The organism is Aeromicrobium wangtongii (genome assembly GCF_024584515.1).
Classification (GTDB): Bacteria; Actinomycetota; Actinomycetes; order Propionibacteriales; family Nocardioidaceae; genus Aeromicrobium; species Aeromicrobium wangtongii.
In genome coordinates, this window is the sequence record NZ_CP102173.1 from 2,079,305 (window position 1) to 2,134,541 (window position 55,237).

54 protein-coding genes, 4 tRNA genes and 2 pseudogenes (2 of these 60 cut by a window edge) are annotated in these 55,237 nt (G+C 69.3%); 41 read left to right on the forward strand and 19 right to left on the reverse strand.

Annotation, left to right across the window (positions count from 1 at the left end; translation table 11 throughout):
- Positions 1-394, reverse strand: the 5' end (the start) of a protein-coding gene (gene adhP, locus NQV15_RS10315; protein WP_232399738.1) for an alcohol dehydrogenase AdhP. The gene continues 617 nt to the left of window position 1, outside the view; 394 of the gene's 1,011 nt are visible here — the first part of the coding sequence; the start codon lies at positions 392-394; the stop codon falls past the left edge of the window.
- A 111-nt stretch (positions 395-505) separates the two neighbouring features.
- Positions 506-1,108, reverse strand: a complete 603-nt coding sequence (locus tag NQV15_RS10320; protein ID WP_232399739.1) for a GNAT family N-acetyltransferase — start codon at positions 1,106-1,108, stop codon at positions 506-508.
- A gap of 130 nt (positions 1,109-1,238) precedes the next feature.
- On the opposite strand from NQV15_RS10320, the gene NQV15_RS10325 reads away from it, so the two are divergent.
- The 7 genes from NQV15_RS10325 (at position 1,239) to NQV15_RS10355 (ending at position 7,732) form a co-directional block, all read left to right on the forward strand.
- Positions 1,239-1,931, forward strand: coding sequence for a DUF4389 domain-containing protein (locus NQV15_RS10325; protein WP_232399740.1), 693 nt, complete (start codon positions 1,239-1,241; stop codon positions 1,929-1,931).
- 278 nt (positions 1,932-2,209) lie between these two features.
- On the forward strand, positions 2,210-2,470 hold the full coding sequence (locus NQV15_RS10330; RefSeq protein WP_232399741.1) for a hypothetical protein: 261 nt from the start codon (positions 2,210-2,212) through the stop codon (positions 2,468-2,470).
- 207 nt (positions 2,471-2,677) lie between these two features.
- On the forward strand, positions 2,678-3,622 hold the full coding sequence (locus tag NQV15_RS10335; protein WP_232399742.1) for a serine/threonine-protein kinase: 945 nt from the start codon (positions 2,678-2,680) through the stop codon (positions 3,620-3,622).
- Between the two features lie 169 nt (positions 3,623-3,791).
- Positions 3,792-4,721 (forward strand): alpha/beta hydrolase, encoded by a 930-nt coding sequence (locus NQV15_RS10340; RefSeq protein WP_232399743.1) that lies wholly within the window; start codon positions 3,792-3,794, stop codon positions 4,719-4,721.
- Positions 4,722-4,771: 50 nt separating this feature from the next.
- A complete protein-coding gene (locus NQV15_RS10345) occupies positions 4,772-5,326 on the forward strand; it encodes a hypothetical protein (protein WP_232399744.1) in 555 nt (184 codons plus the stop codon).
- Positions 5,326-6,771: a dihydrolipoyl dehydrogenase family protein gene (locus NQV15_RS10350; RefSeq protein ID WP_232399745.1), complete on the forward strand. Its 1,446-nt coding sequence runs from the start codon at positions 5,326-5,328 to the stop codon at positions 6,769-6,771. The genes NQV15_RS10345 and NQV15_RS10350 overlap by 1 nt, the downstream gene beginning before the upstream one ends.
- Before the next feature lie 82 nt (positions 6,772-6,853).
- Positions 6,854-7,732: an alpha/beta hydrolase gene (locus tag NQV15_RS10355; protein ID WP_232399746.1), complete on the forward strand. Its 879-nt coding sequence runs from the start codon at positions 6,854-6,856 to the stop codon at positions 7,730-7,732.
- 91 nt (positions 7,733-7,823) lie between these two features.
- Here the strand turns inward: NQV15_RS10355 and NQV15_RS10360 are convergent, their stop codons facing one another.
- The 6 genes from NQV15_RS10360 to NQV15_RS10385 form a co-directional block, all read right to left on the reverse strand.
- Positions 7,824-10,547 (reverse strand): helix-turn-helix transcriptional regulator, encoded by a 2,724-nt coding sequence (locus NQV15_RS10360; RefSeq protein ID WP_232399747.1) that lies wholly within the window; start codon positions 10,545-10,547, stop codon positions 7,824-7,826.
- 140 nt (positions 10,548-10,687) lie between these two features.
- Positions 10,688-11,350, reverse strand: a complete 663-nt coding sequence (locus NQV15_RS10365) for a hypothetical protein (RefSeq protein WP_232399748.1) — start codon at positions 11,348-11,350, stop codon at positions 10,688-10,690.
- A gap of 56 nt (positions 11,351-11,406) precedes the next feature.
- On the reverse strand, positions 11,407-12,735 hold the full coding sequence (locus tag NQV15_RS10370) for a sensor histidine kinase (protein WP_232399749.1): 1,329 nt from the start codon (positions 12,733-12,735) through the stop codon (positions 11,407-11,409).
- Positions 12,728-13,405 (reverse strand): response regulator transcription factor, encoded by a 678-nt coding sequence (locus tag NQV15_RS10375; protein ID WP_232399750.1) that lies wholly within the window; start codon positions 13,403-13,405, stop codon positions 12,728-12,730. Before NQV15_RS10375 ends, NQV15_RS10370 begins: the two co-directional genes overlap by 8 nt.
- A 1,089-nt stretch (positions 13,406-14,494) precedes the next feature.
- Positions 14,495-15,100, reverse strand: coding sequence for a hypothetical protein (locus NQV15_RS10380; protein WP_232399751.1), 606 nt, complete (start codon positions 15,098-15,100; stop codon positions 14,495-14,497).
- 64 nt (positions 15,101-15,164) lie between these two features.
- Positions 15,165-15,656: a hypothetical protein gene (locus NQV15_RS10385; RefSeq protein WP_232399752.1), complete on the reverse strand. Its 492-nt coding sequence runs from the start codon at positions 15,654-15,656 to the stop codon at positions 15,165-15,167.
- Between the two features lie 147 nt (positions 15,657-15,803).
- Between NQV15_RS10385 and NQV15_RS10390 the strand changes: the two genes are divergently transcribed.
- The 5 genes and pseudogenes from NQV15_RS10390 to NQV15_RS10405 all read left to right on the forward strand — a co-directional run bounded on the left by NQV15_RS10390 (position 15,804) and on the right by NQV15_RS10405 (position 19,503).
- On the forward strand, positions 15,804-16,340 hold the full coding sequence (locus NQV15_RS10390; RefSeq protein WP_232399753.1) for an RNA polymerase sigma factor: 537 nt from the start codon (positions 15,804-15,806) through the stop codon (positions 16,338-16,340).
- The gene (locus NQV15_RS10395) at positions 16,327-17,001 is read left to right on the forward strand and encodes a hypothetical protein (RefSeq protein ID WP_232399754.1); all 675 of its coding nucleotides are present in this window, start codon (positions 16,327-16,329) and stop codon (positions 16,999-17,001) included. Before NQV15_RS10390 ends, NQV15_RS10395 begins: the two co-directional genes overlap by 14 nt.
- Positions 17,002-17,954: 953 nt before the next feature.
- A pseudogene (locus NQV15_RS18210) lies at positions 17,955-18,077 on the forward strand (peptidase inhibitor family I36 protein); the annotation flags it as partial.
- Positions 18,078-18,120: 43 nt separating this feature from the next.
- The gene (locus tag NQV15_RS10400) at positions 18,121-19,182 is read left to right on the forward strand and encodes a toprim domain-containing protein (RefSeq protein ID WP_232399755.1); all 1,062 of its coding nucleotides are present in this window, start codon (positions 18,121-18,123) and stop codon (positions 19,180-19,182) included.
- Positions 19,183-19,305: 123 nt separating this feature from the next.
- Positions 19,306-19,503 (forward strand): helix-turn-helix domain-containing protein, encoded by a 198-nt coding sequence (locus NQV15_RS10405; protein ID WP_232399756.1) that lies wholly within the window; start codon positions 19,306-19,308, stop codon positions 19,501-19,503.
- A 97-nt stretch (positions 19,504-19,600) separates the two neighbouring features.
- Here the strand turns inward: NQV15_RS10405 and NQV15_RS10410 are convergent.
- Together NQV15_RS10410 and NQV15_RS10415 are read right to left on the reverse strand one after the other, a co-directional pair.
- Positions 19,601-19,672: transfer RNA gene (locus tag NQV15_RS10410), tRNA-Val, on the reverse strand.
- 89 nt (positions 19,673-19,761) lie between these two features.
- Entirely contained in the window at positions 19,762-20,595 is an 834-nt protein-coding gene (locus tag NQV15_RS10415) for an aminotransferase class IV (protein WP_232399757.1), read from the reverse strand.
- Positions 20,596-20,676: 81 nt separating this feature from the next.
- On the opposite strand from NQV15_RS10415, the gene NQV15_RS10420 reads away from it, so the two are divergent.
- The 4 genes and pseudogenes from NQV15_RS10420 to NQV15_RS18215 form a co-directional block, all read left to right on the forward strand.
- Positions 20,677-20,748, forward strand: a tRNA-Gly gene (locus NQV15_RS10420).
- A 28-nt stretch (positions 20,749-20,776) separates the two neighbouring features.
- A tRNA-Cys gene (locus NQV15_RS10425) sits at positions 20,777-20,847 on the forward strand.
- Between the two features lie 24 nt (positions 20,848-20,871).
- A tRNA-Val gene (locus NQV15_RS10430) sits at positions 20,872-20,943 on the forward strand.
- A 644-nt stretch (positions 20,944-21,587) separates the two neighbouring features.
- Positions 21,588-22,487 (forward strand): annotated as a pseudogene (locus NQV15_RS18215) (DUF222 domain-containing protein); the annotation flags it as partial.
- A gap of 366 nt (positions 22,488-22,853) precedes the next feature.
- Here NQV15_RS18215 and NQV15_RS10440 read toward each other — a convergent pair.
- Positions 22,854-23,750 carry a YihY/virulence factor BrkB family protein gene (locus NQV15_RS10440; RefSeq protein WP_232399760.1) on the reverse strand — a complete coding sequence of 299 codons (897 nt, stop codon included), beginning with the start codon at positions 23,748-23,750 and terminating at the stop codon, positions 22,854-22,856.
- A 17-nt stretch (positions 23,751-23,767) separates the two neighbouring features.
- Here NQV15_RS10440 and NQV15_RS10445 point away from each other — a divergent pair, with 17 nt between their 5' ends.
- The 5 genes from NQV15_RS10445 to NQV15_RS10465 all read left to right on the forward strand — a co-directional run bounded on the left by NQV15_RS10445 (position 23,768) and on the right by NQV15_RS10465 (position 28,991).
- Positions 23,768-25,417 (forward strand): acyl-CoA dehydrogenase family protein, encoded by a 1,650-nt coding sequence (locus NQV15_RS10445; protein WP_232399761.1) that lies wholly within the window; start codon positions 23,768-23,770, stop codon positions 25,415-25,417.
- A complete protein-coding gene (locus tag NQV15_RS10450) occupies positions 25,417-26,043 on the forward strand; it encodes a hypothetical protein (protein ID WP_232399762.1) in 627 nt (208 codons plus the stop codon). The genes NQV15_RS10445 and NQV15_RS10450 overlap by 1 nt, the downstream gene beginning before the upstream one ends.
- Before the next feature lie 307 nt (positions 26,044-26,350).
- A complete protein-coding gene (locus NQV15_RS10455; protein ID WP_232399763.1) occupies positions 26,351-28,036 on the forward strand; it encodes a nitrite/sulfite reductase in 1,686 nt (561 codons plus the stop codon).
- Complete coding sequence (locus NQV15_RS10460; protein WP_232399764.1) at positions 28,036-28,236, forward strand: hypothetical protein; 201 nt, start codon at positions 28,036-28,038, stop codon at positions 28,234-28,236. Before NQV15_RS10455 ends, NQV15_RS10460 begins: the two co-directional genes overlap by 1 nt.
- The gene (locus NQV15_RS10465) at positions 28,233-28,991 is read left to right on the forward strand and encodes a sirohydrochlorin chelatase (protein WP_232399765.1); all 759 of its coding nucleotides are present in this window, start codon (positions 28,233-28,235) and stop codon (positions 28,989-28,991) included. The genes NQV15_RS10460 and NQV15_RS10465 overlap by 4 nt, the downstream gene beginning before the upstream one ends.
- Before the next feature lie 57 nt (positions 28,992-29,048).
- Here NQV15_RS10465 and NQV15_RS10470 read toward each other — a convergent pair whose 3' ends face one another.
- A complete protein-coding gene (locus NQV15_RS10470; RefSeq protein WP_232399766.1) occupies positions 29,049-29,888 on the reverse strand; it encodes a PPK2 family polyphosphate kinase in 840 nt (279 codons plus the stop codon).
- A 38-nt stretch (positions 29,889-29,926) separates the two neighbouring features.
- Between NQV15_RS10470 and NQV15_RS10475 the strand changes: the two genes are divergently transcribed.
- Genes NQV15_RS10475 through msrB form a run of 3 tightly spaced genes read left to right on the forward strand, consistent with a single transcriptional unit; the run spans position 29,927 to position 31,556 of the window.
- Positions 29,927-30,577 (forward strand): pyrimidine reductase family protein, encoded by a 651-nt coding sequence (locus NQV15_RS10475; protein ID WP_232399767.1) that lies wholly within the window; start codon positions 29,927-29,929, stop codon positions 30,575-30,577.
- Positions 30,578-30,604: 27 nt separating this feature from the next.
- Positions 30,605-31,093 (forward strand): hypothetical protein, encoded by a 489-nt coding sequence (locus NQV15_RS10480; RefSeq protein WP_232399768.1) that lies wholly within the window; start codon positions 30,605-30,607, stop codon positions 31,091-31,093.
- A 37-nt stretch (positions 31,094-31,130) separates the two neighbouring features.
- Positions 31,131-31,556 carry a peptide-methionine (R)-S-oxide reductase MsrB gene (msrB, locus tag NQV15_RS10485; protein ID WP_232399769.1) on the forward strand — a complete coding sequence of 142 codons (426 nt, stop codon included), beginning with the start codon at positions 31,131-31,133 and terminating at the stop codon, positions 31,554-31,556.
- 15 nt (positions 31,557-31,571) lie between these two features.
- Here the strand turns inward: msrB and hemQ are convergent, their stop codons facing one another.
- The 3 genes from hemQ to hemE are packed head-to-tail and all read right to left on the reverse strand — an operon-like array spanning position 31,572 to position 34,658.
- Entirely contained in the window at positions 31,572-32,288 is a 717-nt protein-coding gene (hemQ, locus tag NQV15_RS10490) for a hydrogen peroxide-dependent heme synthase (RefSeq protein ID WP_232399770.1), read from the reverse strand.
- Positions 32,285-33,616: a protoporphyrinogen oxidase gene (hemG, locus tag NQV15_RS10495; protein ID WP_232399771.1), complete on the reverse strand. Its 1,332-nt coding sequence runs from the start codon at positions 33,614-33,616 to the stop codon at positions 32,285-32,287. Before hemG ends, hemQ begins: the two co-directional genes overlap by 4 nt.
- Before the next feature lie 4 nt (positions 33,617-33,620).
- Positions 33,621-34,658, reverse strand: a complete 1,038-nt coding sequence (hemE, locus tag NQV15_RS10500) for a uroporphyrinogen decarboxylase (protein ID WP_232399772.1) — start codon at positions 34,656-34,658, stop codon at positions 33,621-33,623.
- Between the two features lie 70 nt (positions 34,659-34,728).
- Here hemE and NQV15_RS10505 point away from each other — a divergent pair, with 70 nt between their 5' ends.
- Genes NQV15_RS10505 through NQV15_RS10520 form a run of 4 tightly spaced genes read left to right on the forward strand, consistent with a single transcriptional unit; the run spans position 34,729 to position 38,133 of the window.
- Positions 34,729-35,322, forward strand: a complete 594-nt coding sequence (locus tag NQV15_RS10505) for a DUF3000 domain-containing protein (RefSeq protein WP_232399773.1) — start codon at positions 34,729-34,731, stop codon at positions 35,320-35,322.
- Complete coding sequence (locus NQV15_RS10510) at positions 35,319-36,563, forward strand: HRDC domain-containing protein (RefSeq protein WP_232399774.1); 1,245 nt, start codon at positions 35,319-35,321, stop codon at positions 36,561-36,563. Before NQV15_RS10505 ends, NQV15_RS10510 begins: the two co-directional genes overlap by 4 nt.
- A 54-nt stretch (positions 36,564-36,617) precedes the next feature.
- Positions 36,618-37,490: an iron uptake transporter permease EfeU gene (gene efeU, locus NQV15_RS10515; RefSeq protein ID WP_232399775.1), complete on the forward strand. Its 873-nt coding sequence runs from the start codon at positions 36,618-36,620 to the stop codon at positions 37,488-37,490.
- A 52-nt stretch (positions 37,491-37,542) separates the two neighbouring features.
- Positions 37,543-38,133: a hypothetical protein gene (locus NQV15_RS10520; RefSeq protein WP_232399776.1), complete on the forward strand. Its 591-nt coding sequence runs from the start codon at positions 37,543-37,545 to the stop codon at positions 38,131-38,133.
- A gap of 360 nt (positions 38,134-38,493) precedes the next feature.
- Here NQV15_RS10520 and NQV15_RS10525 read toward each other — a convergent pair whose 3' ends face one another.
- Positions 38,494-39,459: an aldo/keto reductase gene (locus tag NQV15_RS10525; RefSeq protein WP_232399777.1), complete on the reverse strand. Its 966-nt coding sequence runs from the start codon at positions 39,457-39,459 to the stop codon at positions 38,494-38,496.
- A gap of 52 nt (positions 39,460-39,511) precedes the next feature.
- On the opposite strand from NQV15_RS10525, the gene NQV15_RS10530 reads away from it, so the two are divergent.
- From NQV15_RS10530 to NQV15_RS10560, 7 genes are all read left to right on the forward strand, one after another.
- Complete coding sequence (locus NQV15_RS10530) at positions 39,512-39,856, forward strand: hypothetical protein (RefSeq protein ID WP_232399778.1); 345 nt, start codon at positions 39,512-39,514, stop codon at positions 39,854-39,856.
- Positions 39,857-39,909: 53 nt separating this feature from the next.
- Positions 39,910-42,213, forward strand: coding sequence for a protein translocase subunit SecD (secD, locus tag NQV15_RS10535; protein ID WP_232399779.1), 2,304 nt, complete (start codon positions 39,910-39,912; stop codon positions 42,211-42,213).
- A 130-nt stretch (positions 42,214-42,343) separates the two neighbouring features.
- On the forward strand, positions 42,344-42,880 hold the full coding sequence (locus NQV15_RS10540) for a DUF6318 family protein (RefSeq protein ID WP_232399780.1): 537 nt from the start codon (positions 42,344-42,346) through the stop codon (positions 42,878-42,880).
- Positions 42,881-42,912: 32 nt separating this feature from the next.
- Entirely contained in the window at positions 42,913-43,614 is a 702-nt protein-coding gene (locus tag NQV15_RS10545; protein WP_232399781.1) for a hypothetical protein, read from the forward strand.
- A gap of 16 nt (positions 43,615-43,630) precedes the next feature.
- The gene (locus tag NQV15_RS10550) at positions 43,631-45,004 is read left to right on the forward strand and encodes a cystathionine beta-synthase (protein ID WP_232399782.1); all 1,374 of its coding nucleotides are present in this window, start codon (positions 43,631-43,633) and stop codon (positions 45,002-45,004) included.
- Positions 45,004-46,173 (forward strand): cystathionine gamma-synthase, encoded by a 1,170-nt coding sequence (locus tag NQV15_RS10555; protein ID WP_232399783.1) that lies wholly within the window; start codon positions 45,004-45,006, stop codon positions 46,171-46,173. The genes NQV15_RS10550 and NQV15_RS10555 overlap by 1 nt, the downstream gene beginning before the upstream one ends.
- A 7-nt stretch (positions 46,174-46,180) precedes the next feature.
- Positions 46,181-46,825: a DUF998 domain-containing protein gene (locus NQV15_RS10560; RefSeq protein WP_232399784.1), complete on the forward strand. Its 645-nt coding sequence runs from the start codon at positions 46,181-46,183 to the stop codon at positions 46,823-46,825.
- Here NQV15_RS10560 and NQV15_RS10565 read toward each other — a convergent pair.
- The gene (locus NQV15_RS10565) at positions 46,799-49,396 is read right to left on the reverse strand and encodes an AAA family ATPase (protein ID WP_257125040.1); all 2,598 of its coding nucleotides are present in this window, start codon (positions 49,394-49,396) and stop codon (positions 46,799-46,801) included. The two genes, NQV15_RS10560 and NQV15_RS10565, sit on opposite strands and share 27 nt — an antisense overlap.
- Positions 49,393-50,508 (reverse strand): metallophosphoesterase family protein, encoded by a 1,116-nt coding sequence (locus NQV15_RS10570; protein WP_232399819.1) that lies wholly within the window; start codon positions 50,506-50,508, stop codon positions 49,393-49,395. Before NQV15_RS10570 ends, NQV15_RS10565 begins: the two co-directional genes overlap by 4 nt.
- An 82-nt stretch (positions 50,509-50,590) precedes the next feature.
- Between NQV15_RS10570 and NQV15_RS10575 the strand changes: the two genes are divergently transcribed.
- The 5 genes from NQV15_RS10575 to tgt are packed head-to-tail and all read left to right on the forward strand — an operon-like array spanning position 50,591 to position 54,284.
- Positions 50,591-51,211 carry an NAD(P)H-dependent oxidoreductase gene (locus NQV15_RS10575; RefSeq protein WP_232399820.1) on the forward strand — a complete coding sequence of 207 codons (621 nt, stop codon included), beginning with the start codon at positions 50,591-50,593 and terminating at the stop codon, positions 51,209-51,211.
- A gap of 10 nt (positions 51,212-51,221) precedes the next feature.
- Positions 51,222-51,971 (forward strand): hypothetical protein, encoded by a 750-nt coding sequence (locus tag NQV15_RS10580; RefSeq protein ID WP_232399821.1) that lies wholly within the window; start codon positions 51,222-51,224, stop codon positions 51,969-51,971.
- Between the two features lie 51 nt (positions 51,972-52,022).
- On the forward strand, positions 52,023-52,427 hold the full coding sequence (locus tag NQV15_RS10585; RefSeq protein ID WP_232399822.1) for a tetratricopeptide repeat protein: 405 nt from the start codon (positions 52,023-52,025) through the stop codon (positions 52,425-52,427).
- 3 nt (positions 52,428-52,430) lie between these two features.
- Entirely contained in the window at positions 52,431-53,081 is a 651-nt protein-coding gene (locus tag NQV15_RS10590) for a M50 family metallopeptidase (RefSeq protein WP_255669994.1), read from the forward strand.
- 12 nt (positions 53,082-53,093) lie between these two features.
- Complete coding sequence (gene tgt, locus NQV15_RS10595; protein WP_232399824.1) at positions 53,094-54,284, forward strand: tRNA guanosine(34) transglycosylase Tgt; 1,191 nt, start codon at positions 53,094-53,096, stop codon at positions 54,282-54,284.
- Positions 54,285-54,426: 142 nt separating this feature from the next.
- Here the strand turns inward: tgt and NQV15_RS10600 are convergent, their stop codons facing one another.
- Complete coding sequence (locus NQV15_RS10600) at positions 54,427-55,152, reverse strand: queuosine precursor transporter (RefSeq protein WP_232399825.1); 726 nt, start codon at positions 55,150-55,152, stop codon at positions 54,427-54,429.
- A gap of 45 nt (positions 55,153-55,197) precedes the next feature.
- Between NQV15_RS10600 and NQV15_RS10605 the strand changes: the two genes are divergently transcribed.
- Positions 55,198-55,237, forward strand: partial view of a geranylgeranyl reductase family protein gene (locus NQV15_RS10605; RefSeq protein ID WP_232399826.1) — the 5' end (the start) only. The gene runs 1,208 nt beyond the window's last position; 40 of the gene's 1,248 nt are visible here — the first part of the coding sequence; its start codon is at positions 55,198-55,200; its stop codon lies off the right edge, out of view.

A 55,237-nucleotide genomic window follows, 5' to 3' on the forward strand; every position in this document is an offset into this window, starting at 1 on the left:
CGGCGTACCTGGCGTCGGCCGCCGCGTACTCGGCGTGGGCGCCATCGACGGAGTAGCCGCTGTTCAGCTGCGCCTCGCACAGCGTCTCGCGGCCGTCGATGCAGTACCGGCAGTGCCCGCACGCCTGACCCAGCCAAGCGATGGAGACCCGGTCGCCGATGGCACGCTCGGTCACGCCCTCGCCGAGCTCGGTGACGACGCCGACTCCCTCGTGCCCGGGCACGAAGGGCAGCGCCGGCTTGACCGGCCAGTCCCCGTGGGCGGCGTGGATGTCGGTGTGGCACAGGCCAGAGGCCTCCAGCCGGACCAGCACCTGTCCCGGCCCGGGGCTCGGCGCCGGACGGTCCTGCAGCTCCAGGGGTTGCCCGAACTCTGTGACGACTGCGGCTTTCATGACCCTCCTGATGGCTGTCCGGAGGTCCACGATTCCTGCCGCCCCGGCAGGCCCGGAAGGGCCACGTGCCCCCACGACCGTGCCAAAGGTCCTTGGCGATGGGCACGCAGCTCAGGCGTCCGTGCCATGCGCCCCGGACCGTCGGGACAGGGCGACCGCGCGGCGTGCCGCGGACGCTGCGAGGGCCGCCGGCGTCCGCTGGGTGCTCATCTTCACGAGCACGTCGCCGCGCTCGTTGACGAACTCGTACTCGAATCCCGCGTCCCTGAACACCTCGAGCATCGATCGGTTCGCCGGCAGGACGTCGGCGACGAAGGTCGTGATGCCCCGTCGCCACGCGTCGTCGGCGGCGCGTTCCAGCAGCAGCGTGGCGATCCCGAGACCGTGGGCATCGCCCGCGACGAAGAACGCGACCTCGGCGCAGCCGTGGTCGAGGTGCTCGACGTCCGCGATCCCGAGCAGCGTCCGGTCCCGCTCCAGGATGTACGAGGTGGTGCTCGCCCCGTCGGCGAACAGGTGGTCGATGTGCCGCCTGACCATGGTCGTCCCCACCGTGAAGAACCGCGTGTAGAGATGGTCTGGGTCGGCGGTGGTGAACAGCTCCTCGACGGCCGGGCGGTCCGATGCCTCCAGCTCGCGGATGCTCGCATCGGATCCGTCCGCCAGCAGGACGGGCGTGTCGCGGGTGGCGGTGGCGGCGTCAGCACGATTCATCAGCGCCACGCTGGCACGCCTGACCATGGCGAGTGCACGGCCCACCGGCGCGGTTGTCGGGGACCTCGGTCCCTGTCCGCCCGGCGGACCGCCCGTGAAATGTGGGGGGCCCGAGCCAGAGAGGCCTCCCATGACCGCCACCCCGTATCCCTTGCGGATCACCGGTGAGCTCGATCCGAACCTGAGCCGTGGATTGTGGATCGTGAAGTGGCTGCTGGCACTGCCGCACATCTTCGTGCTGGCGTTCTTGTGGATCGCATTTCTGCTGACCAGCATCGTGGCGCTGTTCGCGATCCTGTTCACGGGCCGCTACCCGCGCGGGCTCTTCGACTTCAACGTCGGGGTGATGCGGTGGTCGTGGCGGGTCACGTTCTACGCCTACGGCATCATCGGGACGGACCGCTATCCCCCGTTCACGCTGGCCGACGTCCCCGACTACCCCGCCCACCTGGACGTGGACTACCCCGATCACCTGTCGCGGGGCCTCGTGCTGGTCAAGTGGTGGCTGCTCGCGATCCCGCACTACCTGATCGCCGGCGCCATCGTGGGTGGCGGGCCGTATGCGGGCGATCCTGACTACAGTGCGTGGTTGTTCGGCGGTGGGCTGATCGGCGCCATGACCACGGTCGCCGCGTTCTGGCTGCTGTTCACGGGACGCTATCCGCGCACGCTGTTCGACGCCATCATGGGCCTGCATCGGTGGACCGTCCGCGTGGGCGTGTACGTCTCGCTGATGACCGACGAGTACCCGCCGCTCCGGCTCGACCAGGGCGGCGGCGAGCCGGAGCGGGCCTCCATCGACGACGCCCCGGCACCGGCATGAGTCCTCGGGACCAGCGCCGCCACTGGGCAGGCTGCGCCGTCTCCCGACGCCAGCTCGCCGCAGCCCTGCACTTCGGCGCGCTCCGCAGGGGTCCGTGCCGCTCGACGCCCCCGAACGGTCCGGGCATCACCTACTTGCGACTGCGGCACGCGCCGGACCACTGGTCGTGCGAGTGCCATGCGACAGCGCCCGGCGGCTGAGCGCAGCGTTCTCGCGATGTCTCCGCTCTCGGGCGCGATTCTCCTGCGTCGAGATGACACTGGCGCGAGGATCGACACATGCGCCTGTCCTCGATCCTGTTCTCGGTCGCGGCTCTGCTGATCGTCGCCGGGGCAATCCTGATCGTCACGGCGCCCAGCGGGACCGAAGGATTTGGTTGGTTCGCCTACACGCCGGACAGCGAGTCGATCTCGACCACGGGCTGGACCCTGCTGTCGACGCGTCAGCTCGTCGGATGGTCGATCTGCTGGTTGGCGAGCCTGATCCTGGCAGTGGCCGTCACGCACCGGCTGACCCGTCGCCGCCATCGCGACGACTAGCAACGGGTAGACCGCACCGCGCCACGGCTCGGGGCGCCACGCCTTCTCCCGGGAGAGGGATCCGACGCAGCAGGACTGGCCGTTGCCCAGTCATCCCGACTGGCCGATGACTGATGCGACGACGACTCGGCGCGAGTGATGGTTGCTGGACCACCACTGCCGGACCGGCTTCCACGCAGCCCGTCAGGCTCAACGAAGGATCTCACGATGAGCGTCGTAGCCCTGCCCGACACAGACCTCGCGACGACCCGCCCACCGTCGGGCGAGGCGCGGCGGGTCGGTCCGTACGCGATCGGCAGGGAGATCGGGCGGGGCACGACGTCGATCGTCTACGCGGCCCGTCACCTCCGACTCGGCCGTGGTGCTGCGTTCAAGGAGCTGCGCGTCCGCACGGGGAGCCCGGCGCTCGGTGCCGCGATGTTCCGGGAGGAGGCGCGCATCCTGGGTTCGCTCGACCACGCGAACGTCGTCGCGGTCCACGACCTGGTCGACCAGGACGGACTGCTGGCGATCGCGATGGATCGCGCCACAAGAGGCACGCTGCGGTCGTGCATCCGGCGTGGCCTGCGCGAGGACCAGGCCGGTGGTGTGCTGGCGGACATCCTGGCCGGCCTCACGCACCTGGGAGGTCGGGACGTGGTTCATCTGGACATCAAGCCGTCGAACCTGCTGATCAGCCACGACGGCGTCATCAAGATCGCAGACTTCGGCATCGCTCAGTCGCTCCGAGCTCAGGACGTCAGATCCGCCGTGAACACCGTCCAGTCCCCGGCGGGCACGCCGCACTACCTGGCGCCTGAGCAGGTGCTGCCGGGTCGGATCGGCCCGTGGACCGATGTGTACGCCGCCGGTGTCACAGCATTCGAGCTCCTCGTCGGTCGATCGCCGTTCGCCGATACCACCGACCCGGTCGAGGTGGTCGAGCGGCAGATCTACGAGCGGGTCCCGCCCGTGTGCGACCTCGTGCCCGGAGTGAGCCACGAGATGTCCGAGTGGGTGAGCTGGCTGGTCTCCAAGGCTCCCGCCGACCGACCGCAGAGTGCCGCGGAAGCCTGGCACGCGCTCGATCGCCTGCTGAGCGATCGTCGTGGTCTGCGCTGGCGGGATGATGCCGCGCTCACCCGTCGCCCAGTCCTCGACTGGTCACCCTGACTGGCCACTGGCCGATGCGCTGGCGCCTGCCCGGCCGCGATGCTCGAAAGGAACCACGCCACCACCGCACAGGGAGGAACCATGCCCCACCCTCACGAGCCCCGCCGGACGCCAGATCAGCTTCACCCGCCGGGCCGAGGGACGTCCAGTCGTGATGTCCCACGGCTGGATGCTCGCATCCGACAGCTGGGAGATCCGACAGCTGTTCGTCGCCGAGCACGTCATCCGCGCGAGCTCGGTCGCCGACCGATCGCGGACCTGCCGCGATACCGACCGCCCGCTCATCGGCGACATCGCTGAGTCACACCTGCTGCCCCCCACCTACGAGAACTGGAAAGACACCATGCGCACCTCACTCATTCCCGTCATGACCGTGGTCGACGACTCGACCTCTCCCAGCGGGACGTCCGACGCCAACCGCTCCGCCCCCACGATCGTGCTGGTGCACGGCGCCTGGGCGGACTCCTCAAGCTGGTCACCCGTGGTCGAGCGGCTCCGCGGCGACGGGTACGACATCCGCTCCATCGCCAACCCCCTGCAAGGACTCGACGCCGACACGGCCTACCTGTCCAGCCACCTGGCGACCATCGACGGCCCGATCGTCCTGGTGGGCCACTCCTACGGCGGCGCCGTGATCAGCAACATCGACACCTCCGCGTTCGACATCCGGTCACTGGTCTACATCGCCGCGTTCATCCCCCTCAAGGACGAGACCGTCGGGCAGCTCGCCGCACAGTCCACCCCCGCCCTGCCACTGATTCCCGTGCAGGTGCCCGACGGCACCGAGGTCACGATCGACCAGACCGCGTTCGCCGCCGCGTTCGCCGGCGACCTCGACCAGAACACCGCCGCCAACCTCGCGGTGGCGCAGCGCCCCGCCAACGTCAAGGCCGTCTCCGAGCCCAGCGTGAACGAGGCTTTCCGGTCCATCCCGTCCTGGGCGCTGATCACCCGACAGGACCAGGCCATCGCCTACGACCTGCAGCGACTCATGGTCGACCGCACCGACGCGGACGTCACCGAGGTCGACGCCTCCCACGCCGTCATGCTCAGCCGCCCCGACGCGGTGGCCGACCTCATCAAGCAGGCAGCTCGCTGAGCCCGTCCGGCACCAGGACCCATCCCCCAGCGCCACGTTAAGGAATCTTCATGAGTACCACCGAGACATCCACCAACCACATCGCCGCAGCACTGCGGAAGCTGTACTTCGTCCGGTTCGGTTTCGCCATCATCTGGGCGATCCTGATCTTCGCCACCGCCTCGGACATCGGGCCGGTCAGCGGCACGCTGCTGATCCTCTACCCGCTGTTCGACGTGGCCGCGGCCATCGTCGACCTGCGGGCCTCCAGGACGACCCGGCCGCCGCTCGGCCTGTACGTCAACGTCGCCCTCAGCACCGCGACCGCCATCGCGCTGGCCTTCGCCGTCAGCTCCGGCATCCCTGACGTCCTTCGCGTCTGGGGTGTCTGGGCCATCACCGCGGGCATCGTGCAGCTCGTCGTCGCGGTCCCCCGCCGACGCCTGGGCGGCCAGGTGCCGATGTTCCTGTCCGGCGGCATCTCCGTGCTCGCAGGTGGAGCCTTCATCGCCGGCGCCTCCGCCGATGACCCGTCACTGACCAACATCGGCGGATACGCCACCCTCGGGGGCATCTTCTTCCTCGTCTCGGCACTGCGCCTGGGCCGCACGGCAGGAGCCAAGTGATGTCCGAGACCACGTTCGACGTCATCGTCATCGGCGCCGGCCCAGTCGGGGAGAACGTCGCGGACCGGATCGTGCAAGGCGGTCTCACCGCAGCGATCGTGGAACGCGAGCTGGTGGGCGGTGAGTGCTCCTACTGGGCCTGCATGCCGACCAAGGCACTGCTGCGCGACGCCGCCGCACTGCGTGCCGCGCGCGCCCTGCCCGGCGCCCGCGAAGCCGTCACCGGCGACCTGGACGTCGCAGCGGTGCTGCGCCGCCGGGACCGGTTCGCGTCCGACTGGAACGATGCAGGCCAGGTCGACTGGCTCAACGGCGCAGGCGTGGCCCTGTTCCGCGGCCAGGGCCGCATCGGTGGCGAGCGCGCGGTCGAGGTCGTCGACACCGACGACACCGTCACCACGCTCCAGGCACGCCACGCCGTCGTCGTCGCGACTGGCAGCCGCGCTCGCATCCCCGCTGTCCCGGGCCTGGCTGACACCAAGCCCTGGACCGGGCGGGAGGCCGCCTCCGCGGCGTCCGTCCCCGGACGGCTCGCCATCATCGGCGGCGGCGTCGTGGGAACCGAGATGGCCACGGCCTACAGTGCGCTCGGGGCGCAGGTCACGCTGGTGTCACTGGACGGCGTCCTGCCGACCGTCGAACCGTTCGCAGCAGAACACGTGACGGCATCACTCAAGGAATCCGGCGTCGACCTGCACCCACGCTCCGGGCTCGCGGAGGTTCGCCGCGACGAGACCGGCACGGTGCACCTGACGCTCGTCGACGGCACCACGATCGTGTCCGACGAGCTCCTCGTCGCGACAGGCCGCACACCGAACACCAGCCACCTCGGCCTGGAACACCTCGGCCTCCCACCCGGCGAGTGGCTCCACGTCGATGAGTCCCTGCGCGTCCTCGATGCGGCGGGATCACCCGTCGGCGATGGCTGGCTCTATGCGGCCGGCGACGTCAACCGACGCGCGATGCTCACCCACCAGGGCAAGTACCAGGCGCGTGCCGTCGGCGACCTCATCGTCGCCCGCGCACACGGCAAGGACGTCGACCTCTCGCCGTGGGGCCGGCACGCCGCCACGGCGGACGAGCGGGCGGTGACCCAAGTCATCTTCTCCGATCCGGAGGTGGCTGCCGTGGGTCTCACCCAGCGGGCTGCCACCGAGGCAGGGCTGGACGTGCGGGCCGTCGAGTACGACCTCGGCGCCGTCGCCGGCGCAACCCTGCACGCCGACGGCTACCGAGGCCGGGCCGGCATGGTCGTCGACCAGTCACGCAACGTCATCGTCGGCTTCACCGCCGTCGGGCCCGACGTCGCCGAGCTGGTCCAAGCCGCAGCCATCGCCATCGCCGGCGAGGTCCCGCTCGACCGGCTCTGGCACGCCGTCCCCGCCTACCCCACCGTCAGCGAGATCTGGCTCCGCCTGCTGGAGACCTACGGAAGGGAGGGGTAGCCGGCCGCCTCAGCACAACCGCAGTACCGGCCATTCAGGCCTCTGACACACCACCGAACGTTCACCTCTCACAGGAGCAGTCATGCGCACACCCCGTCACTATGTGGCCCTGACCGTCGCAGGCGTGGTCGCCATCGCGGCAGTCGTGGTCGGCATCAACACCGCGAACGCCAGCACCACGGCATCATCGGACACCCCGACGACACGAGTCGTCGACGCCACGGCCAAGCAGGCCAAGCACGCAGGCAAGAAGCCGACCATCGTCCTCGTCCACGGCGCATTCGCCGACGGATCGGGCTGGAACGGCACCATCGAGCGCCTGCGAAAGGACAAGTATCCGGTGGTCGCCTTCGCCAACCCCCTGCAGGGACCCACCTCCGACGTCGCCACGCTCAAGAGCTTCCTGAAGACGATCGACGGGCCGGTCATCCTGGTCGGCCACTCCTACGGCGGAGTTCTCATCAGCGGTGCCGGCGCGGGCAACTCCCACGTGAAGGGACTCGTCTACGTCGCCGCATACGCCCCCGACAAGGGCGAGACCGTGGGCGAGGTGAACATGCACCCCGTCGCGCACCCGATCCCCGAGCTGCCGCTGGTGGAGGTGCCGGTCAAGAACTCGGCCGGACAGAAGGACGCGCTGTTGTACATCAAGCCTGCGAAGTTCCCCGCCTTCTTCGCCGCCGACGTCAGGTCCACGCTCGCCAAGGACATGGCCGCCACGCAGCGTCCGGTCGCCGGGAGCGGCTTCGACCAGCCCATCCGGGCCGCAGCATGGCGCTCCATCCCGTCCTGGTACCTGGTGGCCAAGCAGGACAAGGCCCTCAACCCCGAGCTTCAGCGCTACATGGCCAAGCGGGCCCACGCCCACACCGTCGAGTCCAACGGATCGCACGCCATCATGGTGAGCCACCCCCGCACCGTCGCCAAGCTCATCAAGGCAGCCGACCACAGAACTCGCTGAGCATCGACAGCCCCCCTCCTGTCCGCTCAGCGACAACGGCGGGAGCCCTCATCCGGGGCTCCCGCCACTTTCGCGCTCGGCGGATATCCGGCTAGGACTGCTGGCTCGACAGGACGTCGGCAAGCTGGGCGCGGGAGCTGATTCTCAGCTTCGTGAACACCTTGCTCAGGTGGTACTGAACGGTCTTGGGGCTGATGAACAGGCGGGCCCCGACCTCCCCGTTGGTCAGACCCTCACTGGCCAGCCGGGCCACCTGGGCCTCCTGCGGCGTGAGCTGCGGGCCGGTCGCGACCGTGGCGCGCTTGCTGAGGGTCTCCCCCGTGGCCAGCAGCTCGCTCCGCGCACGCCCGACGAATACCGTCATGCCCGCCGACTCGAACATGTCGTACGCGATGCGTAGCTGGGCACGCGCGTCGACACGGCGACGCTCCCGGCGCAGCCACTCCCCGTACAGCAGATGGGCACGCGCCGCATCGCTCCGCATCCGCGTACGACCCAGCCGTTCGATCGCGTCGAGGTAGTGGCGCTCGGCCTCGGGCCCCTCGCTCAGCAGCGCGCGCGACCGCGATTGGATGCCGAGTGCCCAGTCCGTGCCGCTCGCGCTGGTCGCCTGCTCGAGCCGGGCGAACGTATCAACTGCCGTACTCGTCTCGCCGGCCCGCACAGCGGCCTCCACCACCTCGACCGCCGCCCACGCCGACGACGACGCCAGGTCGGCCTGGGCAGCCGCGCGCTCGGCCAGCGGCAGCGCCGCCGCATAGTCGCCGGCGCCGTTGTTCAGCAATGCCTGGCAGAACTCGGCGGTGCTCAGCCAGATGCCTTCGCCACGCAGCATGATGTCAGCAGTCGTGGACTCGATGATCGCCCGGACCTCGGCCCGATCCCCGCGGAACGCCGCGAGGATCAGCCTGGGTTCGGGCCCGAGCGCGAGACCCGTTGCCTCGGCGACGATCCTCAGCTCGTCGAGGAGGACTCCTGCCGCGGTGAGCTCTCCGGAGAAGGTGAGCATCATCGAGCGGGAGATGAGCGCCAGCGGCAGCTCGGCCAGCGCGCCCGCCGTGCGGGCGAGCTCGATGTGGCGCGCCGACAGCACGTCCCAGCTCTCGTCGTCCCAGACGTGGAGCGCGGCGATACCAGACAACCAGAGCAGATTCCGCTCGCACTCCGACACATCGCTGCGTGCGGCCGTGACGGCACGACGCAGGATCGGAAGCGCCGACACGAACCCCTCGGTGCAGTACGTCGAGAGACCGTCGAGGAGCAGGTCGGTGAGGGTCGGATCGGCAGGATATGACAGGTGCCGCGCAGCCTCAGCCACCCCCATGACCCCGCCCATTGAGAGTCGGCCGGCGGATATCGCCGCTTGGAGCGCGCGCAGGTACGTCGCACGCGACAGGGCAGGGTCGATGGGCGCGAGCCGTCGGGCCGCCTTGAGCAACAACGGCGGAGCGTCGCTGCCTCGACCCAGCACGTACGCGAGCTGGGCCCGGACAAGGTCCGCGCGGGCTGCCTGGCGGTCTGTCGTCGGGCTCTGCTCGACGACGGCCAGCAGATCGGCCGCGGCCTCGTACGCCCCCGATTCCACCTTGGCGCCGGCTGCGGCCAGGGCCCGCTCGACCCGCAGACTCGGATCGAGCGTCAACATGGTCGACCGCTCGAGAAACGCCGCTGCAGCTGCCAACCCGCCCCGCGCCCGAGCCCGGTCGGCGCAACGTTCCAGCTCAGCGGCGACAGACTCGTCCGGGCCATTCGCCGCCTGGGCTCGATGCCAGGCACAGCGGTCGGGGTCACGCTTCGCATCGGTCACGTCCGCCAATGCCTGGTGCACCAGCTGCCGCTCCTGCAGCGACGCGGAGCGGTAGACCGCCGAGCGCACGAGGCAGTGTCGAAATCGCACGTGAATGCCGAACTCGGCCAATCCGTCGGCAACGGCAGGTGCGGCGGCCTCGGTGTCGATGCCGAGCAGGGTGCCAGCGCGCCACGTGATCGTCGGCTCGCCCGTCGGCTCGGCCGCGGCGATCAGCAACAGCCTCCTGGTGTCATCGGGCAAGGCTTCCACGCGGCGCAGGAAGCTCTCCTCGATGCGTGCTGACAGACCCGCAGGGCTGTGCATCCCGAAGCCACCAGCCAGCTCATGACCCATCAGATCGCGATGGAGCTCCATCAGCGCCAGCGGGTTGCCATGGGTCTCGGCGAGGATCCGATGACGGACCGGCTCGTCGAGCGGCCCGGTCCAGACGAGGTCCAGCAACGCCGCGGCATCGGCTCGCGACAGACCTTCGAGTGCGATCGTGGGCAGATTGGCGATCTCCGGGTCAGCGGTGCGTGTTGCGATGAAGAAGGCGATCGGGTCGGCGGCAAGTCGTCGGGCCACGAACGAGAGCACCTGCACGGACGCATGATCCAGCCACTGGAAGTCATCGATCACACAGATCAGTGAATGCCCCTCGGCCGCATGGGACATCAGGCCCAGGACGGCCAGTCCGATCAGCAGCCGGTCCGGCACCGGGCCGGCGCTCAGGCCGAATGCGATGCTGAGGGCGTCACGCTGCGGGTCCGGCAGCTGGTCGAGCCGGTCCAGGATCGGCGCGCACAGGTGCTGCAACCCGGCATAGGCCAGCTCCATCTCAGCCGCGATGCCGGCGACGCGAACCACACGACAGCCCGCGGCCTGACCGACGACATACTCCATCAGCGCGGACTTGCCCACGCCGGCATCACCACACAGCACCAACGCGCCACCTGCCCCGGACTGTGCTCCGCGCAGGACCTCGTCCAGTCGGCGGCACTCGAGGCGGCGATCAATGAGGTGCATATACCATGGAATGGTGACACATGTCACACCGCGCCACATTCGTTTCGGGAAGACCGCCGCCGATCGCCCCGGGAACGCGAGTTCACGGGGCGATCGGCGTGTGCGGCACCAGGCCGTGGTGGACCTGATTCCGGCTGAGGTCAGTCCTGGTCGGTGTCGACCTGCGTGACCTCGAACGAGCTGCTGAGATCGATCTCGGTCTCGGCACCGTTGGCGGTGAGCACCTGGACCGAGTAGGCCTCTGCTGGGTCATCGCCGAGGTCGACGCCGGAGATGACGCCCTTCGCCTGCGCGAGAACCGCCTCGACGACGGCGGTCAGATTCTGCTCGGTGAGCTGTCCGACCGGGGCCGGGTCATCGGCGTCATCGGGCTCGGCCTTTTCGGTCCTTCCGACCGATGCAACGCCGTCCGCGCCGACCAGCACAGTCGTCTCGTCACCGTTGGATGTCTCGAGGTCCACGCTCCACAGGCCATCGCGATGCGCTTCGATCGATGTCGGCGTGCCCTCCGCCTCGGCGGTGGCCGCGGTCAGCACACGGACGAGCGATGCGGCGTCCGTGGCGCCGTGGCGGGCCGCAGGCTCCGCGTGGTCAGTGCCGGTCGTGTCAGTCAGCGCACTACGGCTGACGAGGTCGTCATCGTCCCCGTCGTCGTCGGCCATCGCGGAGCCGAGGCCGATACCGCCGACCAGGAGGGCTGCAGCGCCGACACCGCCGGCGATCCATCGGGCCGGATGTGAGCGCCAGGAAGAGATGCGTTCAGGCTGGACGGGGTGGGTCTGGGTCTTTGGTGTGTCGGTCATGACTCCACCCTCGGGCCGAGCCGCTGAACAGGACCTGAAACCGCCTGAAGGCTCCTTCAGGCGGCAGCAGGGAGGGTGACGACGAACCGCGCGCCGCCGCTCGGGGACGCCTCGACGTGCACCTGGCCGTCATGGGCGCGGGCGATTGCCCGAACGATCGCGAGCCCCAACCCGCTCCCGCCCGCCTCGCGGGCGCGGGCCTCGTCGAGACGGACGAACCGCTCGAACACCCGATCCCACTCGGCCTCGGGGATGCCCGCGCCATCGTCATCGACCGTGAGGACCGCTGTGCCGTCCACCTCCGCGACGCCGAGCGCGACCCGGCCCGCGGCGTGGCGGACGGCGTTGTCGACCAGGTTCCGGATGAGCTGACCGAGCAGCCGCGCGTCACCGGCGACCCGCGCGGCGCCGATCGCCGAGCCGTCCACCAAGATCCTCGGTGACGTCGTCCGCAACCTCGTCGCCTCCGCGATCATCAGGTCGTCGAGATCGACCGGCTCGGCACCGCGGGGAGCGCCCTCGTCGAGCCGTGCCAGCAGCAGCATGGCCTCGACGATCGCCTGCATGCGTCGCCCCTCCTCCAGCACCACGTCGGAGAGCTCCTCCGCGCTGGTCACCTCAGGGTGCGAGCGCGCGAGCTCGGCGTGCTGCCGCAGGGTCGCCAGCGGGGACCGGAGCTCGTGGGACGCATCCGAGACGAACCGGCGCTGAGCCTGCTGGGAGTCGTCCAACCTCGCCAGCATCCGGTTCATGGTCCCGGCGAGCCGCGCGATCTCGTCGCCGGAGCCGCCCTCGGGCACCCGGCGGTCGAGCCGGTCCGCACCGATCGCGTCGACCTCCTTGCGGATGCGAGACACCGGCGCGAGCGCTCGCCCCACCACGAACCACACCGTCGCGGCCACGAGCGCCACCAGCACCGGGATCGCCACGAGCAGGAGCCGGCCGACCGCGCCGCTCACCTGCTCGTCGTCCTCGATCGAGAATGCGAGCAGGATCTCGCGGCCGTCGTCGAGGTCCTCGCTCACCACCAGGGCGGGCTCGTCGTCCACGACGACCTCGGTGGGATCCTCACGGCGCGGCAGGGTCTCGCCCTCGGCTTCCTCCGACTGGGCGAGCACCGTCCCGTCCGCGTCCACCAGTTGCGCAGCCTCGTCATCGAGTCGCGTGATCACCTCCGGGCCCTGTCGCATCACCTCCTCGGCCAGCGCCTGCACCCTGATCTCGGCGGAGTTCTCGGCATCGGCGCGCAGGCTGTGGGCCAGGGCGGACCTGAAGGCGATCGCGCCGAGCGCCAGCGCCACGGCAACCACGACCACGGCACCGATGGTGACGCGCGCCCTCAGGGACCGCAGGCGGATCGCCAGCCCGCGTCCGAGCTCAGCCACCGTGCACCGACAGGCGGTAGCCGGCGCCGCGCACGGTCTCGATGGTCGTCCGCCCGAACGGTCGGTCGATCTTGCGCCGCAGGTGGCCGACGTAGACCTCCACGATGTTGGGATCGCCCTCGAAGTCCTCGTCCCACACGTTGCCGATGACCTCCCGCTTCGACCGGACCTGGCCGGCGTGCCGCAGCAGGTACTCCAGCACCGCGAACTCGCGACTGGTCAGCTTGATCTCGGTCCCAGCGCGAGTCACGCGTCGGGTTCCCGGATCCAGGGTCAGGTCGTCCGCGGTCAGGACCGCCGGACGTTCCGGTGCGCCGCGACGCACGAGGGCACGGATGCGCGCGACCAGCACGGCGAAGGAGAACGGCTTGGTGACGTGGTCGTCCGCGCCGCCCTTGAGCGACTCGACCTCGTCCCACTCGCCGTCGCGTGCCGTGAGCATCAGGATCGGCGTCCAGTCCCCGGCGTCCCGGAGGGCCGCACACACCTTCCAACCGCTCATCCCGGGCATCATCAGGTCGAGCACGATGACGTCGTAAGAGTTCTCCTGTGCCAGCCACAGCCCGTCGATCCCGTCATGAGCGACGTCGACGGCGAATCCCTCCGCCACCAGACCACGGCGCACGCCCTCCGCGAGCGAGACCTCGTCGTCAACGAGCAGGATGCGCATGCACCCAGTGTGGCCGGTGCAGACTGAAGCCGGGCTGAAGGCCGGCTCCTGCGACCGGCGAAGAGCTACGCGAGACATGTGGGCGTGCGTACAGCACCGAGATGCGGCCTGCCGGCAAGCTCCATCCCGATGGCGATTAGTCGGTGGAGGTACGGCTCTCGCCGCGGTTGCCATGGTCAAACGGATCACCGGGTGGGAACTCGTGTCTCACTGCTGCACGCATGTTGCACGAAACTGGAGAGCAAAGAGGCTCCCGGCCGCGTTTCCGCTGGTCAGGAGCCCTTTTCTCACGGTGGGCGATACTGGGTTCGAACTTTTGAGAACGGTTCGCCGCCTCTTCTTCCGATGACGGTTGTCCTGGCGTAACGTCGCAGGTCAGAGCCCTTTTTGGCGCGTTGCAGCGCCTGCCAGACCGGGACAAACCCGGCCATCCTAAGACGTCGTTATTCCTCGTATGTTCCTCAGAGGGCGGTACTGGAAGGACAAAAGATGCCCGGAGAACCCTCGCGGACAAGGCGCGGATTCGGTCGAGTCGAAAAGCTTCAGTCCGGGCGCTACCGGGCCGACCGGTCCCGACGGACGGCCCTACCGGGCACCGATCACCTTCGATGCCAAGGACGACGCCGCCGCCTGGCTGTCGGCCCGCCGGCCCGGAAGGCGGCGGGTCGCGAGGACCTCCGCTGGCACGACCTACGACACACAGGCGCGGTTCTGGCAGCCCAGACCGGCGCAACTCTCGCCGAGCTGATGGGCCGCCTCGGCCATTCCACTCCCGGCGCGGCCATGCGCTATCAGCACGCAGCCGCCGACCGTGACGCGGAGATCGCGAGACGGCTTTCCGCGCGCAGGAAAGATGCGTGAGAAGCGCACGCGGGGCGGATCCACCGCTGTTGCTTCGGTTTGGTCTGCGATGGCTCAACCCGACCGAGGTAGGTGCCTGTCCGGGTCGGCTGCTGGCAAAAATTCCGAGGCGGCACAACTCGCGTCTGCGGTCCATCGCTATATCTCGCAATCGAGATGTCGCGTTTGCAGGAAGTTACACGACCGGTCAGTCGAAGGTTCAGACCCCTTCGAACTCTGGATCACCTTTCACTCGGGGAGCTCGACACGAGCTGATTGCCCATCGCGGCTGGGGTAAACGAGGAACAATTTGCCGGTCGAGGACCTCGTGAGGCGGAAATCGCTAGCGAATCTTTGGGTGTCCGGCATGGGCATTCCTGCGGCCGCGATCAACCGGTAGTGCCAGCCTTCGGCCTGGTAGAGACCGAGATTGCCTCGCTCAACCGCAGTGCCGAGGCGAAGCAAGTACTTCGTGTTGCCCTCCGGGGAGGAGGCCTCGTACAGAGGGGTCGTCGCAGATTCTCGCGCGATTGTCCCCAACAGAACTGTCGCGATAATGGTGACGACGACGACGAGGAACTGTCCGATCAAGGTAAAGAATCGCATGGCGGTGCCGCCCCGAACGGCTAGAACCATCATCGCTACCGCAGCGAAGCACCATGTGGCGGCCAGGTAGACGACCGCAGCGAGCCCGAGGGTGGATAACGGACCTAGGACAAGTATCTTGCGCTCCAGCACCACTGTGAGAGCAGTGGCAAAGGCTAGGAGTGCGAAACCGCTCGATAGGCAGACGATGCGCGACCTTCCCCGGTTGCGGGGGGCGGTTGCCGATACCTGTGCGCCTGCTTCGATCATCTACTTGACCGTGCCCTTCCTTGAGACTGAATTGTCGCGTCGGACGCCGGGCGGCGTTGAACTCTTACAGTCCCGCCAGCGCAAGGAGCCGAGCAGTTGCAGCGTCGCAGAGTTCGTCGCGCTGCGCGATCGTCGGACTGGCCTCAGGGTCAGTGAACATGAGTCGGCCAAGCCCGATGGGCGACAGAAAGTTGGTGGTCCAGCAATCCTGCAATGCGCTCCGCAGTTTTGTCGCCGGGCTTGCGCCGAACCGTCCTTGAAGGAAAGCCTTAAGCCTCAACTGTGGCGTCGGGTAGCTGACGAGTACTGTGCGCCATGCTTCGCCAAGCGACGGTGTCCCGCTGGCTTCCATGTCGCGCATCGCCTTGCCGACGAGCCATCCGTCGGCATCGCCTTGCAGGTCTCCCTTGTCGAAACCTCGCTCCAGCGCGGCAGCTCCGGGGGCTCCTAGGTTCGACGTGACCCAGCTAGCGACCGTCCCGGGGTATGGGCCGGTTCCCTCGAGGTTCTTTCTTGCTGCTGTCGCGTAGGACTTCCAGATCTGGATGAAGAGCATGGCGATTCCGCCAGCCGCTCAACGGTTGGCAGAGCATCTTTCGATTCCCCGAGGTCGAGGCTGGCGCCCTCAATCTTTCGAAAAATAGTGTCACCGGGTCGGTCACAATCCTGGTGCCGCGAGACAACTATGAGTCATGGAGACAATATGACGAGCGATGGTGAGTTGATCGCTCTCGTTGCTGCGGGCTCGACCGAGGCGTTCGATCTGCTCTACTCGACGCATGTCGCGACTGTAGGTCGATATGCGTGGGGTGTGTCGTCTTCGCGACAGTCTGCCCAGGAACTAGTGCAGGACACGTTTTTGACGTTGTGGCACAACGCGGGTCGAATCACGTTGATGACCGATTCAGCGCTCCCTTGGCTACTTGCCACGTGCAAGAACCACTCGCGCAACCTCGGGCGGGCCGAGAGTCGTCATTCGAGGCTCATCTCGACGCTGACCCAAAGAAGGCGCCTTGCCGAGAGCATGGCCGAGGAGCCCGATGCACCGATGCGATGGATCCATGACGCCATAGACCGGCTCCCGCGTCACGAGGCCATGGTCGTCCATCTGTGCCTGGTCGAGGACATGGCCTACAAGGACGCCGCTACCGTTCTTGGGCTGTCCGACACGGCCGTCGCGAAACGCCTCCAGCGAGCACGGACCAAACTTCGGAAGGACCTGGCCAATGAAGACGCCTGACACCGCACCCCCGGAGGGTTCTGACTGGGTCGCCTTCGTCGACGAGACGCGGGCAGCGATCGGACGCAACCTCGAACAGTCGGCGCACCGTCGCTGGTCCATCGGCCGCTGGCTGGGTGTCAGTGCTGCAGGACTGGTCGTTGTAGCGGCAGGAAGTGCTGCTGCTGTTGCGACAGGAATAGTGGCGAACCCTTTGACGACTTCCTCGCCGAGCCGGGAGTCCATCAACCCGGCCGAGGTCAGTGCCGAGTACGAATCGGCGAAGCAGGTCTTTGGCGCCCCGTTCCCAACAGATGTGGAGCTGCCGGACCTGGCTGGCCGCGTCGACGGCCTCGTGACCAAAGCGAACGGCGATGTCACCTTCGAGCAGGGAGTCGGTGAGTCCCAGCTGGTCACCGTGTGGAGGTGCGCCTGGCAACGCTCGTATCTGAATGGTGCGCAGGCCGATGACCTGCCCGCTCAGGAGCGTGCGGCTGACCACCTGTCGCGCTACTACGAACTGCCTTTGGTCAAGAAATGGGTACGCGATCCTGACCACGCTTGGTACGAGGAGACCATGGTGCCGGCGATGAACGGGGATTTGGGACCGCTGCAAGCCGACCTGCAAAACAGTTGCGGCGAACCATTCGCTGGGACCGCCGCACGGTCGGGTGACAAATGACTCGATCGTGTCCGTCCCATCTTCGGTTCGATCCACGAATCGTGGGATCGTCGCGGAGCCACGCTGTGAAGGACAACTGGAGATTGGTGCACCCCCAGGGGGCACACTTCGGGTGTAACGGGTCGCAGCCGTAGGCAACGAGCCCTGGAATTACAGGCAGGATGCGAATTTGCTTGCAATTGCAGGTGGGTTCGTCTATTCGAGTCCCTCCTCGGACACGTTTACTGCTCATAGGGTGGTTCTTCACGAAAACGGAGGACCACCCTATTTTGGTCCGACGCTCATCACCCCCTGGTTTTTTCGCTCGGGTCGTAGGTCAGAGTCCGCAACAAGAACCGGGCTGCAACCTCCGAAAACCGCGCAGCGCGAATCGCCACAGTCAGTTAGGTCTGGGAGGTATGAGGAGCAGCACGAAGTTGCCATCGGCCAAGGGCTACCCTGCTGGAACGGCGTGATCGCCGTCGCCGACCGCAAGGACGTGCGGGGCGACTCGATTCGACAATATGGCATTTGAATCATCAGGTCCGGCGTTACTGGAAGTCCTTGATTCACTCAGACCCCCGACAGTGTTCACCCGTCGGGCCAGCGCTCGGTCGGGGATTGCGCTGAAATCACCGGCTCGCTTCACGCGCTCAAGACGAGCCGGATGCCGTCCGGGACCGAGACGGCCGGCCGCCACCTCTAATCCCAAGTGTTCCGCAGGGCCCTATGGCGTGCGCCAACGCCGCTGGGCGAGAAGTCTGGTCTCCGTGGCGTATCGCACTTCAAGTGCGGGAATCACGCCACAACGCCAACTCGGTGCGCGTCCGTGATCGCTGGCGACACTTCGGGAAAGACCAAGCATGAAGAATCTAAGAACAGCAATTGCGATCGCGGCGTGCGCCGGTGCTCTGGTGAGCGTAAGCCCCGCCCTTCTCGCCCAGGCGACGGCGGCGGACCAGTCAATAGCGGCGATGTCTGAATGTCCGACTGGCTACTTCTGTGTTTGGTCGGATACGAACTATTCAGGGAGCATGCAACGCATCTCAGCGACCAACGCGTACCGCCCGATCAGTCTCACCAGTACGCGTTCGTACTACAACCATCGGTCTCAGCGGACGTGGCTGCACGAGGATCCCGATGGTGGTGGGTCCAATCTTTGCTCGTCGATCGGCCATCGGCATCGGCTCGCTCGTGCCCAACACCGCCGACACCATCGTGTTCCACAAAGGTGCCCAACTGTTCGGGATCGCCGAGACCCACATGGCCGACGGTTCGATCCCCGTGCTGGTCGAAGGCCCGATGGATGCCATCGCCGTCACCGTCGCGACCGGCGGCGCCTACCTCGGCGTCGCACCCCTTGGCACGTCACTCACGGCCGAGCAAGCCGCGCACCTCGCCGCGCTGGGTGCCCATCCAGTCGTCGCCATCGACGGCGACCTCGCCGGCCAGGTCGCGGCCGAACGCGACTACTGGCTCCTTTCACCCCACGGCGTCAACCCGCAGCACGCGCCGATGCCCGCAGGCCAGGACCCTGCAAGCCTGCTCGCCGACCGCAACCCCACCGCTTTGCGAGCAGCGCTGTTCAACGCGGGACCACTGGCCGACGTACTCATTGACGAGCGCCTCACGCACCTGAGCGCCGAGTCCCAGAAGGTCGTCCAGACCGCTGACATCATCGCCGGCCAACCAGCAGCCCAGTGGGACGCACAAATCGCCAGGACCACCGAACGAATCGGCGTCCCGGCGGGGACGATCCGCGGCGCCGTCACCGCCGCCGCACAGGCCTGGAACGACGACCGACGTCGAGCCAGCGGGCGCCAGCTCGACAACATCACGGCTGTGCGAGCACGCATGCAAGCAGCAGATGACGCCATACCAGCAGAGCGCTGGGCTCCCCTGGCCCAGGAAATCGACCCGCGCCTCACCGAGCACACCGACTGGCCCGCCACCGCCGCCATGCTCCAGGACGTCCACAACGCCGGCCACGACCTGCCTAGCCTCACCCGGCAACTCGTCGCCGAGCAGCCCTTAGGAGAAACACCCGCCCAAGAACTGCGGTATCTCCTGGTCAGCTACCTCCCCGACGACGAGACGCCGGTTGCGGCCCCGGTCAGCGAACGGCTCCATCAAAGCGCGGAGAGGGACCGAGCGGACACGCTGACGACTAGGGCACGCCCCCACACCGGACCCTCGCGATAGCACCTCTCCACCTGTGGACCTGCGACCCAACGGGGGCAGATTGTGGCCACTCGCAGACAGATGTCGCCCCTTGAGGACTATGGGCGACCGGCAGAGTGTCGCCAACAAACCCAGGAGCCCGCCATGCCCGCAACAGTCACGCGCCGCCTCGTCTCGCTAGCCGATGCTGCCGACGCACTCGCCGTCTCGACCAGGACCGTTCGCCGCTACATCGCCGAGGGCCAGCTTGACGCGGTGCGGCTCGGACGCAAAACGCTGCGAATCAAGGTCGATTCGATCGAGCGCTTCATCGATGCTCGTCCAGTGGGCGGCTGGAGATGACGGTCGGATGAGGCCAAATGCGCTCTGCGTTGTTCCTCGGGTGTTCCTCGAAATGGAAAGAGACCCTCGAAAGGGCCTCTGACCTGCACTTATACGGTGGGCGATACTGGGTTCGAACCAGTGACCTCTTCGGTGTGAACGAAGCGCGCTACCACTGCGCCAATCGCCCGTGTGGTGCGTCAGAAACCATAACCTACTCCCCCATCGTGCCACGAGGCACCCGGCGCCACGACCGTCCCGGCCGGCGCACGACGGGTCTCAGGGGTCGATCCCCTTGGCAGCCTCACGGGCCCAGATCGCCTGTGCCTGCTGGGTGATCGGGCCCGGTGCGGCGAGCTCCACGTCGTCGACGCGGGCGACCGCCTGAACGTCACGGGTGGTCCCGACCAGGATGACCTCCTCGGCGCTCTTCAGCAGCTCGATAGAGCCGTCCTCCTCGACGACGTCCAGCTCGCCGGCGCACCACTCCAGCACCAGGGCTCGCGTGACGCCGGCCAGCGGCCCGGCCTCCAGCGTGGGGGTGATGAGCCGGTCGTCGATCACGTAGAAGACGTTCGATCCGGTGCCTTCGCAGACCTGACCTCGCGTGTTGGGAATCACAGCCTCGGACGCGCCGCGGGCGGCCGCGTACTCGACCATGAGCGCGTTCTCGGCGTACGACGTCGTCTTGAGGCCCGAGAGAGCGCCGCGCTCGTTGCGGGGCCACGGGACCGTCACGACGCTTGTGACACCCGGAGGCCGCGTCCCAGGCTCCGTGATGACCATCTGCGTCAGCGGTCCGCCACCCCGCGGCGAACCGAGCGGGCCCCGTCCGGACGTCACGGTGATCCGGATCCGGCCGAAGGGCAGATCCTGGCCGTCCATCGTCGCGTCGATGCCCTCGCGGATGGCTCCGAGGTCCGGCTTGCCGATCCCGAGCCCGTCCGCCGACCTCAGCAGCCGGTCGAGGTGACGCGTCAGCGCGAACGGCTGGCCGTCCTCGATCTTGACCGTCTCGAACACTCCGTCGCCGACGATCATGCCGTGATCGAGCGGGCTGATCGCCGGATCTTCAGGGGATTTCAGCAGCTGACCGTTGACCCACGTCTTCATGCCGCCACGCTACGCCTACCCCGGTTTTGGGCCCAGCAGGAGCATCGGCTAATGTTCTATCTCGGCCCCGCAAGAGGCCAAGCGGACATAGCTCAGTGGTAGAGCATCACCTTGCCAAGGTGAGGGTCGCGAGTTCGAATCTCGTTGTCCGCTCGGAGACGGGTCTCCATACCCATCCGGTGGTGGGTTGGCCGAGAGGCGAGGCAACGGACTGCAAATCCGTTTACACGGGTTCAAATCCCGTACCCACCTCGAACGTCACAACTAAATAATCTTGGGCGATTGGCGCAGCGGTAGCGCGCTTCCCTGACACGGAAGAGGTCACTGGTTCAAACCCAGTATCGCCCACAGAGAGAAAGCCCCCGGGGTTCGCCCCCGGGGGTTTTCCTTTGCCCTGACCCGTCTCGCCAGGGTCTTTCTCATCTGAGCAGTTCAGGACCGGCCGGGACCTCGCGAGCTGCTGCCCACGCATCTACCGTGAGGGGGCCGCTCCTGCTCGCCTCCCCTGGGAGAGCAGGGGCGGCGTCTGTTCACCGGACGTTCATGGCTTGGAGGTTGGCGGGCAGCCGGGCGGCCCGTAGCGTCGAGGGTGAGCCGGTTGGTCACGCACCACCGGTGCACACAGCGGCCGAGCGGGCTTCCTCCAGGGCCCGCCGCCGCGACTTGGCCCCCGCCGATTGGACGGGGGCTTCGTCATGCGAGGCACCAAAATACTGTCTCACGATTCGAACACATGTTCGACACATTCGATGTTTCGCGGTAGTCTGGAATCAGCGTCGACCATCGTGGTCGGGTTTCATCCAGGCATCCTGCGTCTCTAAACCGTCAACGCTGGCACGTCCCCCAGGATGCGTATGTCTGCCCTTCTCGAACAGCTCCCCCACCCGTTGACGGATGGGGTCGCAGCGATTGAGGACGCCTTGGACCGGATGCCGGTCGACGGGTGGCGCGGGCTCGAACCGGACGTCCTGCGGTCGGCGGCCGAGCGGTTGATGCGTGTCGAGGCGCGGGTCAAGGCCCACCTGCTGGCCGCGACGCGGGCCCTGGAGGACACCGGGGCCGCCAAGGACGCCGGCGCCACGTCGACCGGCGCACTGCTGGCCGGAGCCTTCGGCGGCGATCGCCGGGCCGCCGATGCCATGGTCCACCGTGGCAAGACGCTGGAGGCCGCACCGGCGACCGAACAGGCCCTCGCCGGCGGAAAGATCGGCGCTGCGCAGGCCGACATCATCGCCGGCGCCATCAAGGACCTGCCCGGTGACACCACCGCCGAGCAGAAGCAGGCCTGCGAGGACACGCTCATCGGCGACGCCGCCCGGTACTCCCTGAAGGACCTGCGGTCACGCGCCCGGCGGATCACCGACCAGTTCAAGCCCGAGCCCGAGGTCGACCAGGCCGAGAACGACACCCTGCAGGACCAGGAGAAGAAGGCCTGGGGCGCATCGGAGTTCTGGATGCGCTCGAACGGCAACGGCACCACCACCGGTGGCTTCACGCTGCCTGACGCCCAGGCAGACATGCTGATGGCCTCGATCAAGGCCGTTTCCGCGCCCCGCCGCGACCACCTGCGCGATCATCCCGGCGCGGCTGGCCAGTCCCCCGAGGACGGCGAGACCGGCAGCTCGTTCTACGACCGCGAGCTGGCCTACCGCACCCGCCTGGGCATGGGATTCGCCGAGGTCTGCTCACGTCTGCCCGGGCACCTGCTCCCGGGCCGATCAGGTCTCGGCGCGACCCTGCTGGTCCATCTGGACCTGGCGACCCTGGTCGACGGGGTCAAGGCCGCGACCCTGTCATCGGGCACCCGCATCTCGGCCTCGCAGGCGCGCCTGATGGCCTGCCAGCTCGGCATCATCCCCCAGGTCTTCGGCGGCAAGAGCGTCCCGCTCGACCACGGGCACGAACAACGCCTGTTCACCAAGGCCCAGAAACAAGCGCTGTCGGCCCGCGACGGCGGCTGCACCGCCCCCGGCATGGGGGTCCCCCCGCACAAGGCGCGTAGCGGCGGGGGAGGACCGGCCACCCGAACAGTGCGAGGGCCACCACTGGCGACAACCCTGGTCACACGGAGGCGCCACCACCCTCGACGACGGGGTGCTGATCTGCCCGTTCCACCACCGCCGCGTCCACGAACAGAACTGGCAGGCCCGGCTCGGCCCCACCGGGCACATCCAATGGAGACGGCCAGGCGACGCCACCTGGCAGCAGAACCACCGGTGGCGGCCATGAGCAGGCGGAACGCAGAAGGAACGGTGCGCTCAGGCGACCGGTGTGCGCTGGTGTCCCCAGCGGGAGTCCTCGATGCCCTTCTCGACGGCCACGTTGATCGCCGCCCCGATGAGCACCGAGATCGACAGGACGTACAGCCACAGCAGGACGGCGATGGGCGCCGCGAGCGGTCCGTAGATCGACATGCCGCCGCTGGAGAAACCGAGCGCCCAGCGGACGAGGTAGCTGCCCAGGATCCACAGGACGAGCGTGAACGCGGCCCCGGGAAGGCCGACGCGCCACTGCTTCCGCACCGGGACGGCCAGGTGGTACAGCGTGGTCAGGAAGCCGATCGACAGCAGCAGGACCGCCGGCCAGTAGAAGATGCGCAGGAACGACCACCGGTCCGAGAGGATGTCCGCCGCGAGCTCAGGGCCGAGCAGCACCATCGGCACCAGCACGATGCCGACCAGCAGGGCCGCGATGTACAGCGTGAACGACAGGGCGCGGGTCTTGATGATCCCCCGGTGCCCACCGAGCCCATAGATGATCGAGATCGTGTCCATGAAGACATTGAGGGCGCGCGATCCCGACCACAACGCCAGGACGAAGCCGATCGAGATGACGTCGATGCGTCCCGATCCGAGCACCTCGTCCAGCGTGGGAGTGATGACCTTGTCGACCGTGCTGTCGGTCAGCGCCTTCGACGCCAGGTCGATGATGCCGTCCTTCAGGACGTCGACCTGGGCGACGTCGTAGCGCTCGGCGATGAAACCGATCGTCCCGGCGAGCCCGAAGACCAGGGGCGGCAGCGACAGGATCGCGAAGAAGGCGGCCTCCGCCGCGAGGCCCGTGACGCGGTACTGGAAGCAGCTGCTGACGGTGCGGGCGACGACTCTGCTCAGCGCTTCGAGCAGCGCCGGTCGGCTCACCCGTTCGGCCACCATGGCTCTACCGTAGCGACATGGACCCCCTGCAGCGTGCACCCCAGAACCAGGCGTCGCCACTGGTCGGTCACAACGTCGCCACCGCCGACCACGCGCTGATGGACGCCGTCACCGCCTTCGGCGGCGAGCATGCCTCCGACATCGTCGCTGCCCTCACGCCCATGGGGTCGCTGGCCGGATCGGCCGAGGCGCGCGAGCACTGGCACCTGGCCAACGAGAACGAGCCCGTCCTGCGCACGACCGACCGGTTCGGCAACCGGGTCGACGAGGTCGAGTTCCATCCCTCGTGGCACTGGCTGATGACCCAGGGCGTCGGTTTCGGGCTCACCGCCGAGCCGTGGACGTCGCGCAGCCCCGTCGCGCACCTGCAGCGCGCGGCCGGCTTCTACACGTGGGGTCAGGTCGAGCAGGGCCACATGTGCCCGATCACCATGACGTACGCCGTGATCCCGGCGCTGCGGGTCGACGATGCGGTCGCCAAGCAGTGGACGGCCGGGCTGGCGTCGCGCACCTACGACTTCGGGCTCCGCTCCCCCGACACGAAGGCCGGGCTGCTGGCCGGCATGGGCATGACCGAGAAGCAGGGCGGCTCGGACCTGCGCACCAACCAGACGCAGGCCCGTCCCACCGAGGCACACGGCGAGTACCTCCTGACTGGCCACAAGTGGTTCACCTCGGCGCCGATGAACGACATCTTCCTGGTCCTGGCACAGGCGCCCGAGGGCGTGACGTGCTTCGTCGTGCCGCGGGTCCGGCCCGACGGCACCCGAAACTCGGTGTCGATCGTCCGGCTGAAGGACAAGCTCGGCAACCGCTCGAACGCCTCCAGCGAGCTGGAGCTCAACGACACGTGGGCCGTTCGGCTGGGCGACGAGGGCCGCGGCATCCGCACGATCATCGAGATGGTGTCGGCGACCCGCCAGGACTGCATCCTCGGCTCGGCCGGCATCATGCGCAAGGCCGTGGCCGAGGCCGCATGGCACACCTCGCAGCGGTCCGCGTTCGGCGCGACCCTGGCCGACCAGCCAGCCATGATCAACGTCCTGGCAGATCTTGCCGTCGAGAGCGAGGCCGCCACGATGGTCTCGCTGCGCCTGGCATCTGCGGTCGACAAGCCCCACGATGCCCACGAGCAGGCACTGCGGCGCATCGGGCTGGCGCTGGAGAAGTTCTGGGTCTGCAAGCGGACGCCGTTCATGGTCGCCGAGGCGCTGGAGTGCCTGGGCGGCAACGGCTACGTCGAGGAGTCCGGCATGCCGCTGCTGTTCCGGGAGTCCCCGCTGAACTCCATCTGGGAGGGCTCGGGCAACGTCAACGCCCTCGACGTGCTGCGCGCGCTGGCCCGCGAGCCGGAGAGCCTGGACGCCTGGATCACCGAGGTCGGCTCGGTGCGCGGGGAGAACCGCCACCTGGACGCCACGGTCGACGACGTGCTGACCGAGCTGGCCGACCTATCCGACATCGAGGTGCGCGCTCGGCGCATCGCCGGACGCATGGCGGCAGCCCTGCAGGGCACCGTGCTGCTGCAGCACGGCGACGCGTCCGTGGCGGACGCGTTCTGCGCCTCCCGACTCGGAGGCGACTGGGGCGGTACCTTCGGGACGCTGCCGCGGGGACTCGACCTCGCCGGCATCGTCTCGCGCACCACCCCACACCTGGAGTCCTGATGGGTCGTTTGCTGGTCATTCCCGTGCTGACGTCTGCGGTGCTGACGTTGGTCGCCGCCATGGCGCTGCGTGCCGCCGACGCGATCCTGGCCGTCGCGGCCGTCGCGGGCGTCGCCGTGCTGTTCAGCTGGTACGCCCAGCTGCACTCCACCGAGGACCACGCCGCGGGCGGGCTGGTCAACCCCGCGGGGGTGCTGACACTCGCAGCGGTCGGCCGGCGCCCTTGGGCCACCGCCCTGCCGGCCCTCGCCGCACACATCGTCGGCGCGGTGCTCGGCGGGCTGGCCGCGCTCGGCCTGGACGACGAGCTGGGCGACACGCTGGTCTTCACCGACCCGAGCCTGGCGCTGGCCGGCGTCGGTGCTGCGATCGTCGGGCTCGTCGGCGCTTGGGCAGTCCTTGCCGTCGACGCGGGTGGCTCCGAAGGGGTGTCGGCCGTCCCGGCCGTGCTGGGCGGTGCCGTGCTGCCGCTCGGCCTGCTCGCGGTCTTCCACCCGGCCGCGGTGATCGGCCTGGCCACCGCTGGCCTCGTCCCGTGGGACGTCGCACTGGTGGCCGGCGCCAGCACGTTGGCCGCGTCCGTCGTGGGTGCCTATCTGGTCTCGCTGCTCGTACCGGCGGAGTGACACGCCTCCCGCCCCGAAATCGTTTTGCCCGGCATCCTGCATCGCCAGACCACGATGTGGACACCTGTTCCAGATGGTGAGATCGACGCTTGTCGCCCGGGCCATACGTCTACAGACTGAACCCATGCTTTCGGCGCACCCCATCTGGCTGGTAGGACGACTTCACGTCGACCTCGGTCGCGCCCGCAACATGATGTGTCGCTGATCAACGCGCGACCTCTGCACTGATCTCGATCAATCCAGGCGCGCGGCGACCCACCGTGACGAACCTGTCCTGATCGCCGTGCGCCCTGCCCAAGGGAATCTCATGGCATCAGCACCTGGCACCAACACACCTGCCCGTCGGCCGCGCCCCAAGCGCGGCGAGGGCCAGTGGGCGTTGGGCTACCGCGAGCCGTTGAACGCCAACGAGCAGTCCAAGAAGGACGACAACCCGCTCAATGTCCGCGCCCGGATCGAGAACATCTACGCGCACGGCGGCTTCGAGTCGATCGACGGCGGCGACCTGCGCGGCCGGTTCCGCTGGTGGGGCCTGTACACGCAGCGCAAGGAAGGCATCGACGGCGGCCGGACCGCGACGCTGGAGCCCGAGGAGCTGGACGCGGACCGCTTCATGATGCGGGTGCGCATCGACGGCGGTCAGCTCACCCTCGAGCAGCTGCGGACCGTCGCGGACATCTCGGTGGAGTTCGGCCGCGACACCGCCGACCTCACCGATCGCCAGAACGTCCAGTACCACTGGATCGACGTGCGGGACGTGCCGACGATCTGGAACCGGCTCGAGGCCGTCGGCCTGTCGACGCAGGAGGCCTGCGGCGACTGCCCCCGCGTCATCCTGGGCTCCCCCGTCGCCGGCATCTCGGCCGCCGAGATCATCGACGGGACGCCGGCGATCGACGCCATCGAGAGCACCTTCATCGGTGACCGCGAGTTCTCCAACCTGCCCCGCAAGTTCAAGTCGGCCATCAGTGGCAACCCCGACCACGACGTCGTCCCGCAGATCAACGACGTCGCCTTCACCGGAGCCGTCCACCCCGTGCATGGCCCCGGCTTCGACGTCTGGGTCGGCGGCGGGCTGTCGACCAACCCGATGCTGGCCCAGCGCCTGGGCGCCTGGGTGTCGCTGGAGGACGTCCCCGAGGTGTGGAAGGGAATCGTCAGCATCTTCCGCGACTACGGCTACCGTCGCCTGCGGACCCGCGCGCGGTTGAAGTTCCTCGTCGCCGACTGGGGCATCGAGAAGTTCCGTGAGGTGCTGGAGACCGAGTACCTGCACCGGACGCTGGACGACCTGGACGCCCCTGCGATGCCCGAGACCCCCGCCGACCACGTGGGCGTCTTCCCGCAGACCGACGGACGCTTCTACGTCGGCGTCGCCCCGACGGTCGGGCGCATCTCCGGCACACTGCTGAACCAGTTCGCCGACATCGTCGAGGCCCACGGCAGCGACCGGGTGCGCACCACGCCGATGCAAAAGCTCGTCGTGCTGGACGTCGAGGCGGACCGGGTCGAGTCGCTGGTCGCCGCGCTGGACCAGATCGGCCTGCACGCCCGCCCGTCGCAGTGGCGCCGCAACACCATGGCGTGCACCGGCATCGAGTACTGCAAGCTGGCGATCGTCAACACCAAGGACCGGGCACGCACCCTGATCGACGAGCTCGAGGAGCGCGTCCCCGAGCTCGACACCGCCATCACGGTCAACGTCAACGGCTGCCCCAACTCGTGCGCCCGCATCCAGACCGCCGACATCGGCCTCAAGGGGATGCTCGTCCTCGATGAGAACGGGGAGACGGTCGAGGGATTCCAGGTCCACCTCGGTGGCGCCATGGGGCTGGAGGCCGGATTCGGCCGCAAGCTGCGCCAGCACAAGGTGACCGGCGACCAGCTGCCCGGCTACGTCGAGCAGCTCTCCAAGACCTATCTCAAGGAGCGCGACCCGGGCGAGTCGTTCGCCCGCTGGGTCGCCCGCGCCGACGAGGAGGTGCTGCGCTGATGAGAGGCATCCCCTACCACTGCCCCTACTGCGCCGACGAGAACATCCGGCCGCACGGCGAGAAGCACGGCGAGTGGGAGTGCCGCTCCTGCCTGAGAGCGTTCCGGCTCGGCTTCATCGGCCAGCTCTCCCCCGAAGACCTGACGACCCACGCATCACCCACCACAGCAGCACCCACTGGAAGGAGGCACGCATCATGACCGCACCAGCACTCATCGCTCTTGCGCACGGCAGCACGGATCCCCGTTCCGCCCAGACCATCACAGCCCTCACGGAGATGGTTTCGTGCATGCGGCCCGACCTCCGCGTGGCTCCCGCATTCCTCGATCACGTCGGCCCGACCTTCGACGAGGCCGTCGACCGGCTGGTCGCCGAGGGGCACCAGGAGATCGTGGTGGTCCCGCTGCTGCTGAGCGAGGCGTACCACGCCAATGTGGACGTCCCGAAGGTCGTCGCGGCGGCCCTGGCACGTCACGAGGGCATCGAGATCCACGCGACCGCGGTCCTCGGCATCGAGTCGGCGTTCTTCCACGTGCTCGACAAGCGGCTGCGTGAGGCGTTGTCGAAGAACCGGGTGCGGGAGCTCGACGCCCTCGTCCTGGCGGGTGCCGGTTCGTCCGACCCGATCGCCAATGCGGCAATCTCGCGGGCGGCCCGGGCGTGGGGAGCGCACCACAAGCTCCCGACGATCGCCGCCTTCGCGTCCAGCGTCCCCCCGGCCGCCGGTGAGGCCGTGCGTCAGCACCGCGCCGACGGACGTCGTCACATCGCGGTCGGCCAGCTCTTCCTCGCGCCGGGCGTCCTGCCCGACCGGGTCACCGAGCTGGCGTACGAGGCCGGGGCCGTTGCGGTCGCCGAGCCGCTGGGCGTCGACGTCGAGGTCGCCCGGGTCATCCTGGCCCGTTACGCCGTCGGTGCCGTCGACCTGGTGCCGCTCGAGGCGCTGTTCGCCTGAGCCCTGCCCCTTGAGCTTGTCGAAAGGCCCTTTCGACAAGCTCAAGGGGCGAAGGGGTCACAGCGCGGCGAGGCGCTTCTTCTCGGTCTCCACGTCGAAACTGGCCTCGGGCCACCGCAGGTCCATCGCGCGCAGCCGCTCCAGCAGCAGCATCGCGACGGCCCAGTTGCGGTACCACTTGTGGCCGCTGGGCACGAGGTGCCATGGGGCGTCCTGGCTCGTGCAGCGCGTCAGTGCAACCGCGTACGCGCGCTGGTAGTCGTCCCAGAGCATCCGCTCGTCCAGGTCGCCGCTGTCGTACTTCCAGTACTTGGCCGGATCCTCGAGCCGCGCGGCCAGCCGCTGCTTCTGGTCATCGGTCGTGATGTGCAGGAAGCACTTGATGATGACGCCACCGGAGTCCGTGAAGGCCTGCTCGAAGTCGTTGATCGCCGCGTACCGGCGCTCGATCTCTTCGGGACCGGCGAGCTGGCGCACCTTGCCGATCAGGACGTCCTCGTAGTGGGAGCGGTCGAAGATGCCGATCATCCCGGGCTCGGGCAGCGCCTTCTCGATCCGCCACAGGAAGTCGTGCTCGAGCTCCTCGGGTGTCGGCTTCTTGAACGAGGTGATCGCGAGACCCTGGGGGTCGACGAGGCCTGCGACGTGCTTGACGATGCCACCCTTGCCGGCGGTGTCCATGCCTTGCAGCACGACCAGGACCCGGGCCGGGCTCGTCCCCGCGCGTCCGCCCGCGAACAGCTTTTCCTGCAGGTCGGCCAGCTCCTCGCCGATCGCCGCGAGGCCCTTCTTCGCATCGGCCTTCTTGCCGTCGAAGCCGGTCGTGGCCCGCGAGTCGTACCGCGACAGGTCGATCGGTGCGGTCACGGCGAGCTGGGACGACAGGGACTGGGTCATCTCGGCAGTATGCAGGACAATCGCCGTAGGCTCCTGCCATGAGCCTGGACGACGCCGAGATCGAGCGCCTGTACGCCTACCCCGACACCGGCCGCCCGTGGGTGCGCACCAACTTCGTCGCGACGCTGGACGGAGCCGCCCACGCCGAGGACGGGCGGTCCGGATCGCTCGGTGGCGACGTCGACACCCGCGTCTTCCACGTCCTGCGCTCCTTGGCGGACGTCATCGTGGTCGGCGCCGGGACGGCACGGATCGAGGGCTACGGACCCGGCGACGTGCCGATAGCGGTCGTCAGCCGCCGACTGGACATCCCCGAGCGGCTCGTCGTGCCGGGGCAGCTGGTCATCACCACCGCGGACGCACCTGCCGACCGGATCGAGCACCTGCGGGAGACCGTGGACGTCATCGCGCTCGGCCGGGGCCGGGTCGACTGGGTCGCGGTCCTGGCCGAGCTCGCCGACCGCGGCTGGCACCGCGTGCTGTGCGAGGGAGGACCGACGCTGCACGGGGAGCTGGTCGCCCTGGACCTGGTCGATGAGGTCTGCCTGACGATCGCCCCGGTGCTGGCCGCCGGCGACGCGCCCCGCATCGCGCACGGGGCGCAGTCCGTCGACCGGGCGATGCGACTGGGCCACTGCGTCGCTGCCGAGGACGTGCTTCTGACCCGGTGGGTGCGCGAGCGAGCGTAGGCTGGCGCCGACGAAGGGATCCATCTCATGTTTGACGTTGCACTTCTCATCGAGCGCCAGCTCAAGGACCTCGACGCCGACCAGGTCATCGCCCTGCACGAAGGGCTTGACGACACGGTGCGATACCACCTGCTCATGCCCGTGGACATCTCCTCCGCCGCGATGGTCACCTCCGTGGGCGCGCTGGGCGGTCAGGTCGTCCCGGTGGCCGATCCGCTCCTGACCGAGGAGGTCCAGGACAGCATCGAGGAGGCCGGTCAGGACGAGCTCGAGGCGAGCGCCGCGCTGCTCACGGCCCGCGGCCAGGAGGTCACCGCCACGCTGACCCAGGACGATCCGGTCGACGCGCTGGTGCAGCTGGTCAAGGACACCAAGTCCTCCGAGGTCATCATCTTGACCGAGCCGCACGTCGTGAAGGAGTTCCTGCACGTCGACTGGAACTCTCGCGCGAAGCGCAAGCTCGACGTACCGAGCGTCCGCCTGCTCGAGCACGTGCCGTTCGACGCCCAGCAGTAACGGGGGCGGCGCTGGCGTGCGGCCGTAGGCTGGTCGCATGAGCAAGCAGAGCGAGAAGACGTACGCCGTCGACAAGACCGACGCGGAGTGGAAGGCCGAGCTGAGCCCGGCCGAGTACCAGGTGCTGCGCAAGGCCGGCACGGAGCGGCCGTTCAGCTCGTCGTACGAGACCGACCCGACCGTCGGCGTGTACGCGTGCCGGGCGTGCGGGTCCGAGCTGTTCCGCAGCGAGACCAAGTTCGACGCGCACTGCGGCTGGCCGGCGTTCTACGCCCCGCTGGCCGAGGACCGGGTCGAGTACATCGAGGACCGCTCGATGTTCGGCGTCCGCACCGAGGTGCGCTGCGCCAACTGCGGCTCCCACCTGGGGCACGTGTTCGAGGGCGAGGGATTCGCCACCCCGACCGACCAGCGGTACTGCATCAACGGCGTCTCGCTGACGCTTCAGCCCGACGCCAAGTAGCCCGCGGAAGACCCGTCAGGGCCAGAGGGTGACGAGCTCGCTGACGGAGTGCGCCTTGCCGGTGTAGAACGGGATCTCCTCGCGGACGTGGCGGCGTGCCTCGGTCGCGCGCAGCTCGCGCATCAGGTCGACGATGCGGTGCAGCTCGTCGGCCTCGAAGGCCAGCATCCACTCGTAGTCGCCGAGGGCGAACGAGGCGACGGTGTTCGCGCGCACGTCCGGGTAGTCGCGCGCGGCCATGCCGTGCTCCTTGAGGATCGCGCGGCGCTCGTCGTCGGGCAGCAGGTACCACTCGTACGAGCGGACGAACGGGTATACGCAGACGTACGACCGCACCTGCTCCTCGGCCATGAACGCGGGGATGTGCGAGCGGTTGAACTCGGCCGGGCGGTGCAGCGCCATCTGCGACCACACGGGCACCATGCGCGATCCGAGTGCCGTGCGACGGAAGGCGTTGTACGCCGCCTGCAGCGCCTCGCTGGTGGGCGCGTGCCACCAGATCATGAGGTCGGCGTCGGCGCGGATGCCGCTCACGTCGTAGGTGCCGCGGACGATCGTGTCGTCGGCGGCGAGCTTCGCGATCAGCGCATCGACCTCGTCGGCCTCGGCCTGCCGGTCGGCGTCGCCGAGCACGCGGTCCAGCCGGAACACCGACCACATCGTGTAACGGATGGTCTCGTTGATGTCCTTGGCGAGCTTGCCCTTGTTGGGGATCGGCGCAGCAGCAGTCATGCGTCCATTGTCCCAGCGGCGGTCAACCGGCGGGCCGCGGCCCGTCCCGATGCGATGACCGCCGGGATGCCCACGCCCCGGTAGGCCGCTCCGCAGACCTCGAGCCCGGGTGCAGCCGCGAGTGCCCGGTCGATCGTGTCGACCCGGTCGAGGTGGCCCACGTCGTACTGCGGCAGGCCGCCGCCCCAGCGCCGGACGAGCCGGTCGGTGGGATCGGGCAGGGTGCCGTAGGCCCGGCGCAGGTCGGTCAGCGCGCGACCGGCCAGGTCGGCGTCGTCGTGCTGCAGCAGCGTCGTCTCGCCGGCGCGGCCGACCGAGGTGCGGATCACGGTGCGCCCGCTCTCGCCGACCCACCCCCACTTGTTGGAGGCAACCGTCGCGGCCTTGATGAACGTCCCGTCCACCGGTGGGACGAGGAAGCCCGATCCCTCCGGGACGACCGCGTCGTCGAACACGAAGGTGATGATCGCCATGCTGGCGTAGTCGATCGCGGCCAGCGCGAATGCGGCCTCCGGGACCTCCTCGGCCAGCAGGCGGGCCGCTGCAGGGGCAGGGGCCGCCACCACGACGGTGTCCACGTCGATGACCTCGACATCGGTCGTCGGGCCGACCGAGACGCGCCAGCCGTCGGACGTCCGCGCCAGCGCACGCACCGTGGAGTCCAGGCGCACCTCGATGCCGGGCGTCGACGCCACGGCCGCCGGCAGCTGTCCCACTCCCCCGACCAGGCCGGCGAAGACGGGGCCGGACGCCGTCGCGGCGGCCCGGGCGGCCGCGGCTGCCGTCAGCAGGTCCTCGCCGAGCGCGGCGATCTGCGGGGTCGTCGCCCGCAGCGACAGGTGATCGGTGAGCCCGGCGTAGACACCGCCGAGCAGCGGCTCGACGAGGCGGTCCAGCACGTCACGGCCCAGGCGCTCGGTGACGAACTCTGCCACCGACACGTCCTCGGTGGGCACCGGCAGGATGCGCGGGTCGGCCAGCTCGGCGATGCCGGACGCCGCGAGGGCGGCGGGATCGGCGGGGATGCCCATGACCGTCGGTGGCATCGGCCGCAGCGCGCCGTGGGTCCAGATCGCCGCCGTCGTGGTCTGCGGGTGCACCATCTTGTCGCCCAGCCCGACGGCGCGGATCAGGTCGATGCCCTCCGGGCGCCGCGCCAGGATCGACTCCGCGCCCACGTCGAGGGTCAGGCCGCCGACCTTCTCCAGGCGCAGCTTGCCGCCGAGACGGTCCGACCCCTCCAGGACGACGACCTCGGCGCCCGAGGACGCGAGCTCGTGCGCGGCCGCGAGACCGGCCATGCCACCACCGACGACTGCGACGCGCACGGGACTACGCCGGCTCGTAGGAGTGGACGAAGTCGACCAGACGGGTCAGTGAGTCCGGGTCGGTCGCCGGCAGCACGCCGTGACCGAGGTTGAACACGTGACCCGGGGCGGCGCGACCGGCCTCGATGACCTCGGCGGCGCGCGCGTGGACGAACTCGGTCGGCGCGAACAGCGTCGTCGGGTCGAGATTGCCCTGGACGGCCTTGCCCGGGCCGATGCGGCGCACGGCCTCGTCCAGCGGGACCCGCCAGTCGACGCCGACGACGTCCGCTCCGGCATCGCCCATCGCGTGCAGCAGCTCGCCGGTGCCGACGCCGAAGTGGATGCGCGGTACATCCAGGTCGGCGACCGACGCGAGCACGGCAGCCGAGTGCGGCTTGACGTAGGTCTCGTAGTCGGCCAGCGACAGGTGCCCGGCCCAGGAGTCGAACAGCTGGATCGCCGAGGCACCCGCCTCGACCTGCAGACGCAGGAACTGACCCGCGATGGCGGCCATCCGGCCGAGCAGCGCGTGCCACAGGTCAGGATCGGAGTACATCAGCTGCTTGGTCAGGCGGTGGTCCCGCGACGGGCCGCCCTCGACGAGATAGGACGCAAGGGTGAACGGCGCTCCGGCGAAGCCGATCAGCGGGGTGGACCCCAGCTCGCCGACGAGAGCGGTGACCGCGTCGGTGATCGAGGTGACGTCGTCCGGCTCGACGTCGCGGAACTGCGCGAGCTGCTCGAACGAGCGGACGGGCTCGGCGACGACCGGGCCGGTGCCCGGCACGATGTCCAGGTCGACGCCGATCGCCTTGAGCGGCACGACGATGTCGGAGAAGAAGATGGCCGCGTCGACGCCGTGCCGGCGGACGGGCTGCATCGTGATCTCCACGACCATGTCGGTGCGGAAGCAGGAGTCCAGCATCGCGGTGCCCTCGCGGATCGCGAGGTACTCGGGGAGGGAACGTCCGGCCTGGCGCATGAACCACACCGGCGTGTGGGCCGGGCGCTCGCCGCGGCAGGCCTGCAGGAAGGCGCTGTCTGTCAGAGTCGAGGTCACCCCTGCAGTCTCTCAGGTCGTGCGGAGTGTCGCTGCCTCCCCCTGAGGCTCTCGGACCTACGATCACAGGGTGGCAGTCCGCAATGAGATCGACCGCACACCTGCTCAGTTCACGCAGGCGGTCGCCGAGATCCGTCAGGCCGTCCTCCGGCCCGAGGTGGTGGTGGACGAGATGCCCGCGCCCCAACGCATCGCCCCGCACGCCTTCGCGATGAGCGGCGACGTCATCGTCGACGACGACGAGCTCGCCACGGGCCGGTTCATCCTGCTGCACGACCCGGCCGGCAACGACGCCTGGAACGGGACGTTCCGCTGCGTCACCTTCGCCCGCGCCGAGATCGACGCCGACATGGCGGCCGACCCCGTGCTGTCCAGCGTCGGCTGGAGCTGGCTCACCGAGGCACTCGACGCCTACGGGAGCGCCTACTCGGCGGCCAGCGGCAGCGTCACGGTCGTCCGGTCCGACGGATTCGGCGAGATGGAGGCCGACGGCTCCAGCGCCCAGATCGAGGTCCGTGCGTCGTGGACACCCGAGATGGACCGTCCCGGCGGCGACACCGGCGGTCACGCGGCCGCCTGGTCGAACCTGCTGTGCGCCATCGCCGGCCTCCCACCACTGGCGCCCGGGGTCATCCCGCTGCAGCGCAGACGGGGTCCGCGTTGACATCAGACGAGAACATGGCCGCGGACGAGGTGGCACCCGAGCCGGTGCAGCCCGAGGCCCCGCGGCTCGAGCTGCGCGATCCACTCCCCCCGGTCGTCGACACCGAGGCGGCGCTGGAGGACACCTGCGCCCGGATCATGGCCGGCACCGGTCCCATCGCGCTGGACGCCGAACGTGCCTCCGGCTATCGCTACTCCCAGCGGGCCTATCTGATCCAGGTGCGCCGCGAGGGTTCGGGCACCCACCTGATCGACCCCATCGCCTTCGACAGCCTCGTGCCCCTCGACACGGCCTTCGACGGCAACGAGTGGATCCTGCACGCCGCCACCCAGGACCTCATGTGCCTGGCCGAGGTGGGCCTGTACCCCGAGAAGCTCTTCGACACCGAGCTGGCCGGGCGACTGCTCAACCTGCCGCGGGTCGGGCTGGCCGCGCTCGTCGAGCACTACCTCGGCCTCAGCCTGGCCAAGGAGTTCTCCGCCGCGGACTGGTCCACCCGTCCGCTGCCGGAGCCGTGGTTGGTCTACGCCGCGCTCGACGTCGAGGTGCTCATCGAGCTGCGCGACCTGATCGACGCCGACCTGATCGCGGCGGGCAAGCGGGAGTGGGCGGCCGAGGAGTTCGAGTCGCTGCTGCTGTTCCAGGGCCCGCCCGAGCGCAAGGAGCCGTGGCGGCGGACGTCGGGCCTGCACAAGGCCCGTGGCCGGCGCGCCCTCGGCATCGTGCGCGAGATCTGGCAGGCACGAGACCGCATCGCCGCGGACCGCGACACGACACCGGGCCGCATCCTGCCCGATGCCTCGATCCTCGAGCTGGCCACGACCCCGCCGCAGGACCTCAACGCCCTCAAGGGCATGCGGATCATGCGCAATCGCGGTCCCCGCCGGTTCATGAGCGAGTGGTTCGACGCGATCGAGCGCGGTCTGACGCTGGACGAGCACGAGCTGCCGACCACCAACCAGCGCATCGACGGCCCCCCGCCGCCCCGCGCGTGGGCGGACAAGAACCCGGAGGCAGCCGAGCGGCTGGCACGCGGCCGCGAGATCGTGACCGAGCTCGCCGAGACCCACGACCTGCCCACCGAGAACCTGATCAGCCCGCAGCTCGTGCGCAACCTCGCGTGGGAGCCGCCGGCCGAGGTCAGCGTCGACACGGTGGCGGACGCGCTGCGCGACCAAGGCGCCCGTGAGTGGCAGATCGGCCTGGTCGCTGGGCCCCTGGCCGACGCCTTCTCTTCCTGAATTCACAGCCCCGCGCCACCTCAGGTGAGCATTGCCTGGCCTTAGACTTCCGAAGTGCTCGCCAACTTCCTCATCGGACTGCGCGAGGGGCTGGAAGCCAGCCTCGTCGTCAGCATCCTGATCGCCTACCTGGTCAAGACCGGGCGACGGCACGACATCCGGCACATCTGGGCCGGCGTCGCGACCGCCGTGGTGCTGGTGGTCGCGATCTTCACCGCGATCAACATCGCGATGGGTTCGCTGCCCTTCCGCACCCAGGAGCTGGTCGGCGGGTCCTTGTCGGTCCTGGCGGCCGGTCTGGTCACGTGGATGATCTTCTGGATGCGCCGGACGGCGCGCGGACTGAAGAAGGGCCTCGAGAGCGAGCTGGAGGACGCCGTGACGCTCGGACCGCTCGCCGTGGCCGTCGTGGCCTTCCTGACCGTCGGGCGCGAAGGGCTGGAGACCGCAGCGATCATGTACGGGACCGTCGCGTACACCGACCGCGCCACCCCGTTCATCGGCTCGGCCGGCGGGCTGCTCGTCGCAGTGGTCCTGGGCTACCTGATCTACCGGGGCGCGATCACGGTCAACCTCGGCAAGTTCTTCACGGTCACCGGCTACCTGCTGATCATCGTCGCCGCGGGCGTGCTGGCGTACGGCGTCTACGACCTGCAGGAGGCCGGGTTCCTGCCGCGCCTGACCGGCACGGTCGGCGGGATCGGTCACCTCGGCAACGCGGTCTTCGACATCTCCTCGACGATCCCGCCCGACAGCTGGTACGGCACCCTGCTGAAGGGCACGGTGAACTTCCAGCCCAATCCCTCGTGGCTGCAGAGCATCGCCTGGGCGGGCTACCTCATCCCGGTCCTGTGGCTGTACTCCCGCAAGCCCCGACCCGCCGGCTCGCAGCCGCAGCCGACGGCGGTGGGCGCCGCCACCGATTGAGCCTCGGGGTTACCGTGTCTGCCATGACGGCCGCACCCCGGAGAACCACTCGATGAGCGAGTTCAAGAAGCCCTCCCTGCCCGGCGCCGCCCTGTTCGAGGCGCAGGCCGGCGGTGAGGACCCGGCCGAGCTGGCGGCGGCGGGGCACCGGATCGCGACGCTGATGGTCCGCGGCCCCCGCACCGACGACGACCAAGGGCTCGTCGACCGCGTCCTGCACCTGGCCGACGAGGAAGGGCTCGGCGTCATCGCCGCGCTGTGGTCGCATGCGCCGTCCGACAGCCTGCCCGGAGCGCTGTGGCGGCTGTACCTGCTGCGGACGTGGGTCCACCGCCAGCCCGAGGTGGCGGCCCGCGAGTATGCCGCCGGCAAGGCGTACGCACCCGTCCACGAGGTGCTGGCCGGGGTCGTGGACCCGCCTGGTCCCGAAGAGGTCATCGCGTTGGTCGACACCGTGGTGCGCGGCATCGTCGGCGCCGACCTCGACGTGGCACTTGACCGTGCCGCCTCGTTCGCGCACATCTGCGGCGTCGGCCGCGCCCAGCTCGACCACGGTGATCCGCACAGCGCCGCCAAGCTCGTCGACACCGCGCTGAACCTGCGCCGGGCCGCCGAGCTGGAGCGTTCTTCGCAGCTGCAGTGAGCGCCACGGCCGGGGCGCCTTGTGTGAGCAGGATGCTCGGTTAGGCTTGGGGTCGCGTCGGGCTGCGGTAGCCCCGGGTCCCAAAATTAGCCGCTACGAGCGGCCATGCGCCGTGAGGCGCTTCCCAGCCCGGCGCGACCCCCTCCTCGAGCTGCTTGCAGCCGCGCGGCGGCGTCTAGTCCCATCGGATCCGGACCATCTGGTTACAACGAGTCATATGTCAATTTTCCGTCGTTGACCTGCGCAAATGGCCGTACTGGCACCCCGTCCGTGGGTTAGCGTGACCGTCGTCGGGCCAGTCCCAGACTGCCGACCGGCGTCCGGTTCCAGGGGCGTGCGCCGGTCGGCTCCGCCGCCTTCTCAGGTGGCGTAGGTCGTGTACGACTGGGTCGGAGCCCCGATCGTCGACAGCTCCTGCAGGTCGGCCTGCGTCGGGGTCCAGGCCACCGCGGCGGCATTCGCCGCGACCTGCTCGGGACGCGTCACGCCGGCGATGACGCTGGAGACCGCGGGCTGGGCGGCCAGCCCTCCGATTGCCAGCTGCAGCAGCGAGATGTCCCGCTGGTCCGCGAAGGCCTGCAAGGCCTCGATGCGGTCCCAGTCGGCGGAGGCCAGCCGGTCGGACTGCAGCGCAAGCCGGGTGCCGTCCGGCGCGGCCTCGCCGCGCCGGTACTTGCCCGTCAGCAGCCCGTACGCGAGCGGGAAGTACGGCAGGATCCCGACGCCCAGGTGCCGGCACGCGGGGACGAGCTCGACCTCGGCCGTCCGGTTGTACAGGCTGTACTCGTTCTGGGCCGTCGCGAACGAGGCCAGTCCCCCGCTCCGGGCGATCCAGTCGGCGTCGACCACCTGCCATGCCTGCAGGTTCGACGACCCGATCGCCCGCACCTTGCCCTCGCTGACCAGCTCGGTCAGGGCGCCGAGCGTCTCCTCCATCGGGGTAGACGGGTCGGGGGTGTGCAGCTGGTACAGGTCGATGTGGTCGGTGCCGAGCCGGCGCAGGCTCGCCTCGACGGCCGTCCGCACGTACGACGCCGTCCCGCGGCGCCCTCCGTCGTCCCCGTTGACGCCGCCCATGTCCCGGCCGAACTTCGTGGCGATCACCACCTCGTCGCGCCGCCCGGCCAGGGCTGCTCCGAGCAGCTCTTCGCTCTGCCCCTTGCCATACGAGTCCGCGGTGTCGAAGAACGTGACGCCGTGGTCGAGGGCAGCGTCCACGACGGCCCGGGTCTGGGCGGCGTCGATGCGGGCGCCGAAGGCATTGCAGCCGATGCCGAGGGCGCTGACGGTGATGTCGCTGCGACCGAGCGTTCTGGGTGAAGACATGCCTTCACCCTAGAGACGTTGGGATGGGCCCTGCCTCGCGTAGACTTGAAGGATGTTGTTCACGAGGGCTGCAGCGCGCAGATCTGCCGCTGTGCTGATGATGGCCCTGGTGGCCATGCTCCTCGTCGCAACCGGCGGCAGCGCCCGCGCCACCCAGTCACGCACGAGCGTCGGCACGGGGCACGCGAGCGCCGCACCGCACAGCGGCCGCCAGGTCGCACTCGTCCCACAGCTGGCGCACGACCCCGTGGCGACCCATCTGGATCTTGCAACGACTCCCCCGCCCGACCCGGCGGCGCCCGGTGAAGCCGAGCACTCTCTTCCGCCCGAGGCGACGTCGTCGCTGGTGCCGGCGGATGCCGTGAGCCCCGTCGGACGGGCACCGCCGACCGTCTAGGTCAGCGTGTCCCCGTCCGTCCACGCCTCCGGGCGTCACCCGAAAGATTCGCCATGTCCTCCCGTGCCCCGATGTGGCGCGCGATCGCAGCATTCGCTGTCATCGCCGTCTCACTCCTGCTCGCCCTGAACCTCAAGGCCAATCTCGGTCTGGACCTCAAGGGCGGCACCCAGATCGTGCTCCAGACCAAGGACTCCGAACGCGTCAAGGCCGACGCCGAGTCCACCGACCGCGCGCTCAGCGTCATCCGCGGGCGCGTCGACGCCCTCGGCGTCGCCGAGCCGACCCTCGCCCGCTCGGGCGACACCCGCATCATCGTCGAGCTGCCGGGCGTCCAGGACCCGCGCGAGGCCGCCAAGGTCATCGGGCAGACCGCCCAGCTGTCGTTCCACGAGGTCAAGTCCATCCCCGCCGGCGGCGAGGTCACCCCCGCCGAGGGTGAGCAGCTCATCGAGGACGAGGACGGCAGCCCGCTGCTGATCGGCCCGCAGCTGCTGGACGGCAACGGCGTCAAGGACGCCTCCGCCGGGCAGCAGGAGCAGTCCCTCGGCGAGTGGGTCGTCAACGTCGACTTCAACGGCGAGGGTCGCAGCGGCTGGCGCGAGCTGGTCGGCGCGGCGTGCGCCAACCCGGCCGCCGGCCAGCGGGTCGCGATCGTGCTGGACAACAAGGTCATCTCCTCCCCCGGCGTCGTCCCCGAGCTGTGCCAGGCCGGCGGCGGAGCGTCCACCCAGATCACCGGCAACTTCACCCAGAAGTCCGCCGACGACCTCGCCATCCTGATCAAGGGCGGCGCCCTGCCGGTGCCGGTCGAGACGGTCGAGCAGAGGACCGTCGGGCCGACGCTCGGCAAGGTCGCCATCGACGCCTCGATCGAGGCCGCCATCATCGGCATCGCCCTGACCGGCGTGTTCATCATGCTGGTCTACCGCCTCGTCGGTTTCCTCGCCACCATCGCCCTGGGCACCTACGCGCTTCTGTCGTACGCCCTGCTGGTCTGGCTCGGTGCGACCCTCACCCTGCCCGGTCTGGCCGGCTTCGTGCTCGCGATCGGTCTGGCGATCGACGCGAACGTCCTGGTGTTCGAGAGAGCCCGGGAGGAGTACGCCGAGCGAACCTCCGCCGGGTTGTCACCTGCCCTGTCGACCGGCTTCAACAAGGCCTGGTCGGCGATCATCGACTCCAACGTCACGACCCTGCTGGCCGCGGCACTGCTGTTCATCTTCGCGTCCGGCCCGGTCAAGGGATTCGGCGTCACGCTCTCGATCGGTGTCGTCGCCTCGATGGTCTCGGCGCTCATCATCGCCCGCGTGCTGTGTGAGTGGGCGGTCAAGCGCGCCTACGTCAAGGGCCACCCGGGCATCACGGGTCTGGCCGGCACGGGACGCATCCGCAAGTGGCTCACCGAGAGCGGCCCGGACCTGATGAAGCGCAGCGGCACCTGGATCGTCATCACCCTGGTCGTCGCGGTCGTCTCGCTCGGCGGCATCGCGCTGCGTGGCCTCAACCTGGGCGTCGAGTTCACCGGCGGTCGTCTGCTGGAGTACTCGACCTCCAAGGCGATCGACGCCGAGGACGCCCGCGTGGCGGTCAGCGACGCCGGATTCACCCAGGCCGTCGTGCAGTCGTCGTCCGGCGAGGACGGACGCGAGAACATCAGCGTCCGCCTCGACGACATCAGCAACGAGGAGGCCGTCGAGATCGAGGAGGCGCTTGCCTCGGTCGCCGGCTCCGTGGAGAAGGAACGGGACGAGCTCATCGGCCCGAGCCTCGGCAAGGAGTTGCGCAACAAGGCGTTGATCGCCTTCGCGATCGCCGTGGCCGCGCAGATGCTGTACCTGGCGTGGCGGTTCCGGTGGACGTACGCGGCCGCGGCCGTGCTGTCGATGTCGTCCGTGGTGCTGACGGTCGTGGGCGTGTTCGCCTGGTGGGGCAAGCCGATCGACGGCGTGTTCCTGGCGGCGGTGCTGTCGGTCATCGGTCTGGCGGTCAACGACACGATCGTGGTGTTCGACCGTATCCGTGAGCACACCCGAGAGAACCGCAACCAGCCATTGCGCGGCGTGGTCAACGAGGCGATCCTGCAGACCATCCCCCGCACGATCAACACCGGTCTGGGCGCGATGTTCATCCTGGCGGCTCTGGCCGTCCTGGGTGGCGACTCCCTGACCGACTTCGCGGTCGCGCTGCTCATCGGGCTCTCGGTCGGCATCCTCTCGACGATCTTCACCGCCTCGGCGCTGGCGGTCGTCCTGGAGGAGCGCTTCCCGCACGACCCCACCAAGGCGCCCAAGAAGGTCGCCGACCCGTACGCGAACGTCGACGACGGCAAGAGCACGACCGGCGCCGTCCTCTGACGCCTGGTCCTGGGTAGGACGTCATCCCGCACGTGGCCTCTGCGCCACGTGCGGGATGACGTTCTCGCTTGTCCACAGATTCGTCGGTCGAGGGCTGTCAGATTCGCTGATTTCTCGGTAGTTTCCGAACATGCGATTCGGGGGAATTGTCTTAGCAGCGGCACTGCTGCTCGGCGCGTGCTCCTCCGATCCCGCGCCCAAGGAACCCACCGGTACCCCGTCGACCTCGTCGACGCCGCCAGCCCGTGCGGTGCCGACCATGCCCGCGCAGGCGTCCGAGGACTCCTCCGAGGGCGCCGCCGCCTTTGTCAAGCACTACGTCGATGTCTTCAACTACGCCGCCGCCACCGGCGACGTCGACGAGCTCTCCCGCCTCTCCTCGCCGGACTGCGAAGGTTGCCAGAGCTACATCAAGCTCTACAAGGACACCTACGAGGCCGGTGGCTACTTCAAGGACTCCGACTGGAAGATTGGCGACATAAAGCTCGCCTCTAGCGACACGGAATTCCGGGCTTCCACCGAGGTGGAATCCGGAGGGGGACGTTTCAGGACGAACAAGGATGCACCGGAGAAGGTCAGTGCAGAGGACATGACCACTCTGACCTTCATCGTGTTGCGGCAACCGAGTTCGAGGCAGATCACGCGACTCGCTCTGGGGGACGCATGAGACCCGTTCCGGTAGTTATCGCCTGTTTGTTTATGAGCGTGTTGACCGTCGGATCGGCTGAAGCAGATGTCGAAGTAGTGCCCGATCCTGCGCGACCGAGGCTCATTCTGGATGGCGAACGTGACACTGCTCCCCGCGCGCGTAGGCCGGTTGCGCCGAGGCATGTCAGTGCGAACCCAATCGCCGAACCGGTGTGGAATCCGATAGGCACTTGTCGGGTCGACGCTGTCATCGGGCTGTACGGGTGCCGCACGGATGAGCCTGCGGAGCCGGACGATGACGCCGACGCTCCGGACCTCACGCCCGGCGATGTGCTGCGGGCGGTGCGCAAGATCGGGCTGCCGAGCCTGCAGGTGCGCGTGCAGCCGGGCGAGAAGACGCTGGTGAACGTCCCGACCATCTTCTATGCCGAGCCGCAGCCGTTCGAGCGCAGCGTCCAGCTGCTCGGCTTCGACGTGGACGTGGTCGCCGAACCGGTCAGCTATCACTGGGTGCACGGCGACGGGAGCGACACGACCACCGACCAACCGGGCCGCCCGTACCCCGCGATGGACGTCACCCACCGGTACACCGAACCGGCCGATGCGGTGCAGCCACGGGTCGACGTGACGTATCGCGTGCGGTTTCGGGTCGATGGCGGACCGTGGTCCACCCTGGGCCAGACACTGATCGCATCGGGTCCACCCGCGGCGCTGGACGTCAAGGAAGCGGCCCCCGTCCTGACGACACCATGAGTGCAAGAATGGCGTCATGCGTATTGCAGAGCACGTCGTTGACCTGATCGGCAACACCCCGCTGGTCCGCCTGAACTCCGTCACTGGCCCAGGATCGGCAACGGTGGCCGCCAAGATCGAGTACCTGAACCCGGGAGGCAGCGCCAAGGACCGCATCGCGGTCAAGATGGTCGACGCCGCCGAGGCGTCCGGCGCACTCAAGCCCGGCGGGACGATCGTCGAGCCGACCTCCGGCAACACCGGCATCGGCCTGGCGCTGGTCGCCCAGCAGCGCGGATACAAGTGCATCTTCGTGTGCCCCGACAAGGTCGGCGAGGAGAAGCGCAACGCCATGAAGGCGTACGGCGCACAGGTCGTGGTGTGCCCCACGGCCGTGCCCCCGGAGCACCCCGACAGCTACTACAACGTCTCGGACCGGCTCGTCCGCGAGACCGAAGGCGCCTGGAAGCCCGACCAGTACTCCAACCCCGCCGGCCCCGAGAGCCACTACGAGACCACGGGCCCGGAGATCTGGGCCGACACCGACGGCAAGGTGACGCACTTCGTCGCCGGCGTCGGCACCGGCGGCACGATCACGGGCGTCGGCCGGTACCTCAAGGAGAAGAACCCCGACATCAAGATCATCGGCGCCGACCCTGAGGGCTCGGTGTACTCCGGCGGCACGGGTCGCCCGTACCTCGTCGAGGGCGTGGGCGAGGACTTCTGGCCCAGCGCGTACGACCCGAGCATCCCCGACCAGATCATCGCCGTCTCCGACGCCGACTCGTTCGACATGACCCGCCGCCTCGCCCGCGAGGAAGGACTGCTCGTGGGCGGTTCGTGCGGCATGGCGACCGTCGCAGCGCTCAAGGTCGCTGCAGAGGCCGGTCCGGACGCGCTGGTCGTGGTCCTGCTTCCCGACGGTGGTCGCGGCTACCTCGGCAAGATCTTCAACGACAACTGGATGTCGTCGTACGGCTTCCTGCGGGAGCCGCTGGACGGCAAGCCGAACCAGATCTTCGTCGGGGACGTGCTGCGGAGCAAGACCGGCAGCATGCCGGCCCTGGTGCACACCCACCCGTCCGAGACGATCCGCGACGCGATCGAGATCCTGCGCGAGTACAACGTCTCGCAGATGCCGGTCGTCGGCGCCGAGCCGCCGGTCGTCATCGGCGAGGTCGCCGGCAGCGTCAGCGAGCGTGCGCTCATCAGCGCCGTGTTCGAGGGCCGTGCCCAGCTGACCGATCCGGTCTCGACGCACATGGAGCCGCCGCTCCCCCTGGTCGGTTCCGGCGAGACTCTCGACGACGCGCTCAAGGCGCTCAGCGCCAGCGACGCCGTCATGGTCGTCGAGGACGGCAAGCCGCTGGGCGTCCTGACCCGCCATGATCTCCTGGGAGTGCACGTCTGATGGGCAACACCGAGAGCACGCGCGACGAGGGCACCACCCAGGGCTTCGCGACGCGCGCCATCCACGCCGGCTACCAGCCGAATGCCGAGAACGGCGCCGTCAACGTCCCCATCTACGCCAGCTCGACCTTCGCCCAGGACGGCGTCGGCGGCATGCGCAACGGCTTCGAGTACGCCCGCACCGGCAACCCGACCCGCAAGGCGCTGGAGGCGAACCTCGCCGCCCTCGAGCACGGCAGCTACGGACGCGGGTTCAGCTCGGGCATGGCCGCGACCGACTGCGCCCTGCGGGCGATGCTGCGACCCGGCGACCACTTGGTGATCCCCGACGACGCCTACGGCGGAACCTTCCGGCTGATCGACAAGGTCTTCACCCAGTGGGGCATCACGTACACCCCGGTCGCGGTCAACGACCTCGACGCGGTCCGTGCCGCCGTCACCGACAACACCAAGGCGATCTGGATCGAGACGCCGACCAACCCGCTGCTGAACGTCGGCGACATCGCCGCGATCTCCGAGATCGCGCATGCCGCGAACGCGGTCACCGTGGTCGACAACACCTTCGCCTCGCCCTACCTCCAGCAGCCCCTGACGCTCGGCGCCGATGTCGTCCTGCACTCGACGACGAAGTACATCGGCGGGCACTCCGACGTGGTCGGTGGCGTCCTGGTGACCAACGACGAAGAGCTCGACGCGGCATTCGCCTTCCTGCAGAACGGCTCGGGCGGCGTGCCCGGCCCGTTCGACGCGTATTTGACCATGCGGGGCGCCAAGACCCTGGCGGTCCGCATGGACAAGCACTGCGACAACGCCGAGGCGGTCGTCGACTTCCTGCAGGGCCACCCGGCGATCGAGTCGGTGCTGTACCCGGGTCTGCCCGAGCACCCCGGCCACGAGGTCGCCGCCCGCCAGATGACCCGCTTCGGCGGCATGGTGTCGGTGCGCCTCAAGGACGAGCAGGCCGCGCTGGACTTCTGCTCGCGCACCGAGCTGTTCACCCTGGCCGAGAGCCTCGGCGGCATCGAGTCGCTCATCGAGCACCCGGGCGCCATGACGCACGCGTCGACGGCGGGCTCGGTGCTGGAGGTGCCGGCCGATCTCGTGCGTCTCTCGGTGGGCATCGAGGACATCGCCGACCTGCTCGGCGACCTAGAGCACGCGCTGAGCTGAGCGGGCGGTGCCCCGCGGCGCCGGGCTGCTCGGCGCAGCCCTGTGGACGCTGCAGCCGCTGTACGTGCTCGTCGAGCTGCTGATCGGCTCGCGGGCGTCGGCGGACTACTCGTTCGCCGGCAGCACCGTCAGCGATCTGGGTGACACCGCGTGCCGGCAGGTCCGCGGCGACCTGCTGTGCTCGCCGTGGCACGCCGGGATGAACACCGCCTTCATCTGGTTCGGCTGCACACTGGCGCTCGGTGCCGTGCTGTTCGGTGCCCGACACCTGCCGGGCCGCGCCGGCCGTGCCGCCGTCGTGATGTGGTGCGTCTCGGGACTCGGCTCGATCGGGGTCGGGCTGTTCCCGGTCAACGAGGACCCGGTCGTGCACGGCATCGTGGCGCTGCTGGTCTTCGTCGCCCAGCCCTTGGCCCTGCTGCTGGCCTGCCTGAGCCTGCGGGCGAGCCGGCCGCGCCTGGCAGCGGCCACCTACGTCGTCGCGGCCGCCTCGGCCATTGGCTCGGTCGGTTTCGGCGTGCTGGTCGGCAGCCACTCCCCCGTGATCGGTGCCGTCGAGCGCCTCGGGCTGTGGCCCGGCTACGTCTGGGTGTGCGTGCTGGTGGTCTCGACCGTCCGGGGCAGATCAGCCCAGACGCACGGTGCGCGCTGAGCCGATGTCGGCGAAACGGTCCGGCTCACAGGTCAGGATGATGATCTGCGAGGTCGACCCGACCCGGTTGATGACCGCCGCGAGCTTGCGGCGTCGGTCGGCGTCGGTGAATCCGAGGGAGTCGTCCAGGATGACCGGCGCACCGTCCTCGGCGCTGACCAGCTGGGCCGTCGCCAGCCGCCCGATCAGCGCCAGCTGCTCCTTGGCGCCGCCTGACAACGACTCGAACGGGACGGTCACGCCCTGGGACGTGCGGCTGCGGATTGACAGGTCGTCGCCGATCTCGACGGAGAAGTCCGGACCGAACACGATCGCGCCGAGGGACTCGACCGCCTGACGAAACGGCGCCACGTACCGCTGCTGGGCGGCGTCGCGGTGCGTCCGCATCGTGGAGCGAAGCAGCTGCGCCGCGCGGGCGCGGGAGGCCAGCGAGTCGTGCACCCGCTGGGTGTCGCCGAGGCGGGCCAGCGCCACGTCCAGCTTGTCGCGCAGACCGTCGCGCCCACGCACCTCCAGCTCGGTCGTGGCCGCAGCGAGGTCGGCGTCGTGACGGGCGAGATCGTCGACCAAGCGCTTGGCCAGCTCACGGGCATTGGCCGCGAGGATCTCGAGGGAGTCCGCATCGTGCTCGGCCAGCGCCGACCGGGTCGCCTCGAGGGCTGCCGCGTCGTCGACACGTCGCTGCTCGGCCGCGACCAGCGCGGCGGTCAGCGCATCGTCGGACTGCACCTCCCGGTCGCTCGCGAGGCGGGTGACGGCGCGCTCGAGCTCGGCGGTCGCGCCCGCCGCACGGGTCTGCGTCGTGAGCCGACGCTCGTTGGCCGCGTTGACCTGGGTGAGGATGCGCTCGCGCTGCTCCAGGGACGCGGTGGCGGCACCTTGGGCGATCTCCAGCTGCTCGGTGAGATCGGCCAGGGTCGCGCGCGCCTCGACCAGCGAGACATCGGGGGACGCATCCGCGGCGTGGGCCTGGATCGCGGCCAGACGAGCCCGCACCGCCTCGACCGAGTCGCCCGCCAGCAGGGTGTCGCGCTCGACGGTAGCGGCCTGGGCCAGCCGCTGCGCCTCGTCACGATCAGCACTGCGGCGGCGTGCCTCGGCCAGATCGGCAACGCCGAGCTCGGCGAGCAGACCGGCCAGCTGGTGCTCGCGGTCCTCGATCTTGCGGCGGCGCTTGACCGCCCCGTCGTCGGGCGTCACGACGACCCGGACGACCCCGGCAACCTCGATGGTCGCGGTGTCGGTCAGGTCGCGCGCTGCGCCGGCGTCGATGGGCGTGCCGTCGACCTCGACCGCGGCCTCACCGAGCCGCTCGACCAGGACACGGGCGGCGCCTGCCGCGGCAGCATCGCGCTCGGCGTGCAGGCGCGACTGGACATCGGCGATCTGCTCCACGATCTCGTCGTCGACGGGGTTGTCCGCCAGCGCTGCCTCGGCCAGCTCGAGCCGACGTGTCGCCGCCTCGATGCCGGCCAGTCGCTCGGCGACCCGCTCGGCCTCCTCGCTGGCTTGGACGGCCCGCACGACCTGCTCGGCCGCGATGACCTGGTTGCGCAGGTCGCCGACCTCGTCCGTGGCGCTCTGCCGCGCGGCGTCGTGCTCGGCGAGCCGCGCGACGGCCTCGGCGTGCTCGGCCTCCGCCCGCTGCCACTCCTGCTCCGCGGAGGCCGCGAGCTTGGAGCGCTGCTGCTGCTCGACGACCCGCTCGGCGCGGGCATCGACAGCGGCCTGTGCCGTCGCGACGGCGATCTCGGCCTGTCCCAGACGATCGGACGCCGCCTCGTGCTCACGGCGCAGACCGGCCAGGGCGTCCTCGCGCTCGGCCAGCTCATCGGCCTCCGCGCGTGCCTGGACCACCCGCGATGCCAAGCGGTCGCGCTCGCGCGTCAACCGGGCGTGGCGGTCGACGACGTCGTCGACCGCCCGCAGCGCGGCCTCGGCGGCCTGGACGGCTTCCTTGCGCTCGGCGAGCTCCTTGATCGTGCCGGCGTACACATCGGTGGGCTTGCCGGTCGCGGTGTGATAGCGGCGGTACTCCCGCTCGATCCGGTCGAGCAGGTCCTCGTGCACTGCACCCGCCGTCTCGTCGTCCGCCATGGCCGACAGCGCCGTCTGCAGCGGCACGACCCGGGCCAGGTTGGCCTGCTGCAGCGACTCCCCCTGCACCTGCTGCAGCGCAGCCCACAGATCGGCGTCCATCGTCTCGGCGAAGATCTGCTCGACCCGGTCGTGCGCCTGGTCACCGGTGACCTGCTCCGGTCGGGGCTGCAGGATGCGCAGCTCGGTGGACGGCTTGCGGATCCACCGCTTCGTGTAGACCAGCCGGTACGGGCCGGTGGACAGCTCGACGCTGACCTCAGGACCGACATCGCGGTGGGTGGGCTGGATGGCCTTGATCGAGGAGTGCTGCGATGACGACTTGTAGTCGCGGACCAGACGCAGCGCCTCGGCGATCGAGGACTTGCCGATCTCGTTGGGCCCGACGACCACCGTGACGCCCGGCGCCTCGAAGCTGACCTCGCTGGACTCGACACCGCGGAAGTCGGTCAGTGTGATGCGGTGCAGCCTCACGCCGCACCGTCACGGCTGAACCGGTAGAGCAGGCCGAGCGCATCGCGAGCCGCCTGCGCGTCGTCCCCGGCCAGGCGGCCGGTGAGCTCCTCGACGGCGTCGCGCGCGAAACCGGTGAGCCCGAGGTCGCCGAACTCGCCCTCGGCAGGGGTGACGACCAGGTCGCTGTGCCGCTCCCACAGGTCGATCAGCGCGAACAGGTCGCGCGAGGTGTCCAAGATGGTGTCGAGCCGGGCCTTCTCGCCGACCGTCAGCGCGCCCGTCAGCGACAGCCACACCGCCGTGCGGTCCTTGGCGGGCAGGCCCGACAGCCAGCGCTCGAGCTCGTCGACGTCGGCCTCGCTGGTGAGCTCGGCCTGGTGGTGCGCGTACGTCCAGGTGCCGACCCGGACCGACTCGACCGCGACCTGCTGGTGATCGACGTCGACGACCAGAACGTTGCCCGGGTCGTGCTCGCGCCGACTGGTGACCTCGGGGGCTCCCGGGTACCAGATGCGCCCGCTGACCTCGGTGGTCGAGTGCCGGTCGCCCAGCACCGCGAACTGCGCCCGCCCGGCCGCGATCGCAGCCTCCAGCGCTGGCCCGCTGATGCCGGCGGGATCGTCGCGATCGATGCCCAGGACGGTGCCGTGACCGGCGACGATGCGCACGACGTCGGTGGCCGGCTCGACGTCGGCCAGCGCATCGGCGACCAGGTCGCTCAGCGGCGCCTTGCTGTACCAGGGGGCCGCGACGATCTCGACGCCCTCGCCTGCCAGGTGCACACCGGGACGGTCGAGGACGTGGACGTGCTCGGGGCACCCCTCCAGAAACTCCTTGGAGCGGTAGATCGACGAGGCGTCGAGGGGGTCGTGGTTGCCGGGCAGCAGCCACACCGGGACCGTGACCTCGCGCAGCGCGTCGAACGCGCGCGCCACCACGACCCGGTCGAGCTGATTGGACTCGAACACGTCGCCGCACACCAGCACCAGCTCGGCACCGCGGTCGGCGGCGACCCGCCCGATGCTGCGGATGGCGTCGATGCGCGCCTGGGCGAACCGTGGCCGGGCCTCGTCGCCGAGGTAGTGCGCGGTCATCCCGAGCTGCCAGTCGGCTGTCGCAATGAAACGCATATGCAGACCGTAACCGGCACCTCCGACACGAGTTCGACGGCACGCCCGGCGGGTGCCCCCGGATGCTGTCAGAATCCCTCCCATGAGTCATCTCGTGCTCCTGCTGGCGCACCCGCGACCCGACAGCTACTGCCATGCCCTGGCCGAGAGGATCGGCGAGCAGCTCGTGGAGCGCGGCCACGAGGTGCGCTCGCACGACCTGTACGCCGAGCGGTTCGACCCCATCTTGACCTCGTACGAGTCCCACACGAGCGGCCCTGACATCGAGGGCGCCTTGGCTCGCGAGGAGGATCCGCTCATCGCCCTGCACCGCGAGGAGCTGCGGCAGGCCTCGGGGCTGGCGATCGTCCACCCCAACTGGTGGGGCATGCCGCCGGCGATCCTGACCGGTTGGATCGATCGGGTCGTCGTGCCCGGTGTGGCCTATCGGCTCAAGGACGCCACCGGCCGTCCCGAACCGCTCGCGCCGATCGAGCGGCTGCTGGTGATCAACACCTCCGACACCACCGACGAGCGCGAGGAGTTGCTGTACGGCGACCCGCTCGCGTCGATCTGGGGGCGCTGCGTCGCGCCCTATCTGGGCTCCCCGCAGGTGACCCGCCGGGTGCTGCGGCCGGTGTCCAGCGCCTCTGACGAGCAGCGCGCCGCGTGGCTCGACGAGGTCGGATCGCTCGCTGCAGAGACGTTCGGAGCCGTCTCCTAGTCTGGAAGCCATGTCTGAACGAAGTAGAGGTCTGCTCAGCGACATCTCCTGGTTGCAGGTCACCGGCAGTGTCCTCGCCGCCGTGACCTCGGCGTGGCTCGCCTCGCGCCTCGGCGTCGCCGGGACGATGATCGGCGTCGCGCTGGGCAGCTTCGTGGCGACGGTTGGCTCGGCCATCTACGTCCGCACGCTGGACCGCGGCAAGACCCTGCTCGCCCAGACGGCGTCCGGCGCCGTGGTCGAGCGGACCGTCCAGGACGGCGAGATCGCCGAGGCCCTGGACGAGATCGCCGAGGCCGAGCGGTCGCCGGTGCGCAGCGCCGAGGTCGTCTCCGAGGACGAGCGTGAGCTGCCGTGGCGCAAGATCATCATCACCACGATCGTGGTGGTCATCATTGCCTTGACCACCATCACGACCTACGAGCTGGTGTCCGACAAGAGCCTGGACGGGTCCCGCGGCACGACCATCGGCGACACCTTCGGCGGCAGCAAGGGCGCCAAGGACAGCAAGGACAGCAAGGACGACACGAAGGACAAGGGCGGCTCGGGCGGCGGCGACGACGGCACGAAGGACACCCCCGACGGCCCGAAGCCGACGGCGACGCCCGAGGACGGCCGGTCGACGGCACCCGCGCCGACCATGTCGACGCCTGCCCCCACCGCGACGACCCCGGCCCCGGCACCGACACCGCGCCCGTCGGCCAGCCCCACCCAAAGCGCGCCGGAGCCGTCCGCCCCGACGCCGCAACCCGCGGAATGAAGCCCCGCGGTCGCGTGTTGACGGCACCGAGCTCACCGAGAGGAGCGCATCATGACCATCTACCTGACCCCGAACATCACTGACGAGAAGATCGCCGCCATGGAGATCTTCGACGCGTTCCGACTGGGTGAAGAGCTGCTGGACTCGCGGTACCCGCGGGACGCCGCGCGCGTGCTGCGCAAGGTCGTCGACGCCGAGCCCGGCAACGCTGCCGGCTGGGAGCTGCTGGGACGCTCCCACTTCGCCGCTGCCCAGCTGTGCCCCGCCGAGGACGCGTTCCGCCGCCTGGTGGAGCTCGAGCCGACCAGCGCGTGGGCGCAGACCGCGCTCGGCCTGGCGCTGGACCGCCAGAGCCGTCACCGTGAGGGCGCCGTCCACCACCGCCTCGCCGCGGCGATGGGCGCATCCGCCCGCGACGCGAGCCGCGTCGAGCTCGTCGACCGACCGAAGGGCTGAGCACTGAACACGCCGTGGGCGGCAGCGGCGACAGCCGCTGTGCTGATCGTCGTGCCGCCCCTGTGGTCGATCACCCGCCACGTCGTGACCCTCGTGCACGAGGCCGGGCACGCCGCCGTCGCGGTGCTGACCGGACGCCGGCTCAACGGCATCCGGCTGCACACCGACACGTCCGGGCTGACCGTGTCCAGCGGCAAGCCGCGTGGGCCCGGCATGATCGCGACGGCCGCTGCCGGCTACCTCGCACCGGCGGTGCTGGGCCTGGTCTCCGTGGTGCTCGTGCACCGCGGTCTGACCGGGGCCGCGCTGTACGCCGGCCTCGGGACGCTCGCGGTGATGCTGGCCTTCATCCGCAACTGGTTCGGCCTGCTGGTCGTCCTGGTCGTGGGCGGCGCGGTCGCGCTGCTGATCTGGCGCGCGCCCGCGGACGTCCGTGACTTCGCCGCCCTGACGTTTGCCTGGTTCCTGCTCGGGGCGGCGCCCCGCACGTCCCTCGACCTGTGGGCGCACCGCCGCCGGGTGCGGACCCGCACCACCGATGCGGACGTCCTGGCCAGGCTCACGGTCCTGCCCGCGCCGGTGTGGAACCTGGTGTTCATCGTGCTGACCGGCGGTGCGCTGGCCACCGCGGTCCAGGTGGTCGGGCTGCCCTGATTGGATGGTGCGATGTTCACCCTCGGCACAGAGCTCCCCGGGGCGCTCGGACGCACCGGCACCATCTCGACCCCCCACGGCGACATCAGCACGCCGGCGTTCATCCCGGTGGGGACCCGGGCCACCGTCAAGGCCGTCCTGCCCGAGCAGATGTCCGACCTCGGCGCGCAGGCGCTGCTGGCCAACGCCTACCACCTGTACCTGCAGCCGGGCGCCGACATTGTCGACGAGGCGGGCGGTCTGGGCGCGTTCATGAACTGGCGCGGCCCGACGTTCACCGACTCCGGTGGCTTCCAGGTGCTGTCGCTGGGTGCCGGCTTCAAGAAGACCCTGTCGATGGACGCCCACTCGGTGCAGGCCGATGACGTCATCGCCGAGGGCAAGGACCGCCTGGCCACCGTCGACGACGACGGTGTGACCTTCAAGTCGCACCTGGACGGCTCGATGCACCGGTTCACGCCAGAGGTGTCGATGCAGATCCAGCACCAGCTGGGTGCCGACATCATGTTCGCGTTCGACGAGCTGACCACCTTGATGAACTCCTACGACTACCAGGTCTCGTCACTGGCGCGGACCCAGGCGTGGGCGGAACGCTGCGTCAAGGAGCACCAGCGGCTGTCCGAGCTGCGCGCCGACAAGCCGGCGCAGGCGCTGTTCGGCGTCGTGCAGGGCGCGCAGCACGAGGACCTTCGCCGGCGGGCCGCACGCGGGCTGGTCGGGCTCGACTTCGACGGCTACGGCATCGGCGGGGCGATCGAGAAGGAGAACCTCGGCACGATCGTCCGCTGGGTGTGCGAGGAGCTGCAGGTCGACAAGCCGCGGCACCTGCTCGGCATCAGCGAGCCCGACGACCTGTTCACCGCGGTGGAGAACGGCGCCGACACCTTCGACTGCGTCTCGCCGTCGCGCGTCGCGCGGTCGTCACGCGTCTACGCCATGACCGGACGCTACAACCTGCTGGTGGCCGCCTCACGCCGCGACTTCGGGCCGATCGACCCGGAGTGCGACTGCTACACGTGCGCGCACTACTCCAAGGCGTACCTGCACCACCTGTTCAAGACCAAGGAGTACATCGCGGCGACGCTGTGCACGATCCACAACGAGCGGTTCACGGTCCGCCTGGTCGACGACATGCGACGCCACATCGACGCCGGCACGTTCGCCGACTTCCGTGACGACTTCTTGGCCCGCTTCTACGCCTGACGGTTTACCACGGTCCCTGGGCAAACCGTCGTAGTCGGACGTCCGCCCGAGGCAAACGTCGTCCGCCCGCGGGTAACTTCCCTGGGGCGGACGACGTTTGCGGAGGGACCGTGGTAAACCGTCACCGCCGTGGGCGGCGGGGTCAGGACCAGTAGGACGGTTCGCGCTGCTTGAGGATGCGGATGACGAGCATCGTGACCGGCATGACGAGCAGCTCGACGGCGCACTTGAACACGAAGCCGACGACGACGTAGTTGAGGAACTGGCCGCCGGTGGTGATGCCGATGGCCGAGGCGGCGATGGCGCAGAAGATGAACGTGTCGGCGGCCTCGCCGACGCCGGTGGAGCCGGCCAGGCGGCGCCAGAGGCCCGGCTCGGCGGAGCGGGCCTTCATCCGGACCAGCACGTAGGAGTTCAGGAACTGCCCCACGACGTAGGCGACGAGTGAGGCCGCGACGATCTGCCCGCCCGACCACACGACGCTCTCGAAGGCGGCCTGGTTCTCGTAGAACTCCGCGCTCGGCAGCTTCATGACGGCCAGGAAGGTCAGGAACGTCAGGATCGCCGTGCCGAAGCCGACCAGGATGGCGCGGCGGGCGGCGCGCAGTCCGTACACCTCGGAGATGACGTCGCCGATGATGTACGCCAGCGGAAACAGCACCGCGCCGCCGTCGGAGAACACCGGCAGGATCTGCACCGGCCCGATCGACACGTCGCCGGAGAAGAACTGGGTGCCCTTGGTGGCGGCGATGTTCGACACGACCAGCACGACGCAGAACACGGCGAGCAGGACGTCGAAGTACGACGAACCGCGCGACGCGAAGTGGACCTCGCGAGTGCGGTGGGCGGCGGTGTCCGCAGAGCTCATGCGCCCCATCCTGCCAGCCGACCAGCGCTCTGGGAGAATCGCAGCATGACCTTGCCGACCCGCACTGATGTCCTCGTGGTCGGGG

Bases quoted from the DNA above. Each gene is read 5' to 3' on its own strand.
- NQV15_RS10450 (WP_232399762.1), top strand. From the start codon at position 25,417: ATGGGTCGTTTGCTGGTCATTCCCGTGCTGACGTCTGCGGTGCTGACG.
- NQV15_RS10390 (WP_232399753.1), top strand. From the start codon at position 15,804: ATGACGAGCGATGGTGAGTTGATCGCTCTCGTTGCTGCGGGCTCGACC.
- NQV15_RS10440 (WP_232399760.1), bottom strand. From the start codon at position 23,750: ATGGTGGCCGAACGGGTGAGCCGACCGGCGCTGCTCGAAGCGCTGAGC.
- NQV15_RS10355 (WP_232399746.1), top strand. From the start codon at position 6,854: ATGCGCACACCCCGTCACTATGTGGCCCTGACCGTCGCAGGCGTGGTC.
- NQV15_RS10375 (WP_232399750.1), bottom strand. From the start codon at position 13,405: ATGCGCATCCTGCTCGTTGACGACGAGGTCTCGCTCGCGGAGGGCGTG.
- NQV15_RS10465 (WP_232399765.1), top strand. From the start codon at position 28,233: ATGACCGCACCAGCACTCATCGCTCTTGCGCACGGCAGCACGGATCCC.
- NQV15_RS10405 (WP_232399756.1), top strand. From the start codon at position 19,306: ATGCCCGCAACAGTCACGCGCCGCCTCGTCTCGCTAGCCGATGCTGCC.
- NQV15_RS10365 (WP_232399748.1), bottom strand. From the start codon at position 11,350: ATGACCGACACACCAAAGACCCAGACCCACCCCGTCCAGCCTGAACGC.
- NQV15_RS10600 (WP_232399825.1), bottom strand. From the start codon at position 55,152: ATGAGCTCTGCGGACACCGCCGCCCACCGCACTCGCGAGGTCCACTTC.
- NQV15_RS10475 (WP_232399767.1), top strand. From the start codon at position 29,927: ATGAGCCTGGACGACGCCGAGATCGAGCGCCTGTACGCCTACCCCGAC.
- NQV15_RS10380 (WP_232399751.1), bottom strand. From the start codon at position 15,100: ATGATCGAAGCAGGCGCACAGGTATCGGCAACCGCCCCCCGCAACCGG.
- NQV15_RS10350 (WP_232399745.1), top strand. From the start codon at position 5,326: ATGTCCGAGACCACGTTCGACGTCATCGTCATCGGCGCCGGCCCAGTC.
- NQV15_RS10320 (WP_232399739.1), bottom strand. From the start codon at position 1,108: ATGAATCGTGCTGACGCCGCCACCGCCACCCGCGACACGCCCGTCCTG.
- NQV15_RS10345 (WP_232399744.1), top strand. From the start codon at position 4,772: ATGAGTACCACCGAGACATCCACCAACCACATCGCCGCAGCACTGCGG.
- NQV15_RS10330 (WP_232399741.1), top strand. From the start codon at position 2,210: ATGCGCCTGTCCTCGATCCTGTTCTCGGTCGCGGCTCTGCTGATCGTC.
- NQV15_RS10445 (WP_232399761.1), top strand. From the start codon at position 23,768: ATGGACCCCCTGCAGCGTGCACCCCAGAACCAGGCGTCGCCACTGGTC.
- NQV15_RS10325 (WP_232399740.1), top strand. From the start codon at position 1,239: ATGACCGCCACCCCGTATCCCTTGCGGATCACCGGTGAGCTCGATCCG.
- tgt (WP_232399824.1), top strand. From the start codon at position 53,094: ATGTTCACCCTCGGCACAGAGCTCCCCGGGGCGCTCGGACGCACCGGC.
- NQV15_RS10460 (WP_232399764.1), top strand. From the start codon at position 28,036: ATGAGAGGCATCCCCTACCACTGCCCCTACTGCGCCGACGAGAACATC.
- NQV15_RS10550 (WP_232399782.1), top strand. From the start codon at position 43,631: ATGCGTATTGCAGAGCACGTCGTTGACCTGATCGGCAACACCCCGCTG.
- msrB (WP_232399769.1), top strand. From the start codon at position 31,131: ATGAGCAAGCAGAGCGAGAAGACGTACGCCGTCGACAAGACCGACGCG.
- NQV15_RS10415 (WP_232399757.1), bottom strand. From the start codon at position 20,595: ATGAAGACGTGGGTCAACGGTCAGCTGCTGAAATCCCCTGAAGATCCG.
- NQV15_RS10395 (WP_232399754.1), top strand. From the start codon at position 16,327: ATGAAGACGCCTGACACCGCACCCCCGGAGGGTTCTGACTGGGTCGCC.
- NQV15_RS10530 (WP_232399778.1), top strand. From the start codon at position 39,512: ATGTTGTTCACGAGGGCTGCAGCGCGCAGATCTGCCGCTGTGCTGATG.
- NQV15_RS10580 (WP_232399821.1), top strand. From the start codon at position 51,222: ATGTCTGAACGAAGTAGAGGTCTGCTCAGCGACATCTCCTGGTTGCAG.
- secD (WP_232399779.1), top strand. From the start codon at position 39,910: ATGTCCTCCCGTGCCCCGATGTGGCGCGCGATCGCAGCATTCGCTGTC.
- hemQ (WP_232399770.1), bottom strand. From the start codon at position 32,288: ATGACTGCTGCTGCGCCGATCCCCAACAAGGGCAAGCTCGCCAAGGAC.
- NQV15_RS10585 (WP_232399822.1), top strand. From the start codon at position 52,023: ATGACCATCTACCTGACCCCGAACATCACTGACGAGAAGATCGCCGCC.
- NQV15_RS10360 (WP_232399747.1), bottom strand. From the start codon at position 10,547: ATGCACCTCATTGATCGCCGCCTCGAGTGCCGCCGACTGGACGAGGTC.
- NQV15_RS10545 (WP_232399781.1), top strand. From the start codon at position 42,913: ATGAGCGTGTTGACCGTCGGATCGGCTGAAGCAGATGTCGAAGTAGTG.
- NQV15_RS10555 (WP_232399783.1), top strand. From the start codon at position 45,004: ATGGGCAACACCGAGAGCACGCGCGACGAGGGCACCACCCAGGGCTTC.
- NQV15_RS10335 (WP_232399742.1), top strand. From the start codon at position 2,678: ATGAGCGTCGTAGCCCTGCCCGACACAGACCTCGCGACGACCCGCCCA.
- NQV15_RS10385 (WP_232399752.1), bottom strand. From the start codon at position 15,656: ATGCTCTTCATCCAGATCTGGAAGTCCTACGCGACAGCAGCAAGAAAG.
- NQV15_RS10525 (WP_232399777.1), bottom strand. From the start codon at position 39,459: ATGTCTTCACCCAGAACGCTCGGTCGCAGCGACATCACCGTCAGCGCC.
- NQV15_RS10340 (WP_232399743.1), top strand. From the start codon at position 3,792: ATGCTCGCATCCGACAGCTGGGAGATCCGACAGCTGTTCGTCGCCGAG.
- NQV15_RS10520 (WP_232399776.1), top strand. From the start codon at position 37,543: ATGAGCGAGTTCAAGAAGCCCTCCCTGCCCGGCGCCGCCCTGTTCGAG.
- NQV15_RS10470 (WP_232399766.1), bottom strand. From the start codon at position 29,888: ATGACCCAGTCCCTGTCGTCCCAGCTCGCCGTGACCGCACCGATCGAC.
- NQV15_RS10570 (WP_232399819.1), bottom strand. From the start codon at position 50,508: ATGCGTTTCATTGCGACAGCCGACTGGCAGCTCGGGATGACCGCGCAC.
- NQV15_RS10455 (WP_232399763.1), top strand. From the start codon at position 26,351: ATGGCATCAGCACCTGGCACCAACACACCTGCCCGTCGGCCGCGCCCC.
- NQV15_RS10480 (WP_232399768.1), top strand. From the start codon at position 30,605: ATGTTTGACGTTGCACTTCTCATCGAGCGCCAGCTCAAGGACCTCGAC.
- NQV15_RS10575 (WP_232399820.1), top strand. From the start codon at position 50,591: ATGAGTCATCTCGTGCTCCTGCTGGCGCACCCGCGACCCGACAGCTAC.
- NQV15_RS10400 (WP_232399755.1), top strand. From the start codon at position 18,121: ATGGTGGTGGGTCCAATCTTTGCTCGTCGATCGGCCATCGGCATCGGC.
- NQV15_RS10540 (WP_232399780.1), top strand. From the start codon at position 42,344: ATGCGATTCGGGGGAATTGTCTTAGCAGCGGCACTGCTGCTCGGCGCG.